General features: G+C 58.6%; 59 protein-coding genes (1 of these 59 running past the window's edge). 26 read left to right on the top strand and 33 right to left on the bottom strand.

Translation table 11 applies throughout. The features are described from left to right. On the bottom strand, positions 1-1242 hold the 5' portion of the coding sequence (locus tag SNL23_RS14315) for a WGR domain-containing protein (protein ID WP_318302548.1). It extends 4215 nt beyond the left edge of the window; 1242 of the gene's 5457 nt are visible here — the first part of the coding sequence; it begins with the start codon at positions 1240-1242; its stop codon lies off the left edge, out of view. Then, entirely contained in the window at positions 1230-2432 is a 1203-nt protein-coding gene (locus SNL23_RS14310; RefSeq protein ID WP_318302547.1) for a M48 family metalloprotease, read from the bottom strand. Before SNL23_RS14310 ends, SNL23_RS14315 begins: the two co-directional genes overlap by 13 nt. A gap of 286 nt (positions 2433-2718) precedes the next feature. Here SNL23_RS14310 and SNL23_RS14305 point away from each other — a divergent pair, with 286 nt between their 5' ends. From SNL23_RS14305 to SNL23_RS14280, 7 genes are all read left to right on the top strand, one after another. Then, positions 2719-3117 carry a cytidine deaminase gene (locus tag SNL23_RS14305; protein ID WP_318302546.1) on the top strand — a complete coding sequence of 133 codons (399 nt, stop codon included), beginning with the start codon at positions 2719-2721 and terminating at the stop codon, positions 3115-3117. A gap of 54 nt (positions 3118-3171) precedes the next feature. After that, on the top strand, positions 3172-4437 hold the full coding sequence (locus tag SNL23_RS14300) for a NupC/NupG family nucleoside CNT transporter (RefSeq protein ID WP_318302545.1): 1266 nt from the start codon (positions 3172-3174) through the stop codon (positions 4435-4437). Between the two features lie 10 nt (positions 4438-4447). Then, the gene (gene deoA, locus SNL23_RS14295; RefSeq protein WP_318302544.1) at positions 4448-5755 is read left to right on the top strand and encodes a thymidine phosphorylase; all 1308 of its coding nucleotides are present in this window, start codon (positions 4448-4450) and stop codon (positions 5753-5755) included. Continuing rightward, positions 5752-7005, top strand: a complete 1254-nt coding sequence (locus SNL23_RS14290) for a phosphopentomutase (RefSeq protein ID WP_076013450.1) — start codon at positions 5752-5754, stop codon at positions 7003-7005. The genes deoA and SNL23_RS14290 overlap by 4 nt, the downstream gene beginning before the upstream one ends. A gap of 158 nt (positions 7006-7163) precedes the next feature. Beyond that, the gene (locus SNL23_RS14285) at positions 7164-7826 is read left to right on the top strand and encodes a DCL family protein (RefSeq protein ID WP_167664329.1); all 663 of its coding nucleotides are present in this window, start codon (positions 7164-7166) and stop codon (positions 7824-7826) included. 200 nt (positions 7827-8026) lie between these two features. Continuing rightward, entirely contained in the window at positions 8027-8224 is a 198-nt protein-coding gene (locus SNL23_RS31555; protein WP_412104214.1) for an AbrB/MazE/SpoVT family DNA-binding domain-containing protein, read from the top strand. A gap of 71 nt (positions 8225-8295) precedes the next feature. Continuing rightward, complete coding sequence (locus tag SNL23_RS14280) at positions 8296-8601, top strand: hypothetical protein (protein ID WP_318302543.1); 306 nt, start codon at positions 8296-8298, stop codon at positions 8599-8601. 223 nt (positions 8602-8824) lie between these two features. Here SNL23_RS14280 and SNL23_RS14275 read toward each other — a convergent pair whose 3' ends face one another. The 9 genes from SNL23_RS14275 to SNL23_RS14235 form a co-directional block, all read right to left on the bottom strand. Continuing rightward, complete coding sequence (locus SNL23_RS14275; protein ID WP_318302542.1) at positions 8825-10084, bottom strand: hypothetical protein; 1260 nt, start codon at positions 10082-10084, stop codon at positions 8825-8827. Positions 10085-10106: 22 nt separating this feature from the next. After that, positions 10107-11198 carry a zonular occludens toxin domain-containing protein gene (locus tag SNL23_RS14270; RefSeq protein ID WP_318302541.1) on the bottom strand — a complete coding sequence of 364 codons (1092 nt, stop codon included), beginning with the start codon at positions 11196-11198 and terminating at the stop codon, positions 10107-10109. An 18-nt stretch (positions 11199-11216) separates the two neighbouring features. Further along, a complete protein-coding gene (locus tag SNL23_RS14265; protein ID WP_318302540.1) occupies positions 11217-11504 on the bottom strand; it encodes a hypothetical protein in 288 nt (95 codons plus the stop codon). A 7-nt stretch (positions 11505-11511) separates the two neighbouring features. Then, complete coding sequence (locus SNL23_RS14260) at positions 11512-12864, bottom strand: hypothetical protein (RefSeq protein WP_318302539.1); 1353 nt, start codon at positions 12862-12864, stop codon at positions 11512-11514. A gap of 134 nt (positions 12865-12998) precedes the next feature. Then, the gene (locus SNL23_RS14255; protein ID WP_318302538.1) at positions 12999-13214 is read right to left on the bottom strand and encodes a hypothetical protein; all 216 of its coding nucleotides are present in this window, start codon (positions 13212-13214) and stop codon (positions 12999-13001) included. A 248-nt stretch (positions 13215-13462) separates the two neighbouring features. Then, complete coding sequence (locus SNL23_RS14250; RefSeq protein ID WP_318302537.1) at positions 13463-13756, bottom strand: propanediol utilization protein; 294 nt, start codon at positions 13754-13756, stop codon at positions 13463-13465. A gap of 9 nt (positions 13757-13765) precedes the next feature. After that, positions 13766-14023: a hypothetical protein gene (locus tag SNL23_RS14245; protein ID WP_318302536.1), complete on the bottom strand. Its 258-nt coding sequence runs from the start codon at positions 14021-14023 to the stop codon at positions 13766-13768. Then, complete coding sequence (locus tag SNL23_RS14240; RefSeq protein WP_318302535.1) at positions 14023-14253, bottom strand: hypothetical protein; 231 nt, start codon at positions 14251-14253, stop codon at positions 14023-14025. Before SNL23_RS14240 ends, SNL23_RS14245 begins: the two co-directional genes overlap by 1 nt. Then, on the bottom strand, positions 14250-15383 hold the full coding sequence (locus SNL23_RS14235) for a phage/plasmid replication domain-containing protein (protein ID WP_318302534.1): 1134 nt from the start codon (positions 15381-15383) through the stop codon (positions 14250-14252). The genes SNL23_RS14240 and SNL23_RS14235 overlap by 4 nt, the downstream gene beginning before the upstream one ends. A 123-nt stretch (positions 15384-15506) precedes the next feature. Between SNL23_RS14235 and SNL23_RS14230 the strand changes: the two genes are divergently transcribed. Further along, the gene (locus tag SNL23_RS14230; RefSeq protein WP_318302533.1) at positions 15507-15890 is read left to right on the top strand and encodes a helix-turn-helix domain-containing protein; all 384 of its coding nucleotides are present in this window, start codon (positions 15507-15509) and stop codon (positions 15888-15890) included. A 198-nt stretch (positions 15891-16088) separates the two neighbouring features. Next, positions 16089-16247, top strand: a complete 159-nt coding sequence (locus SNL23_RS14225) for a hypothetical protein (protein ID WP_318302532.1) — start codon at positions 16089-16091, stop codon at positions 16245-16247. 132 nt (positions 16248-16379) lie between these two features. Here SNL23_RS14225 and SNL23_RS14220 read toward each other — a convergent pair whose 3' ends face one another. Both SNL23_RS14220 and SNL23_RS14215 read right to left on the bottom strand, forming a co-directional pair. After that, a complete protein-coding gene (locus SNL23_RS14220) occupies positions 16380-16991 on the bottom strand; it encodes an HAD family hydrolase (protein ID WP_318302531.1) in 612 nt (203 codons plus the stop codon). 250 nt (positions 16992-17241) lie between these two features. Continuing rightward, positions 17242-17991, bottom strand: coding sequence for an SDR family NAD(P)-dependent oxidoreductase (locus SNL23_RS14215; protein ID WP_318302530.1), 750 nt, complete (start codon positions 17989-17991; stop codon positions 17242-17244). A gap of 98 nt (positions 17992-18089) precedes the next feature. On the opposite strand from SNL23_RS14215, the gene SNL23_RS14210 reads away from it, so the two are divergent. Beyond that, positions 18090-18449 carry a winged helix-turn-helix transcriptional regulator gene (locus SNL23_RS14210; protein WP_318302529.1) on the top strand — a complete coding sequence of 120 codons (360 nt, stop codon included), beginning with the start codon at positions 18090-18092 and terminating at the stop codon, positions 18447-18449. A 198-nt stretch (positions 18450-18647) separates the two neighbouring features. Next, complete coding sequence (locus SNL23_RS14205) at positions 18648-19853, top strand: multidrug effflux MFS transporter (protein WP_318302528.1); 1206 nt, start codon at positions 18648-18650, stop codon at positions 19851-19853. Here SNL23_RS14205 and SNL23_RS14200 read toward each other — a convergent pair. The 8 genes from SNL23_RS14200 to SNL23_RS14165 all read right to left on the bottom strand — a co-directional run bounded on the left by SNL23_RS14200 (position 19838) and on the right by SNL23_RS14165 (position 27058). Further along, positions 19838-20155, bottom strand: a complete 318-nt coding sequence (locus tag SNL23_RS14200; protein WP_076013445.1) for a DUF971 domain-containing protein — start codon at positions 20153-20155, stop codon at positions 19838-19840. The genes SNL23_RS14205 and SNL23_RS14200 overlap by 16 nt on opposite strands. Next, positions 20152-21105 carry a HEAT repeat domain-containing protein gene (locus tag SNL23_RS14195; protein ID WP_318302527.1) on the bottom strand — a complete coding sequence of 318 codons (954 nt, stop codon included), beginning with the start codon at positions 21103-21105 and terminating at the stop codon, positions 20152-20154. The genes SNL23_RS14200 and SNL23_RS14195 overlap by 4 nt, the downstream gene beginning before the upstream one ends. Continuing rightward, positions 21102-21941, bottom strand: coding sequence for an ABC transporter ATP-binding protein (locus SNL23_RS14190; RefSeq protein WP_093196951.1), 840 nt, complete (start codon positions 21939-21941; stop codon positions 21102-21104). The genes SNL23_RS14195 and SNL23_RS14190 overlap by 4 nt, the downstream gene beginning before the upstream one ends. Then, a complete protein-coding gene (locus SNL23_RS14185; RefSeq protein WP_318302526.1) occupies positions 21941-22723 on the bottom strand; it encodes an ABC transporter permease in 783 nt (260 codons plus the stop codon). Before SNL23_RS14185 ends, SNL23_RS14190 begins: the two co-directional genes overlap by 1 nt. Positions 22724-22735: 12 nt before the next feature. Beyond that, positions 22736-24142, bottom strand: a complete 1407-nt coding sequence (locus tag SNL23_RS14180; RefSeq protein WP_318302525.1) for an ABC transporter substrate-binding protein — start codon at positions 24140-24142, stop codon at positions 22736-22738. 123 nt (positions 24143-24265) lie between these two features. Continuing rightward, positions 24266-24511: a 4Fe-4S dicluster domain-containing protein gene (locus SNL23_RS14175; protein WP_003217650.1), complete on the bottom strand. Its 246-nt coding sequence runs from the start codon at positions 24509-24511 to the stop codon at positions 24266-24268. Positions 24512-24566: 55 nt separating this feature from the next. Beyond that, a complete protein-coding gene (locus SNL23_RS14170; RefSeq protein ID WP_318302524.1) occupies positions 24567-26300 on the bottom strand; it encodes a fumarate reductase/succinate dehydrogenase flavoprotein subunit in 1734 nt (577 codons plus the stop codon). Next, complete coding sequence (locus tag SNL23_RS14165) at positions 26297-27058, bottom strand: GntR family transcriptional regulator (RefSeq protein ID WP_318302523.1); 762 nt, start codon at positions 27056-27058, stop codon at positions 26297-26299. Before SNL23_RS14165 ends, SNL23_RS14170 begins: the two co-directional genes overlap by 4 nt. A 214-nt stretch (positions 27059-27272) precedes the next feature. Between SNL23_RS14165 and SNL23_RS14160 the strand changes: the two genes are divergently transcribed. Continuing rightward, the gene (locus tag SNL23_RS14160; protein WP_076013435.1) at positions 27273-27545 is read left to right on the top strand and encodes a DUF2790 domain-containing protein; all 273 of its coding nucleotides are present in this window, start codon (positions 27273-27275) and stop codon (positions 27543-27545) included. Positions 27546-27643: 98 nt separating this feature from the next. Then, entirely contained in the window at positions 27644-28501 is an 858-nt protein-coding gene (locus SNL23_RS14155; RefSeq protein ID WP_318302522.1) for an SDR family oxidoreductase, read from the top strand. A 119-nt stretch (positions 28502-28620) separates the two neighbouring features. On the opposite strand, the gene SNL23_RS14150 is transcribed toward SNL23_RS14155, so the two are convergent. Together SNL23_RS14150 and deoC are read right to left on the bottom strand one after the other, a co-directional pair. Next, positions 28621-28845 carry a DUF2188 domain-containing protein gene (locus SNL23_RS14150; RefSeq protein WP_003217639.1) on the bottom strand — a complete coding sequence of 75 codons (225 nt, stop codon included), beginning with the start codon at positions 28843-28845 and terminating at the stop codon, positions 28621-28623. 137 nt (positions 28846-28982) lie between these two features. Continuing rightward, positions 28983-29666 (bottom strand): deoxyribose-phosphate aldolase, encoded by a 684-nt coding sequence (gene deoC / locus SNL23_RS14145; RefSeq protein WP_076013434.1) that lies wholly within the window; start codon positions 29664-29666, stop codon positions 28983-28985. Between the two features lie 129 nt (positions 29667-29795). Between deoC and deoR the strand changes: the two genes are divergently transcribed. Continuing rightward, positions 29796-30554, top strand: a complete 759-nt coding sequence (deoR, locus tag SNL23_RS14140) for a DNA-binding transcriptional repressor DeoR (RefSeq protein ID WP_076013433.1) — start codon at positions 29796-29798, stop codon at positions 30552-30554. Here the strand turns inward: deoR and SNL23_RS14135 are convergent. The 5 genes from SNL23_RS14135 to SNL23_RS14115 all read right to left on the bottom strand — a co-directional run bounded on the left by SNL23_RS14135 (position 30551) and on the right by SNL23_RS14115 (position 35786). Further along, positions 30551-31597, bottom strand: a complete 1047-nt coding sequence (locus SNL23_RS14135; protein ID WP_318302521.1) for an aldose 1-epimerase family protein — start codon at positions 31595-31597, stop codon at positions 30551-30553. The genes deoR and SNL23_RS14135 overlap by 4 nt on opposite strands. Beyond that, positions 31594-32925, bottom strand: a complete 1332-nt coding sequence (gene fucP, locus SNL23_RS14130) for an L-fucose:H+ symporter permease (protein ID WP_076013431.1) — start codon at positions 32923-32925, stop codon at positions 31594-31596. The genes SNL23_RS14135 and fucP overlap by 4 nt, the downstream gene beginning before the upstream one ends. A gap of 28 nt (positions 32926-32953) precedes the next feature. Beyond that, entirely contained in the window at positions 32954-33874 is a 921-nt protein-coding gene (gene rbsK / locus SNL23_RS14125) for a ribokinase (protein WP_167664356.1), read from the bottom strand. A 105-nt stretch (positions 33875-33979) separates the two neighbouring features. Beyond that, positions 33980-34894 carry a site-specific integrase gene (locus SNL23_RS14120; protein WP_318302520.1) on the bottom strand — a complete coding sequence of 305 codons (915 nt, stop codon included), beginning with the start codon at positions 34892-34894 and terminating at the stop codon, positions 33980-33982. Between the two features lie 103 nt (positions 34895-34997). Beyond that, positions 34998-35786 (bottom strand): M949_RS01915 family surface polysaccharide biosynthesis protein, encoded by a 789-nt coding sequence (locus SNL23_RS14115; RefSeq protein WP_318302519.1) that lies wholly within the window; start codon positions 35784-35786, stop codon positions 34998-35000. A 469-nt stretch (positions 35787-36255) separates the two neighbouring features. On the opposite strand from SNL23_RS14115, the gene arnC reads away from it, so the two are divergent. The 12 genes from arnC to SNL23_RS14055 all read left to right on the top strand — a co-directional run bounded on the left by arnC (position 36256) and on the right by SNL23_RS14055 (position 49545). Further along, positions 36256-37290 carry an undecaprenyl-phosphate 4-deoxy-4-formamido-L-arabinose transferase gene (gene arnC / locus SNL23_RS14110; protein WP_318302518.1) on the top strand — a complete coding sequence of 345 codons (1035 nt, stop codon included), beginning with the start codon at positions 36256-36258 and terminating at the stop codon, positions 37288-37290. After that, a complete protein-coding gene (gene arnA / locus SNL23_RS14105) occupies positions 37287-39278 on the top strand; it encodes a bifunctional UDP-4-amino-4-deoxy-L-arabinose formyltransferase/UDP-glucuronic acid oxidase ArnA (RefSeq protein WP_318302517.1) in 1992 nt (663 codons plus the stop codon). The genes arnC and arnA overlap by 4 nt, the downstream gene beginning before the upstream one ends. Further along, complete coding sequence (gene arnD / locus SNL23_RS14100; RefSeq protein WP_318302516.1) at positions 39278-40162, top strand: 4-deoxy-4-formamido-L-arabinose-phosphoundecaprenol deformylase; 885 nt, start codon at positions 39278-39280, stop codon at positions 40160-40162. Before arnA ends, arnD begins: the two co-directional genes overlap by 1 nt. Continuing rightward, positions 40159-41814, top strand: coding sequence for a lipid IV(A) 4-amino-4-deoxy-L-arabinosyltransferase (gene arnT, locus SNL23_RS14095; protein WP_318302515.1), 1656 nt, complete (start codon positions 40159-40161; stop codon positions 41812-41814). Before arnD ends, arnT begins: the two co-directional genes overlap by 4 nt. Then, positions 41811-42158: a 4-amino-4-deoxy-L-arabinose-phosphoundecaprenol flippase subunit ArnE gene (arnE, locus tag SNL23_RS14090; RefSeq protein WP_003217625.1), complete on the top strand. Its 348-nt coding sequence runs from the start codon at positions 41811-41813 to the stop codon at positions 42156-42158. Before arnT ends, arnE begins: the two co-directional genes overlap by 4 nt. Continuing rightward, positions 42155-42568: a 4-amino-4-deoxy-L-arabinose-phosphoundecaprenol flippase subunit ArnF gene (gene arnF / locus SNL23_RS14085; RefSeq protein ID WP_076013424.1), complete on the top strand. Its 414-nt coding sequence runs from the start codon at positions 42155-42157 to the stop codon at positions 42566-42568. Before arnE ends, arnF begins: the two co-directional genes overlap by 4 nt. Further along, positions 42565-43944, top strand: coding sequence for a UDP-glucose dehydrogenase family protein (locus SNL23_RS14080; protein WP_076013423.1), 1380 nt, complete (start codon positions 42565-42567; stop codon positions 43942-43944). The genes arnF and SNL23_RS14080 overlap by 4 nt, the downstream gene beginning before the upstream one ends. Before the next feature lie 3 nt (positions 43945-43947). Then, the gene (locus SNL23_RS14075) at positions 43948-45570 is read left to right on the top strand and encodes an ArnT family glycosyltransferase (protein ID WP_318302514.1); all 1623 of its coding nucleotides are present in this window, start codon (positions 43948-43950) and stop codon (positions 45568-45570) included. Positions 45571-46086: 516 nt separating this feature from the next. Continuing rightward, positions 46087-46266, top strand: coding sequence for a type VI secretion system contractile sheath small subunit (locus SNL23_RS14070; protein WP_318302554.1), 180 nt, complete (start codon positions 46087-46089; stop codon positions 46264-46266). Between the two features lie 179 nt (positions 46267-46445). Beyond that, positions 46446-47144, top strand: a complete 699-nt coding sequence (locus SNL23_RS14065) for an HPP family protein (RefSeq protein WP_318302513.1) — start codon at positions 46446-46448, stop codon at positions 47142-47144. A 142-nt stretch (positions 47145-47286) separates the two neighbouring features. Next, positions 47287-48390 carry an enoyl-CoA hydratase/isomerase family protein gene (locus SNL23_RS14060; RefSeq protein ID WP_318302512.1) on the top strand — a complete coding sequence of 368 codons (1104 nt, stop codon included), beginning with the start codon at positions 47287-47289 and terminating at the stop codon, positions 48388-48390. 3 nt (positions 48391-48393) lie between these two features. Next, positions 48394-49545, top strand: a complete 1152-nt coding sequence (locus SNL23_RS14055) for an acyl-CoA dehydrogenase family protein (RefSeq protein ID WP_318302511.1) — start codon at positions 48394-48396, stop codon at positions 49543-49545. A 140-nt stretch (positions 49546-49685) separates the two neighbouring features. Here the strand turns inward: SNL23_RS14055 and SNL23_RS14050 are convergent, their stop codons facing one another. Genes SNL23_RS14050 through SNL23_RS14030 form a run of 5 tightly spaced genes read right to left on the bottom strand, consistent with a single transcriptional unit; the run spans position 49686 to position 55240 of the window. Beyond that, positions 49686-50459 (bottom strand): enoyl-CoA hydratase, encoded by a 774-nt coding sequence (locus SNL23_RS14050; RefSeq protein ID WP_318302510.1) that lies wholly within the window; start codon positions 50457-50459, stop codon positions 49686-49688. Between the two features lie 9 nt (positions 50460-50468). Further along, complete coding sequence (locus SNL23_RS14045) at positions 50469-51596, bottom strand: acyl-CoA dehydrogenase (protein WP_017480351.1); 1128 nt, start codon at positions 51594-51596, stop codon at positions 50469-50471. Between the two features lie 9 nt (positions 51597-51605). Beyond that, positions 51606-52790 carry an acetyl-CoA C-acyltransferase gene (locus tag SNL23_RS14040; protein ID WP_318302509.1) on the bottom strand — a complete coding sequence of 395 codons (1185 nt, stop codon included), beginning with the start codon at positions 52788-52790 and terminating at the stop codon, positions 51606-51608. A gap of 10 nt (positions 52791-52800) precedes the next feature. Further along, entirely contained in the window at positions 52801-53568 is a 768-nt protein-coding gene (locus SNL23_RS14035) for an SDR family NAD(P)-dependent oxidoreductase (protein ID WP_318302508.1), read from the bottom strand. Positions 53569-53590: 22 nt separating this feature from the next. Next, positions 53591-55240: an AMP-binding protein gene (locus SNL23_RS14030; RefSeq protein WP_318302507.1), complete on the bottom strand. Its 1650-nt coding sequence runs from the start codon at positions 55238-55240 to the stop codon at positions 53591-53593. Positions 55241-55421: the final 181 nt, after the last annotated feature.

Here is a 55421-nt window from a genome sequence, read left to right as displayed (position 1 = left end):
GTAGAGCTGGCGCAATTGATGGCGCAGTACCGGGTTGAATTCGGCCTCGGTCTCATCGCACTGCAACATGAACTGGTCGCGCACACCTTTTTTGCGGCTCAGCTCCACCGGCAGCCACAACAACGGGGTAACGATGCGTTCTTCCGGCGTGTCCTTGAGGTTGTGCCAGCGCATGAAGGCCACCACCAGGCGCAGGTTGCTGAAGCCGAACTCGGCACGGTCGCGGCGGGTTTCCTGGATGATGCGTTCGAGGGACGCCTGCAGCCAGGTCTGGTCTTCAAACCGCAGCCATTGCTGCAGGCCAACCGGCTTGCCGCTCAACACCTGCTCGGAGAAACCACCGAAGGTAGGCTGCCAGGTGCACAGCGTTTCAGGCCGGATGCTTTCAATCCGCATCACCAGCGGCACGCTGGCCACGGTCAGGTTGACGTTGGCCTGAGTCGGCCGGAAGTGCAGCAGGCGATTGCGCCGCGACAGGTCAAACAACCGGTTGCGCAGGTGCTCCAGCACCACGGTGCGCCGCGACGCCGGGCCTTCGGCCTGGGCCAGCACACGCTCGACATCCAGGCTGGCCGGCTGCTCGCGCCAGGACTCCAGACGCCGGGCCAGGGAACTGACATCGGTGGCGCGCTCGTGCCGGTTGAGTTCGGTCATCTCGACGATCAGGTTGGCCAGCACCGGGTTAAGCCGGCCGTTGAGCTGGAACAGGTTGCGCCGGTGCCGGGCAAACGTCTTTACGTCATTGATATCGGCAAAATCCAGCCCACAGGCCAGGCACGCCAGCAACTGCCCGAGCTGGAAAATATCGGTGATTTCGTCGTGATGCCCGAGACGATGCTCCCAACTGTGCAAGTCCGTGAGGAACACCGGGCGGTCGATGGCCTGGTGCGGGTCTTCCTGCACGTGCAGGTCGGTAATGGCCACGCCACTTTCCGAATCCCGAGTCAGGCGCACCGTGCCGACGATATTCAGCGCCGACTCCGGATTGGGCTGCACCTGCTTGATTGCCTCCAGCGCCAGGCGCGGCGGCACGCCCTCGAGGTTGCGCAGTTGCAGGGTGCGCTCTGGCCCCAGCATCACGTTGAGGTAGCTGAGCTGGGCGACACGCCCCTGTTCATGCAATTGCGCCACCTGGCGCAGCAGCGGCAACGCCAGGAACACCACATCGTCGATGGGCACCGCAGCGCCATCGTGGCTTTGCAGCAATTGAGTGAAGGTGACGGGTTGGGTTATTGGGTCCATGTGTCGACCTCCGCTTTGAGCGCGCGAACGATCGGGTCGAGCTCACGTTTGGGTAATTTGATATCGCGCTTGAGCACGTTGATAAAGTCGTCAGCGCTGCCGAGCTTCTTCGCGGTGCGCGCGGCATGCAGCAACGCGTCGTCGCGCAGGTCGCGGTCCACCAGGCTCAGGTCGAGCATGATGAAGTGCAGGTATTCGTGGATGCTCGCGTCGATACGTTCGGCATTCAGCGTGCCAAGGTCCAGGGGCGTTTCAGTGTCCTTCCAGTCGGGAAAGAACCCCCGCACCTGATTCAGCACCACCTCCGACTGCAACACCGAGGCGCCGATAAAGCTGGCGATAAAGCCGCGGGTGAGGGCGGTCAGCTCCACCTGGTCGGTCACATCCAGGCGACTGAGCGACAACGGCCCACGCAACCGGCGGTGCAGCCAGGCGTCCGTTTCCGGAAGCTGCTGCCACCAGCTGTCTACGGCCTGGGAGCGCAGAAACGCCTCCGGGTGCGATACGCCCTGGGACAACTGCGCATCCTTGCCATCCAGTTCACGGGCCTGCTGCAAATAGCTGGCCGCATCGACACTGACAATCCCGGTATGAATCTTCACCAGCGAGGTGATGGACGCTTCTGGACCGCTGGCCACCAACGCCGCACCGCGGTCGGCATAGATCTCGGTGTGCAGGCTGTATAACCGCGCGGTCTGTTCCAGGCTGGGTGGGGTGTACACGTCAGCCATCGCGTGATTCAGAATCCGGTCGGCGGTGAGAAAGTCACCATCATGCTCCGACCACAGACGGTAATGCGCCAGCTCATGCCCCAGCAACGCCAGCAACTCCTGGGCGTCGAGCCGTTCCAGGATCGGCCCGTAGAACACCACATGCACTTCACCGGCCAGGAAATACAGGCTCGCATTCATCGCGCCATCGCCGGCCTGGTAAAGCGTGGCAGGGGCCTGGATCTGCAAGCACTGCAACGCCGTCTCGCAAGCCTGATAGGCCTGCGGATGAGTCTCGGGGCTCAGGCGGTAAGTGTCTCGCAGCAATTGCGCACGCACATCCTGGGCATGTTCCTGCTGAACCCCGAGGGACGAGGCCCAGCTCCACACGGCAGGTTCACTGGCTTTCAGGTAATCGACTACCTGCTGGTGGTAAGGCAATGGCGTCAGGCTGCTGATGTCCAGCGCGGCGGTACTCATCGTTCAAACGTCCTTGAGGATACGGCTCCATAAGCTGCGCCTGGGCTGGCATCCCGGTATCAGTGGTCGGCAATAAACGCGGAGCATACCTAGGGGAGGGGGAAATTACTTGTGAAAACTACACATTCCCGCGTGCGGCGGGCGTGTTCAAGCGGTTCCACCAGACACCGTTGTGCACCCGCGTAAAAAAAGATTGAATAATCACATCTATTGTTATTTAAATAACACCACAAGAGCGTCACGACCTCCCTGGCCGTGCTCGCAACAAGATGGGATGACCCTGTGAATGACAATTGAAGAACGTTTGATGGAACAGGCAAAGCGTGCCGCCGAGAGCACGTACTCGCCTTACTCCCATTTCCCGGTCGGCGCGGCGTTGCTGACCGCCGACGGCGAGGTGGTACAGGGTTGCAACGTGGAGAACATCTCTTACGGGCTGACCAACTGTGCCGAGCGCAGTGCCTTGTTCAGCGCCATCAGCCAGGGCCATGCGCCGGGCAGTTTCAAGGCGATGGCGGTTTATGCACCCAACGTTTCACTGATAAGCCCTTGCGGTGCCTGCCGCCAGGTGATGCTGGAGTTGATGGCCAAGGATGCAGTGGTGATTTGCCAGGGCAGTGACCCGGCCGCCACGCGCACCTGGACCCTGGAGCAATTGCTGCCAGGCGCCTTCGACGCTTTCTAATCCTGGGCAGGCCTTCGGGCCTGCGTCCGCTTGGTCCATTGTTGAGACGCCTGCATGATCAGTCTTGTCGGAATAGCGACCCTTATTCTTATTGCCATTGCTTTGTCCCATCAGCGACGCTCTATCAACTGGCGCACCGTCTCGGTAGCGTTTTTGATCCAGGTGTTGATCGGTGCTTTTGCGCTGTACGTGCCTTGGGGCCAGACAGTGCTGGCCTCGCTATCGGGGGCGGTGGCATCGCTGCAGCTCTATGCGAACAAAGGCATCGAGTTTCTGTTTGGCGGCCTGAGTTCGCCGCACATGTTTGAAGTGTTCGGCAGCGGTGGGTTTGTATTCGCGATCCGCGTATTGCCGATGATCGTGTTCTTCGGCAGCTTTATCTCGGTGCTGTATTACATCGGCGTGATGGGCTGGATCATACGGTTGGTGGGCGGCGGCCTGCGCCTGTTGCTGGGCACCAGCCGCATCGAGTCGATGGTGGTGACGTCGGCGATTTTCATCGGCCAGTCGGAAGTACCGCTGGTGGTTCGGCCATTCATTGCCAAGCTGACGCGCTCTGAGTTATTCGCGGTAATGGTCGGCGGTTTCGCGGCGGTGGCCGGCTCGGTGCTGTTGGGTTACGCCGGGCTGGGGGTGGAGCTCAAGTACCTGATCGCGGCGTGTTTCATGTCGGCGCCCGGTGCGCTGTTGATGGCGAAGCTGATGGAGCCGGAAACCGAACCAGCCCGCACCGAACAGGTGATCGAGGAACTGGGACAGGCTGAGAATCGCCCCACCAATATCATCGACGCTGCTGCCGAAGGGGCCCAGGTCGGCTTGCGCCTGGCACTGTCCGTCGGCGCCATGCTGCTGGCATTTATCGCGTTGATCGCCCTGTTCAACGGGCTACTGGGCTGGGCGGGCAACTGGTTTGGCTACCCGCAGTTGACCTTGCAACTGGTGCTCGGGCACGTACTGGCGCCCATCGCTTTTCTGCTCGGGGTGCCGTGGCACGAGGCGGTCATGGCCGGCGGTTTTATCGGTGAAAAACTGGTCCTCAACGAGTTCGTCGCCTATGCCGACCTGGCCAACTACCTGACCGCGGCCAAAGCCGCCGAAGCCGGTGTGCCGCTGTTGTCGGTCCACACCCAGGTGATCGTCACCTTCGCACTGTGCGGCTTTGCCAATCTGTCTTCAATTGCCATTCAACTGGGTGGCCTGACGGGTATCGCCCCGCAACGCCGCCAAGAACTGGCGCGGCTGGGCTTGCGGGCCATGATCGGCGGCACGCTTTCCAATCTGATGAGCGCGGCGATTGTCGGCTTTTTCATCTCACTGTAAGGAGCACAGTATGTGGTTGCCACAAGAAGTGATTCGCCGTAAACGCGACGGGCACACCCTGGCCGCGATGGACATTCAGCGGTTTGTCACCGGAATTGCCGACGGAAGTCTCAGCGATGGGCAGGTGGCGGCGTTCGCCATGGCGGTGTTCATCAAGGGCATGGACGTGACCGAGCGGATTGCCTTGACCGAGGCGATGCGCGACTCCGGCCAAGTATTGAGTTGGGATCTGCCGGGGCCGGTCGTCGACAAGCATTCCACCGGCGGCGTCGGCGACATGATCAGCTTACTGCTGGCGCCCTTGCTGGCGGCCTGCGGCTGTTACGTGCCGATGATTTCCGGGCGTGGCCTGGGGCATACCGGCGGCACCCTGGACAAGCTCGAGAGCATCCCCGGTTACGACTGCCAACCCAGCCCTGAACGTTTGCGCACGGTGGTAGCCGAGGTCGGTTGCGCCATCATCGGCCAGACGGCCAACCTTGCCCCTGCGGACAAACGCTTGTACGTGATCCGCGATGTGACCGGGTCGGTTGAGTCGATTGATCTGATCACCGCATCGATCCTCGGCAAGAAACTCGCCGCTGGCCTCGACGTATTAATCATGGATGTGAAGACCGGCAACGGCGCATTCATGGCCGAGCCGGAGCAGGCACGCGACCTGGCCGCCAGTATCGTCGCCGTGGCCAACGGTGCCGGGGTCAACACCCGTGCCCTGATCACCGACATGAACCAGCCGTTGGCCCGCAGTGCCGGCAATGCCCTGGAGGTTGCCGAAGCGGTAGCACTGCTCAAGGGCGAGGTGCGCAGTGAACGCCTGTGGGCGGTGACCTTGGCCCTGGCTACCGAGGTACTGACGATGGCTGGCCTGGCGAGGGATGAGGCTCAGGCCCGTGATCAATTGCTTCAGGCGTGGCAGAGCGGGGCAGCCTTGCAGCGCTTCGAGCAAATGGTCAGTGCCCTGGGTGGCCCGCAAGGCTTTGCCCACAACCACGACCAGCATTTACCCAAGGCCCCCGTGTCGGTACCGGTATGGGCCGAGGAGGCGGGCTGCGTCAGCGAGATCGACACCCGGGCGGTGGGCTTGGCGGTGGTCGCATTGGGCGGCGGGCGCAGTCATCCAGACGACGTGCTGGATCTGTCAGTCGGTTTCAGCGAGTTGGCCTTTGTCGGTGAACAGGTGAACGCGCAAAGGCCCTTGGGCTGGGTACACGCGCGCAATACAGAGCAAGCCGAGCAGGGCGCATCCGCCTTGCGCGCAGCCTATCGATTAGGTGGTGCACGCCTGGCCGAACGCAACTTGATCCAGGAAATACTATGAGCAAGGCCATCGTGTTGGTGCTGGATTCATTGGGCATCGGTGCCAGTGCCGACGCCGCCCTTTTTGGCGACTCAGGCGCCGATACCTTGCGCCACATCGCCGAGGCGTGCGCCCGTGGCGAAGCCGATGGTCCGTTGCGCCGCGGGCCTTTGTCCCTGCCGAACCTGGGGCGGTTGGGATTGGGGGCTGCAGCGGCGGCCAGTGGCGACGGCCCGTTGCCGGGCGACTGGGGCGACGCTGCACCGAGCGGTGCCTTCGGCCACGCACGGGAGCAATCGTCCGGCAAAGACACACCGTCCGGGCACTGGGAAATGATGGGCGTGCCGGTGTTGTTCGACTGGGGTTATTTCGAAGAGCCGATCAACTCCTTTCCGCCACAGTTGCTGGCCGACCTCATTGAACGGGCAGGCTTGCCGGGTATCCTGGGCAATTGCCATGCCTCGGGTACCACGGTGCTGGACGAATTGGGTGAGGCACACATCCGCAGCAAGCAACCGATTTGCTACACCTCGGCCGACAGCGTGATGCAGATCGCTGCCCATGAAAGCCATTTCGGGCTTGAGGAGTTGTACCGGGTGTGTGAAATAGCGCGCACCTTGTGCGATGAATACACCGTTGGCAGGGTCATTGCCCGACCGTTCACCGGAGAACACCCGGGTGAGTTTCGCCGCACCGGCAATCGCCGCGACTACACCGTGCCGCCGCCGTCGGCGACATTGCTTGATCATCTCTGCGACGCCGGTGGCACCGTGCATGCGGTGGGCAAGATCGGCGACATTTTCGCGCACCGCGGCATTAGTCGGTTGTACAAGGCAGACGGCAACGACGCGCTGTTCGATGCCACGCTCAAAGCTTACAGGGAAGCGCCAGACAACAGCCTGGTGTTTGCCAACTTCGTCGACTTCGACATGCTCTACGGGCACCGCCGGGACCTGGCCGGGTATGCGACCGCGCTGGAAGCCTTCGACCACAGGTTGCCGGAGTTATTGGCATTGATGGACCCGCAAACATTGCTGGTCATCAGCGCCGACCACGGTTGTGATCCTTCTCGTCCGGGCAGCGATCACACTCGCGAGCATGTGCCTGTATTGGCTTATGGTGCGGGCGTGGCGGCAGGCTGGTTGGGTGAGCGTGAAAGCTTTGCCGATATTGGCCAGACGCTGGCGGCGCATTTGGGGTTGGGACCGTTGGAGTGGGGGACGTCTTTTCTGTTGGAGGCTCGTGCTTCATCGCATATGACGCTTGAATAGGAGATGATTTGATCCAGCGACACGGGCGTAAAGAGCTGTTCGCGAGATATGCACTACGCGTTGCGCCAAGCTTGTTGATTTAAAACTTCTGATTTGGTTGGGACGTATCCCCTTGTAATTACGACGCTGAGTTAACAAATGAGGTAGGAGACTTCTAAATGTTCTGGTTAGGGCCATTTGAGTACAAATCTAAAAAGGATCTTTTGGACCGTCTCAAAAACTATCTGCAAAAAGCACAGATTGGCATGATCACTAACAAGCTCGCGGTCAAAAAAATGCACCTGCTCATAGCAATGCACCCGGATGCGAGTAGAAAAATGGGTGTCGGAATCGACCACTTCAAGATCGTGAGGAACCAAGTGGGAGCGGGAAGGGGGATCAGACTCGTCCGCATTGATGGTAGCGAAGAAGGTTTCTCCTACAAACGCTGCATCACTGGCGCAGTCCAATCGCCACATGGCAAGGTATGCGAGGCATTGAGGTTTACTGTGCGTTCTCAATTGATCGCATTTCGTGATGCACTTGGTCTGCCAGTAAAGTGTGCGATCAGCGACGTGATCATCACCGATCGAAAGGATCTACACATTGATCACAAGGATCCTTTCTGGATTCTGCTGGAGCGATTTTGTCAGGATCGCAAAGTAGACTTGGCCGCTCTGGAAACGTCCGGAAATGGAGAAAACCTGGCGTTGATGGACCTGAAGATTTCTACCGCATTCGAGGACTACCACCGGCTCCATGCGGAACTTCAACCGCTATTGAAGGCCGCCAATGTGGCAAAGGGAGGTCGGCGTGCTGCCTTTACGGAAACCAGCATGTAGACGGTAAGGTCGCCGGGAGTTAATGGGATTGGACAATTGGGAGCGTTGCAGGCTTATATACAGCATTTAACATAATATACATTATGCGAACCGTCCTATACGGAGCTGGGGGGCTCTGGTGGTCAGATTGAAATCTGATGCTACTGCTTTTAGCCAGGTAGACAGGCATCATCAGCTTCTGGCCATCTTGGAATCTATCTATGAATCACACACCAAGCGCTGAAAATGAACAGTGGATCGTCACCTGTGAAAACACCGGCGATGGAACTGGCGACCTAGTCCTACCTCTACCTGACGATCTTCTGTCAGCTATCGGGTTGAGCATCGGTGACGTGCTGAACATAGAAAAACAACCTGACGGCACAATAACCCTGACGCCCGTGCGTGCCATCCTATAGCCATCAATTCTGATAACCTTGGGGCCGCTCGGTTCAACGAAGAACCCTAACGCCAAGCCAAGGAGCTACCGATGTCGAAACGATTCATCACCACCTGGTTTTACGCCTCTCTGGAAACCAAAAAGGTGTCCAGTGGTATTTTGGGTATGTCGACCAAAGATGTTTACGACCCAAGGACGGTAAACGTCAAAGAGATGGCTAAACAGCTCGAAGATGTCTACAACGAATATGATGCTGAAGGTTATGACGTAGTGAACATCCTCCCGGTTTCTTTGGGCACATCGGAAGCCTCCATAGCATCAAACGGTAACTATTTAGGTGACGTCGGATTCTCAATCAATCGCGGCGCTATAGTCGTGGGAAAACGAAGAGACTAAGGAATAAAAGTTATAAATAAACTAAATGACTGTTTAGTTGAGTTATATAAAAGACTCCCACAAAAGCCCCTGCTCCTACTATGAAGGCTCTGCCAAATGATGAACTGGCTGAACACTTCGATCAGAGGTAGTATTGACTCATGTGAGTGCATCCACTGAGGATGTCCAGGTATCGGCCTCACCGAAACCTGAAAAAAAACCGCCTGGTCAAGGCGGTTTTTTTTCATCTCAACTTTTGTTCCAGCTTTTGCTGAGCGTGGCTGACTTGAGCAACATCATCAGCTGGCACCAAGGTGGGAGTAATGAAAAGGATCAGTTCAGAAGTTGATGTGGATTGCGTTTCATAGCGGAAAATTCGCCCAAGAAACGGTATCGAAGCGAGACCAGGAACTCGATGCTCCTGGGTTGTTTCGATAGTCGAATACACACCACCAAGCGCAACCGTATCACCAAGTTTAACGCGAACATTTGAGGAGAGAGAAACCGTTTTAATAGGTGGAATACCATTGAGTGCATTAGAGAAATCAGGCTCATCCTTGGCAAGCTTGATATCGAGCCTTACACCAGTGTCGTCAATAAACGGAGTCACATCGAGAGAAAGCGCAGCCTCCTTAAATGAGGTGGAAGTAGCCCCCTGCCCTGCGGTCTGTTGATAAGGAACCTCGGTACCTTTTACGATCCGGGCCTGTTGCTTGTCACGAGCAAAAACATTTGGTCTAGAGATCACCTTTCCATAACCACCCTTCTCCATCGCAGCTAACTCCATATCTAGGATCGCCGAGCTGGAAACAAAGCCGATGCCACCACTAACCGGAAAAGAACCAGCATCAACAAAAGTGCCGACAGTTTTGCCTGCAAAATTTCCAGCCTTGATGGTGCCAGACCAGTTAACACCAAGTTGCTTGGAAAACGAACGATCAACCTCAACGATCCTAGCTTCAATCATTACCTGAGAGCGAGGAAAATCCACAGCATGTAAATACATGGCCAGCTCTTCGAGCCGGGATGGGGAAAGGCGAGCCAAAACAACGCCTGAAGCGTCATTTGCAGCAAGAGATTCTTGATTGAAATCTTTAGAAAAAAGCGGAAACCCTGCGATAGCCTCAGAAGCAAGCATATGTTTTACATTGAAAATAGTGTTTTTATTATCGTCTATTTTCAACGGCAAAGGAGAGTCAAGCCCCTCAAAATACTTGGCGTCATGAGAAATATATAAAACATTACTCTGAATATTATAATGAAGGCCCTTGCTGAGAGATAAATATTTTAATGCATCCTCCCACGTGACAGCCTTCATACGCATAGTCACAGAGCCGTGAAGATCATCGGCGCCAATAAGGTTAAGACCCGCAGAATCAGCAATCAGCTGTAAAGCCGTTTTGGTAGAAACGTCATCAAAGTCGAAGTTGATTTTTGGTAAGTCATCGGCAAAACAGCAGAAGACAATAAAAAGAGAGAAAAAAACAGCCGTAATGGACTTCATCATAATTCCCGTAATGTTGGTCTTAGCCGCCAGTCCCGCTTACGCTACGCTCAGCAGTCCCGCCGCCCAAGCCCCCAATAAAAGGAATTTGTGAGGAGCTTCCACCAGCAGTCCAAGTTGTGATGCGCTCTCCATCGATGTCGCAATAAGCCTCCTTGAAGTCAGAAAAATACCGACAACCAGAAAACGCTATGTAACGAGTACGACCATAAGGTGAAACAAGAACAGCAACAGAAGAATCACGAACACTATTTGTATCAGGTTGTGAAAGGTGAACAAAACCAGAAAGGCGCCAATTAGATGAATAAATAACCTGAGGTTTCACAGGTTTAGCCTGAGTTTGAGGATTTTTTAAAGCGTTAGACCCAATGTCTTTAGGTTGCTCGGTTTTTGAAGGAGTAGGCCCCTTAAAAAAAGACGTAACAGCAGGGATACCAAAAGAAAGGCCCACCACAAAAAGCACAATGAACCCCCAAAGGGTATAGGAACGTAAAAAAGAACCCGTCTTATCAGCCACAGATTCGTCACCAACGTCACCCGTTTGAGATTTAGTGGCCGACCTGTAATAGCGAAAGACATCAGGGTTGAACTTACCAGCAGCTTGACGAATGAGCTTTGATTTAGGCGGGCTGTCGCCAGTTACAACACCAGAATAGGAATTTACTCGATATGCTTTCTTCGTAAATTTCTTAATGACGAAGGTAGTTTCAATTAGAGTTCGAGCCCAGCTAGCAAGCTGAGAAAGATCCTGAGTGACAAGGACAATCCTCATAGAGTTGCCTTTGTCATCAACCATGTGACGGTGCTCAGCCAATAAAGCTTTATCGTTGATATTGGCTTTCTGAACCGTTTGACCGCTTGGCCATCTGCGCCAAAGCTCATCAAGAATCAGAACACAGCCATTACGCACAAACTCATTTAGGTCGGGTCGCTCCCACCAATCATGAGGCAAAATCTCAATGGTGCCACCAAAATCGGCAAGAAGATCATCAACAATTAAAGGAATGTTAGTTACAACATGACGACCTTGTTTCAATGAAGAAATAACTACCCGCTCAACAACGCTGTAGGTTTTACCAGAGCCAGGCTTGCCAACATATCCATGAATAGCCATTAAAGAACTCCGAAAAACTTAACCAATGAAAGGGAGGCGACGAACCATAAATCTAATGAGATAGGCAATAAGAACAGCACCTAACCCAAACTGAATTTGAAAAATATTCATGAAATACCATACACCATCAGGCATGGAATCAAACAAGGTCGCAGACGCTTTTATCTGGTCAGCAATACCAAGCAACTCAAGAATATAAAGCAAGGCATCCCAGAACCACGAAAGGATCATTAATAGGACGTTAATTATCCAAGCTGCAATCTGTTCAATAATGGATTTGAGCCATCCGGCAAAAGCAGAAATCATATTAACCTCACGCAGATAAAACGATGCGAATAGAAACAAAAGACCATAGCGCCATGAATATGGAGGCTAGAATCGGTCTAATCATTTCGAAAAGCTTGCAATGACTATCGAAGACAATATCTTTTCCAAAAAGCTGAACAGTACCAACTGGACAAACCGCTGAAGTATGAGAAGAACCACCAAAACCATTTTTTGCAGCTGTAAAAGTATCTGAACTTACGAACTTATTATGCATAGAGGCAAACTGAGCTTTAACTTGATCACCTTTACCAGCTGTTGCTGAATCAAGATTAAGCGGGCCAGGTGTAGAGAAATGACCACCACCATCACTGCCGCCATCACCATCCGAACCACCACCAGTGCCACCATCACCACCCGTACCACCACCAGTACTGCCATCACCGCCCGTACCACCACCAGTGCCACCATCACCGCCCGTACCACCACCAGTGCCACCATCACCGCCCGTACCACCACCAGTGCCACCATCACCACCCGTACCACCCGTACCACCACCAGTACTGCCGTCACCGCCCGTACCACCACCGGTGCCGCCACCAGGTAGAATAGGAATAGCGGTGCAAGACTCACTACCTAGTAGACGCTCAAAGCCTTCAGAGCAAGGGATCAAACTGCATTGTTTACTGCCATTAGCGAATTCATAACCTTCAGGGCATTTATCCTGCAATTCATCACCGATCTCAGCAAGCTTAAGATTAGGATCGGTGGTGCAAGACGACTCAAGACCATCAACCAGCTTAATGTCATAGTTATAGTTGCAAAAACCTTCATTATCAGAGCCAACTGACAAGTAACATTTTTCTGTATTTCTAACAGTATAATTACAAGACGTAGCACAAACAGTTTCACCTGGAGATTGAGAAAGCACATAACGCTTTCCATCTGATGCAGAAGATATAACAGAGCCAATAGAACCCTTAAAAACTGTGGTTGACTCACAAGAGTGACGAATAGTAACGACTTCATAATGAGTTAAATAGCCACTAGAAACCATATTGCCATTATTGTCTAAATGGCTTTCTTGTGCGCTATAGGTACAGCTATAAGCGTAATATGGCGCCGAAAGCTTTACGCACACTGGAGACTGGTAAGAAAAGGAGTAATATTTAGTACCCCAAACAGACTTCCAATAAGTTTTTTTCTCCTGAGCAAGGACTTCAGCAGCTTCCTCTGGAGTAGAATAAATGAACCCATGATCTTTGCACATATCTTTACCCATGTATGCGCTGGGAGCAATATCGTAAAAGCAACTAAACTTAGGGTCGGCTGCAGTAGCTTGACTGCTGTGAAATAATGATAAGAATGAAAGTAGCATGAACAACGAGAGATAGTTTTTCATAGTTACCAACCTGAGAAAACAGCAAAGGCGCAACCAGAACCAATCACAAACATTGCAAGATAATAAAGCTGATCCATAAAAGCCCCTAAAAAAAGGAGGCTCAAAGAGCCCCCTAAGTAAGTAAGCTAAATAGCTTACGAACGAATGGCAGACAAAACCATTTTAACGCCACGGAACATGGCATAAAGACCAGCGACCAACGCAGCAACAGCCATGATGGCAACACCAACAGCGGTAAAATCAACCGCACCCGAAAGAGCCGTGTAGTCATAAGCATCAGCGGCCATAACATTGGCCGATACAGCAGTAAAAACAGAAGCAACAGCGAACAACTTAGTCAACTTTTTCATAATATCTACCTCAGTCAGATTTAATAAAACTCAGAAGAGTACGAATGCCAATAGACATAATTATAAATGTCGCAGGCAGGGTGAAACCCACTCCGAAGGCAGAAGCCAATAAAGCAGGGTCCAACTGTGAAGGATCAAAAGGAGGTTGAACTTGCACAACCTCCCAAAGCCCAGAGCACTGAGGAAAGCCACCCTCAGTTTTTAGCTCGCCAGTGCAGCGAACAAAATCATACATTAGGGTTCAACCCTCAGACGGTCTTAGCAGCACCTACTTGTGGAGCACCAGCACTAATACGACGCCCTTGTCGCGGATCTACTTCAAAGATAAGACGATCATCACGCACTTGTGCGATAACATCACACTCATACTTTCCTGGCTGAGGAACCTGCTGAGGAGTTTCAGCGTAAAAAGTGCATTTTTGTGGATACGGAATGTTTGGAAGGTGAGCATATGCTTCAAACATGCAATATGGCTTGCCCGATTTTGCAGCAGTGCCACTGCGGTGATTACCGGTTACTTCAACTACGATAACGTTAGACATATGTTGCCCTTATCTCAATGTTGGAAAGTCCGGAACGGTGCCGGGCTTACGGAATGCCCAACTGGGCGCAATGACTTCAGGGTTACGCCTGAAGGTCAAAAATTGACGTTTACTACGCTGTCGAACGATGGCTTGATTTGAAAAGTCAGTAAGAACAGTTCGCATAACATCATTTGCGATACTCTTTACTAACGCCTCATCGGTAACGTGGTTACGAATATCCGATTCGATGTTCCAACGCAAAACTTGAAACTGCTGCTTATCCATTAGAAACCCATCCATTCAACAATAGAGGTTGTTCCTGTTTCTTGACGCTCTACAAACCAGATGCGCTCAGGCTTAACACCCTGCTCCTTTCGTTTCTCAAGTGACTGGAGTGTTTCAGCAACCTGTTGAGCAATTACATTTGGCATGGATGCAGTAAGCCTTTTCTGATCAGCAAGTCGACGACGCTGGCCAGAAGAGAGTTGTGTACCTTGAAAGTCGACCGTTCTCATGCTGCTACCTGCTGAAGATGGTTAGCACGCTGATACCAGACAGGCACGACTAGAGCAGACTTAGAAACTTCACGACATTGTCGAACAAAAACGGGAGCAAAACGGCTTGTGTCACACGCGTTTCGGATATTTATGCCAATACGATTAAGTAATGCGGCGTGCGTTTTAACCTGGGACTTTTTAAAGTCGATATTGGATGTGCCAGACATCCATTCAAGGGCGTAACTAGCCGTGGTACGGGCAGAACGAAGACTACTGCAATGACCCTCAGCAACCAATTGCTCAGCAATGCTCACAATATCCATGGCTGTCACCTTTAACTTTTCATCTATTTTAAGAAACTCACTGTGGAGTTCGGCCAAACGCCTTTCATCAAATAAGCCCCAATAGCAAAGGGCTTCACGCTGTAAGAATTCGCTTTTTAGCTCTTGTTCCAAGCGGACCACGCCTTCTTGTGCGCAGTAATCTCTAACCCGCTTAACATATTTGTACTCTTCTGAGGATTCACCAAATACACGCTTAATCTTACGAAGGCTGTTTAGCTCCATCTCGAAGGCTTTGTCATAGGCTTTACGGTATTGAAGACGACCGCCTTTTCCATCGCCATTAGTAGTCCAATCAACAGTACGACCGTTCGAGTACAGGTGACCAATGGAATGGCCAATTCGTTGGCTAGAAACGCCACGCAAATAAGCAAGTACGTTGCCCTCCCCCAATGCAAAGTTGGTGGTCAGGTCAATTCGTTCAATCTTTGCACCATCAGCAACTCTGTCACCTGATTTGGCACCTGAAACACCCTGACGAATATCAAGCCGGGTGCAACGGGTGAAGCCAGGAAGACCGTACTCACGTAGCAATCCGTTGTAGACCGAGACGCATTGCTCGATGGTCGCGTGTCCAAATAAGTTGTCCAACCGCCCTACCCGGCTAGGATTTCCCTCAACTCGAATTTTTCGGCCCTGGATATGAATAGTGACCGACGTGGAAAAACTACCCTCATGCTTAAAACGGGGACGACTCGTGCTCAAAACCTGATTGGTATTCTCGTCAATCGTCAGGTGCACGATGTTGCCAACGATCGGTAGATCGTGGTCGTGCTCCTGCGAAATCGTGAGCCAATCGATGAACATCCAAAAACCTGTCAAGCCACTAAATTAGAGTGATAGCCTACGATATATGGTGCTTGAGCTGCAACCAGAATTTCGCGGTGAAACCACATAATTTCGGGATGTATAAATATACAGGTGTTAGATTTGGACGATCAAAGTTACTTGGTACACACAGAAATGAGCATCGGCGAAAACATCCGGATCAAAAGAGAGAGGAAAGGTCTCACTCAGAAGGCTCTGGCTGAAGCCATAGGCAGCGGCGAGAACACCGTCGCGGGCTGGGAAAAGGATAAAAATGCTCCGCCAGGTGACAAAGTGGTGCGAATGGCGATCCTTTTTAAGTGCACGACAGATGAGATCCTGCTTGAAGGGAGCGAGCGTGACGTAGCAGAAGACATGAAAGCTTTGTTTAGACGATTCAGTGATTTACCCGATTCCGTTAAACCGATGGCTCGCAACATAGTTAGCGGTGTGCTTTCGAGCTTGGAGCTTGAAGACTATTTCACCGACCGTGGGAAACAACGGTGAAATGGGTGTAAAACACGAGGCGGAAGGAAAGACAGGAAAGTTGACTTGCTTTAAAAGTATGGAAAACCATACCAAAGTGGGGGTGTAACAGCACCCCCACTCGCTTCGCTCGAAAATCGGGGAAGCAAGGCATCAAAAGTTCCACGCTGGAACTTTTCAGCGGGCAGTACCTGGTAGGGATGAAAAAGGGAAAACGCGATGCCCGGTAAGCCAGCTGAAGGAAAAGAGAAGAAAATGCCCAAGAATGACTTGGACACCAAGTTATTGAAATCTCTTAAAAACCCTGAAAAGAGTTTGGAGCCACTGGGACCACTAGCAGGAAAACCAAACGGCTGGCCTAGTGAGGAAGAGGAGTAAAGTTCCAGCCTAGAACTTTGTGGAAATCAGAAGAAAAAAGCCGTAAGGCTCTGCCCTACCACCCGCTCTTCGCTCGAGAGCGCGGGACGAAAAAGCTGTCCCACCCTCACGAACAAAGACTGACTTGATCAGTTACCTGGCTAACAAAATCGCCTCAGCAAACAAATCTAGCGTGGCATAGCCGGCACCACCCTTGCGATCCAAATAGAAGCCCTGGAGGCCACAGGCGGCCGGCATATCACAGTCTAAAAGTCGTGAATCACCAATCATGCAGGCCTCTTTCGGAGTGGCCGAAACCGAATTCAAAGCATGATGATAAATCTCGATGGAAGGCTTAGCAGCACCAACAGCAAAGCTATAAATGTAGCCATCCAAATCTGGATAAAGCCGCTCAATGGCTGAAGCATATGGCTTCGCGAGATTTGAACACACGACAACACTCAGCCCCGCGGCTTTAAGCGTTTTGACCGCAGAAACCCCGTCGCAATAAGCCTCAATGCTGGCCAGCTCGCTCTCCAGATCCGATTCGAGCTGAAGCATCATAGAAGGCTCCACCCTAATGCCAAAGCGCTCAGCGGCCTCCCTCAGATCCAAAGGATTGGTTAGCAGGTCCTGCGAGTCCCGACTACCAGGTCGACGCCCTTGTTCAATTCCCAGCCTGATGATTTTACGGTACGGATGGCAGCCTTCACCGATTTTAAGCAAGGTGCCAAAGGCATCAAAAATAGCTAAAGAAACAGGCATAGATAAAACTCAGGGCAGTGCAAAAAACGCCACGCATAATGGACGTTATGGATAAATTCAGCGCCGGGGCTTCGCCATTATCCCGGCGCTAAATTCGTCGATTACGACGGCAAAGCTACCATAACGTCACAGAAATTATGCGTAATCATATGATTCGTTATCAGGGGCAGTGCCAACCAGATTTCAACCAGCGCACCACGCTCCTCATCGGCCAAACCCAACCCATCTCGATTTGGCCGATGACCCTGAATCACACCTGAGCGAAACCACCATCTACGAACATCTCGCTGCCTGTCATGAAGCTGCTTTCATCCGACGCCAGGAACAATGCCGCATTCGCCACTTCATCTGGCAAACCCATACGACCCAGCGGCACACGCGTCACCATCGAATCAACAATCGCATCCTTCTGGCCGGTACCCGAAAGCGCTCGGTCCAAACCAGGCGTCGTCGTTGGCCCAGGTGAAAGCACGTTGACCCGAATACCCGTGCCTTGCAGATCCAGCGCCCAGCTTCTGGCGAAGTTTCGCAGTGCACCTTTCGAGGCGCTGTACACGCTGAACGCTGCGGTGCCCATCGAGGCTGTCGTTGAACCGGTCAGCACGATCGAGCCACCGGCGCTCATCAGTGGCAACGCGTTTTGTACGGTGAACAGCGTGCCTTTCACGTTCACGCCAAATGTGCGATCAAATGATTCCTCGGTGATCGATCCGATGGGTTCCAGATCTCCCAAGCCAGCATTGGCGAACAACACATCAATCTGGCCTTTGTCTGCTTTGATCTGGGCGAATACCCGCTTCAGATCCTGCAGATTTGAAATGTCGCCCTGGATTGCAACGGCGTCATGCCCGATCAGGACCAACGCTTTGTCCAGTTCCTCCTGGCGACGTCCGACGATAACGACCTGTGCACCTTCGGCCGCAAAACGTACGGCACTGGCCAAGCCAATCCCGCTGTTGCCACCGGTGACGACTGCGATTTTTCCGTTGAGCCTGTTCATGAGTGTTTCCTGGAAATGTTGAGGCTCAAGCGTAGATCTGCGCTATTGTTTTGAATAGTATGCACCTTTTGGTAAGTACCCAGCCTGAGGGCACAAACATGTCGAATAGCACCTTTAATTGCGGGCTCGACGCCGCCCTGGCGGTGATTGGCGGGAAATGGAAACCGTTGGTCTTGTACCACCTGGCCCATGAAGTTCACCGTTATGGCGAACTGCGGCGTGCAGTTGGCGGCGTGACGGATAAGGTGCTGATCCAGCAGCTGAAGGAGCTGGAGCGCGATGGAATCATCAATCGCATCGACTTCAAGGAAATCCCGCCGAAGGTCGAATATTCCCTGACCCCATTCGGCCATTCACTGGCCAAGGCCTTGGGGCCGCTTTGCCAATGGGGTACCGATCACATGCTCGCGGTTGAACGCATCAGCGAACGCCGAACAGGCGCCCTCGCCCAGCCTTAAACTCACGAAATACTTAACTCGACTAAATGGATATTTAGTTGAGTTAAATCAATAGCTTATGAGTTTATTACGCGATCAGGGATCGTTTACGACACCCATCCCCTCATGACTATGTACTGAGTCTGTAAGCACCGGCTTGTATGCACCGAGGGTGATCACTAAGCTGGCCGCTCTTTTTTACCGCCGTCCGGAATCACCATGTCTCGAAGTATCGCCCACCTCGCCCTGCTGCTGGGGTTGATCACCGCCGTCGGCCCGTTTGCCATCGACATCTACCTGCCGGCTTTGCCAACGCTGGGTGCCAGCCTGCATGCCTCGCCCGCTGCGGTGCAGATGAGCCTGACGGTGTTCTTTATGATCATCGGTGTATGCCAGCTGTTCTACGGCCCGATCAGCGATGTGTTCGGGCGCAAACCGCCGATCTACGCCGGCCTGGTGATCTTTATCGTGGGCAGCATTGGTTGCGCCCTCGCCCCCTCCATCGAAGCGCTGATCGGATTCCGGGCGTTGCAGGCCTTTGGCGCCTGCGCCGGGATGGTGATTCCCCGGGCAATTGTCCGTGACTTGTACACCGGCCATGAAGCTGCACGCTTGATGGCCTTGTTGATGCTGGTGGTGAGTATTTCACCGATTCTCGCACCACTGGCGGGCAGCCTGATCATTGCGGTATGGAGCTGGCGCGAAGTGTTTCTGGTGTTGGGTGTGGCCGCAGTGCTGTGCCTGATCATGACCGCCGTGCAACTGCCGGAAACCCACCCCGCCGAACGCCGCCTGGGCAAGACCCTGGGCAATGCGTTCGGCAGCTACGGCGCGCTGCTGCGCGATCCGGTGTTTACCGGGTTGTCGGTGGTGGGCGGTTTTGGCCTGGCGACGTTCTTTGTGTTCATCGGCAGCGCGCCGTTCGTGTACATCGAGTACTACGGGCTCACGCCAACGCAATTCAGCCTGTGCTTTGCCCTCAACGCAGCGTCGTTTTTTGCCCTTAGCCAACTGACGGCGCGCTTGAGTGCCCGCTTCGGTTTGGCCCCTTTGATTCGTTGGTCGGTGGCCGGCGTGGCGACCGTCATGACCTTGCTCGCTCTTACCACACTGTGGGGCAACAGCCTGCCGTTGATGATGGCGCTGCTGTTTGTCGGCTTTGGTTTCCTCGGCCTGCTATTGCCGGCGGCCGGGGTGTTGTCCCTGGAAGATCACGGCGCCGTCGCCGGTTCTGCATCGGCATTGTTGGGCGCGATCCAGATGATCACCGCGGCCGTGTGCATGGCGGTAGTGGGTGTGTTCGCCGACCACACACCGGCGCCGATGTTGATCGGCATCGCACTCAGCGCTGTGGCGGCGATGCTCACCGTGTGGTGGACGCTGCACCGCCTGCCGGCGCACCTGCAGCCTCAGCCGCGTACCTGAGCAGTGGAAATTGGGGCCTCAGCCTGAAGCCCCATGCCCGCCAAATAGGCCCACGGGTAAATCCCCCGCTGATGCCCATCGCTGAAGATCAACTGCACGCCATACCCCTGGGGATGCACTTCCAATACCCGAACACGGTCCGATACCAGCGGCAGCATGCCCCTCAACCGAAAGGCCCTGCACTGTGAACACGGGCATTCACGGCGCAGGCGGGTATGGTCGATCCATTGCACGCCTTCATGCCATTCCAGCCTCAAGCGTCCTTCATCATCGCGCCCAATGCTTTTCGGTGCGCTGTTCATTGCAGTTGCGCCAGGGCAATGCGGACCGCCTTGCGCACTTCCGGGTCGCCATCGTTGGCGGCATCACGCAACGGACCAAGGGCTTGGCGATCGCCCAATTCGCCCAGTGCCAGAGCGGCTTCCTTGCGCAGATTGCTGATGCTATGGCCCAAGGTCAGGACCAACCCGTGCAACGCTGGGGCATAGCGCAGGCGACCCAGGCTGCGGGTTGCGCGCAGGCGGACTTGCCAGTAGTCATCGGCCAGCGCCTTGATCAAGGCGTCGCCTGCACTGGCACTACCGACTTTGCCCAGGGTAGTCGCCGCCTCCTCCCGCACTTGCCAAGTGACGTCCTGCAACGCGTCATACAGCGCGGGTAGCACCCGGTCATCACTGGCAAGACCCAGGGCGCCGGTGGCGGCGCGCCGGACTTCGGTGTCCGGGTCGCTGCTGGCCAGTATCGCCAAGGCCTCCAGTGCCGGCAGGTGCTTTAGCCAGCCGAGCACGCCGACCGCTTCGCGGCGTACGCCAGCATCGGCATCCTTCAGCGCCAACAGTGCCGACGGCGCCGAATCTTCAAGGCGCAACTCGCGCAAGGCACGAAATATAGCCGTGCGCACACTGACGTCGGCGTGGGTGGTCCAGGGTAATAACAACCGGCCCGCCTGTGTTGTCTTGAGCACGCTCAAGCTCTGGGCGGCTGCGTCACGCACCGATACCTCGGTGTCGGTCAGCGCCTGGCACAGCGCCTCGACCACTTCGTCTTCCTCCCAGGCTTCCAGCAGGCTGGCGGCCTGGGCGCGCACGTCGGTGGCCGGGTCGTGGCGCAGGCTGTCTACCAGCCACACCAGGCCGTCTGGGTCTTCCAGGTCTGCCAAATCAATCAGGGCGATCCGGCGCATGCCGGCATCCGGCGCTTGCAGCCGGGGGCGCAGGGCTTCGATGTCGGGGTTTTCGGTTTCATAGGTCATATGGCAAATCGCGGTCTTGGGTGATCGTTGGGGAGCCCGAGCGGGTTCAGCCGTGGCAACTGGCGACCCTCTTCGTGGTGCAACAGCTCAAGGCAATGGCGCTTGAGGTGGGTAAATTCCGGCGAGGTCATCAGCTCGGTGCTGCGCGGCCTCGGGAAGGTCAGCAGGAAATCTTCGATAATGCGCCCCGGACGTGGGCTCATGACCAGGATGCGGTCGGCCAGGAACAGCGCTTCGTCGATGTCATGGGTGACAAACACCACCGTGGTGCGGATACGCGTCCAGATGTCCAGCAGCAAGGCCTGCATCTTCATGCGGGTCAAGGCGTCCAGCGCGCCGAAGGGTTCGTCCATCAGCAGCAGGCCGGGGCGATTGATCAACACCCGGGCGATTTCCACCCGCTGCTGCATACCGCCAGACAGCTGGTTGGGCCAGCGCTCGGCAAAATCTTCCAGGCCCACCAGTTGAAGAATGTCATCGGCGGCAGCAAGACGCTCGGCCTTGCCCACGCCGCGCATCTTCAGGCCGAAGGCGACGTTTTCGCGCACCGAGCGCCATGGGAACAGTGTGTGCTGCTGAAACACCATGCCCCGCTGCTGGGACGGCCCGGCAACCGGCTCGCCGTCCATTTCCAGGGTGCCCTGGCTCGGCGTGAGGTGCCCGGCCAGCGCGCCTAGCAAGGTCGACTTGCCACACCCGGACGGCCCGAGGATGCACACAAACTGGCCCGGCTCGATCCTGCAATCCAACGCTTTCACCGCCTCGAATGCCTGCTGCTTTTCGCCCAATACAATAGACAAGCCGCGAATCTCGACACGCCCTTCAAGTTGACTCATCAGGCTTTACCTCGTGGTCGATGCCAGGGGGTGAACAGTGCACCGAGGCGCTTGACCAACAGGCTGCTGCCCATGCCCAGCACCCCGATCAACAGCATACCGACGACAATGTCGGCATAGTTCTGAATGGTGTAGGACTCCCAGGTGTAATAGCCGATGCCGTATTGGCCGGAGATCATTTCCGCCGTCACCAGGCAGAACCACGAAGTACCCATGCCAATCGCCAGGCCGGTGATGATGCTCGGCGCGGCGCCTGGCAGGACCACTTCCAGCAGGATCGCCCGGCGCCCTGCCCCCAGGCTGCGCGCCGACGCGATCAGCCGTGGGTCGACGCCCTCCACGCCATGCACGGTGTTGAGCAGCACCGGAAACAGCGCGCCGGTGAAGGTAATGAAGATCATCGACAGCTCCGACGACGGGAACATCAGGATCGCCAGCGGAATCCAGGCCACCGCCGGGATCGGCCGGATCACCTCCAATGGCGGCAACAGCAGGTCTTCCGCCCACTTCCAGCGGCCAATCGCGATGCCCAGGCCGATGCCCACCACTGCTGCCGCCAGGTAGCCTTCAAACACCCGGGTTAAACTCGCACCCAGGTGCCTGGCGAGCTTGCCCGAGTCCGCCAGCCCAAGGGCGGCCTGCACCACGGAGCCCGGCGTGGGCACATTGGCGAAGGTCACCAGCCACAGGTTCCAGTGCTGGCTGGCCGCCAACTGCCAGAACAGCAGGCACAACAGCAATGAAGCGGCCTTGGGCAGCCAGCGCCATGGGGTGCTTGTCATGAACACGCTCCCTCAGCGACCGGCAACGGCCTGCGCGCCGGCGTCGGTAAAGTTGAACACCTTGCCGCCCTGAGCCTGGGCGAACTGCTGCGCCTGGCCCTTGAGCAGGAACGCGCTGAGTTGGCCTTGCTGATTGCTCGCAAACCACGCCTGGCTGGCCAACAACTTGATGCCGCTGTCCTGGGCCTGGGCATAGACCGCGCGCACCGCCTTGCCTTGTTTGTTCAGGCTGTCCAGGGCGGTGAACGCCGCTTCGGCTGAGGCGTAATCGCGCACCTTGGGCTCGCCCTTGACCCAGATTTGCGCGACATGCTTCCAGTCGGTGATCGGTTTGCCGGTCAGGGCATCGTTGGCCTTCAGCGGGGATTGGGCGTAATTGCCCAATTGCGCCGCATAGTCCAGGCCAGATGCCTTGAACGCGGCACGGATGTACTGGTCGTCGATAAAGGTATTGAGGTCCAGGCCGCGGTCAGCCTTTTTCAGCAATTTCAGGGTGTCGATCGCGGTGCCCACGGCCTGGCGGTATTCGGGTTTCCAGCTCAGGTCACGGGTTTGCACCCCCAGCGGGCCATGGAACAGATAGTTGACCTCGGCTTCGACACCGGTGACTTTTTCGATCAGTTCGCTGTACTTCTCCGGTTCTGCGGCCAGCAACTGATTAGCCTCGATACTCGCACGCAGGTAGGCGACGACGACTTCCGGGTACTGTTTGGCGTAACCCTCGTCCACCAGCGCGCCGTGAAAGGTCGGGGTATTGGATTGCGAGCCGTCGTAGATCTTGCGGGCGAAACCCCGGTTGGGGAACAGCTCGCCAAACGGCACAAAGTCCGCATGGGCGTCGATCTTGTTGGCCTGCAACGCCGAACCCGCCACTTCGGGCGCCTGGGCAATGATGTTGACGTCCTTCAGCGGGTCCCAACCCTGGGCTGCAACGGCGCGCAGCAACATGCCGTGGGCCGTCGAGGCGAATGGTACGGAGATGGTCTTGCCTTTCAGGTCGGCCAGGGACTGGGCGCTGGAAGCAATCGGCACCACGATGCCATTGCCGCTGCCCTTGATATTGCCCGACAACACGCTGATAAACAGGCTGTGCTTGCCCGCCGCTTCGAACGCCACGCCATTGAAGGCGCCGGGGAAGTCGGCCATCGCGCCAAAGTCCAGTTTGCCGGCGACCATTTCATTAGTCAGCGGCGCGCCACTGGTGAAGTTTTTCCACTGCACGTCGTAGGTAGCGTCCTTGTACTTGCCGTCGTGTGGCAGGTACTTGTCCAACAGCCCCAGCTCGCGGATCAGCAAGCCGCCCGCCGCACAGTTGATGGTGGTGTCCTGGGTGCCGATGGCCACCCGGATCGTTTGGGCCTGAGCCGACAGGCTCAAGGAAGCCAGCACCAGGCCGGCCAAGGTTGCACGCAATAACATTTGGGTAGTTCCCCTCGAATCGTGGTTGAAAGAGTCGTCTCCGCCACGGTCTGGCGTGGTGGGAAACGAGGGGGTGTCACTCGGATGGCGTCCGGGGTTGGCGGATGGCGTTTGCGGCAGATCTCAGCGCAGCAGGTACGGGATCTCGACCTTGACTGCGCCGGTGGGGCAATCTTTTTCACAGGGCATGCAGTACCAGCATTCATCGAACGCCATGTACGCTTTCTGGGTTGCCGGATTGATCGCCAACAGGTCCATCGGGCACACGTCGACGCAGACCGTGCAGCCTTTTTCGGCGATGCACTTGTCTTCATCCACCGTCACCGGGGCATTGGAGCGGAAGAATATTTCCTGGGGCTGATAGGCCATTTCACGGTGTCCTTGGCGCTTTTGCGCTCTCTGGCTGTAGCGGTGCAACGCAGGTTCAGGCAGCCGCGTGGGCGCCCACCCGCAGGCGGTCGTAGGCCTGCATCTCTTCGGCATCCAACGCAATCACATACGGCTCGACGGGTTTCTTGAAGCTGACCATCTGCCCGTCGTCACCTTTTTTCAGATGGCAATGGCAGAACCAGTCGGCGTCGTTGCGTTGCGGGTGGTCGACCCGGTAGTGGTACAAACCCCAGCGGCTTTCAGCGCGGTACAGTGAGGCGCGGGCGGCCATTTCGGCGCAGTCGCGAATCACGCTGGTTTCCATCGCGCGCATCAATTCATGGGGGTTGTGGGCTTTCATCTGGTCCAGGTCGCGCTCGATGTCGGCAAAGCGTTGCAAACCGATTTCCATCTTGCGGGTGACCTTGGGCGGTTGCAGGTAATCGTTGACGAAGCGCCGCAGCTTGTACTCGACCTGGGCCGGCGGCAGGCCGGTTTCGCGGTCCAGCGGCGCGTAGACCCGAGCCTGCTCGGTGGCGACTTGCCGGGCATCCACCGCGCTGAATTCGCGCCCGGCCACAAAGCTGGCAGCGTTGATGCCGGCGAACCAGCCATAGGTGAACGCACCGAGCATGTAGTTGTGGGGCACGGCCGCCATGTCACCCGCCGAATACAGGCCCTTGACCGACGTCTCGGCGCGCTCGTTGACCCACACGCCCGACGCCGAATGCCCGCTGCAAAAGCCGATCTCGGAGATGTGCATCTCGACCATCTGGCTGCGGTAGTCAGTGCCCCGGTTAGCGTGAAACTGACCACGGCTGGGACGCTCGTTGCTGTGCAGGATCTGCTCGATGTTCTGGATGGTTTCCTCGGCCAGGTGATCGAGCTTGAGAAACACCGGGCCGTTACCGCTTTCGAGCTCCTGGTGGAACTCCCACATCATCTGCCCGCTCCAGTAGTCGCATTCGATGAAGCGCTCACCCTTGTTGTTGGCGGTGTAGCCACCCAAGGGCCCGGTGACATAAGCGCAGGCCGGGCCGTTGTAGTCCTTGATCAGCGGGTTGATCTGGAAGCACTCCAGGTTCGCCAGTTCCGCACCTGCGTGGTAGGCCATGGCGTAGCCGTCGCCGGCGTTGGTCGGGTTTTCATAGGTGCCCATCAGGTAACCCGACGATGGCAAACCCAGGCGGCCGGCCGCGCCGCAGCACAGGATGACCGCCTTGGCCTTGATCACCTGGAAGTCGGCCGTACGGCAGTCAAACCCCATCACGCCGTTTACTGCGCCTTCGCTGTCGGTCAGCAAACGGGTGCAGACCAGCCGGTTGGTGATGTTGACCCGCGCCCGCTTGAGCTGGCGATACAGCACCTTCTTGATGTCGTGCCCTTCAGGCATCGGCAGCACGTAAGCGCCCATGTGATGAACTTTTTTCACCGCGTAATCGCCGGTTTCGTCTTTCTCGAACTTCACGCCCCAGCGGTCCAGCTGCTCGATGGTTTCAAAGCTGTGGGTCGCGTAGGCATACACCGCCGCCTGGTTGACGATGCCGTCGTTGGCGATCGTGATTTCCTTGGTGTACTGCTCCGGCGTGGAGTGGCCTGGAATAATCGCGTTGTTCAGCCCGTCCATGCCCATGCTGATGGCGCCGCTGCGTTTGACGTTGGCCTTGTCGATCAACAGAACGCGTAAATCGCGGTTGGCCTCCTTGGCCTTGATCGCTGCCATGGGGCCGGCGGTGCCGCCGCCGATCACCACGATGTCGTATTCCAGCTCCAGGGTTTTGCGGCTCACGGGCGGCTACCTCGCTGACGGTCGATGCGCAGGCGGTACTGAAACGCATCGCCGCGGTAATACAGGTGTTCAAAGTCCACTGGCTGGCCGTCGGCGGTGTGGGTCAGGCGCTCGATGCGCATGATCGGCGAACCCGCCTCCACGTTCAGCGCCTGGGTCAGTTCGCTATCGGCGAGCACCGCGTCAATCGCCACGTCGGCGTGACCCAGTTGCAAACCGCAGTCGTTCTCCAGGATCAGAAAGATGTCGCGGGTCACCAGGTCGGCGTTTTCCAGGCGCTCGCCCAGGACCTGGCTGAGGTAGGTGATTTCCAGCGACACCGGCTCGCGATTGATCAGCCGTACCCGCTTGATCTGCGTGACAGTGGTGCCCTCCTCCACGCCCAGGCGCTCGGCCACCAACTTGTCAGCGGGCACAAAGCGGTAGCTGCGCAGACGGTTGATCACTTCATAGCCGCGCTCGGTCATGGACTCGCCCAACCCTTGCAGGGTGCTGACGTTCTGATAAGCCTTGGGCTTGGAGACAAAGGTACCCTTGCCGTGGATCTTGTAGATCAGGCCTTCCTTTTGCAGATCACCCAAGGCCTGGCGCACGGTGATGCGGCTGACTTTGAAGCGCGCACCCAGCTCGCTTTCTGAAGGCATCTGGGTGTTCGGCGCGTACTCACCATCAAGGATGCGGCTGCGCAGCAGATCCCGCAGCTGGGCATGCAGCGGAACGCTGGACAGAGGGGATAAGGCGACGGTTGATTCGTTCATCAGGACCACTTGTCATAACGAGTTATGACGTGATCATAAGGAGTCTTATGAAAGGCGTGGAAATACCGTTTTGGAATAAGGTTATGGACAGGAGGACTGCGCATCGATTTGGCTGATGTCTGCTATTGGCCCGCAGGCGTTCATCCCCCCGGCAGGCGCTTTGTAGAATGAGCCTCACAGTCAAGCCACCACCTTCGTGGTGCCGGAGGTTCTCATGCGTTATTTGCTTATTGCCGTGCTGGGCCTGTTCAGCACACTGGCCATCGCCCAGGGCGAAGCCACGGCGCCCACTGTGAGTGCCAGCGCACCCGCCAGCGAGACGTACGACTACTCTCAGGACCTGGATATCGCCAAGGTGGTGCGGGTCAGTACCGAGTCATCCACCGAGTGCGGTCCGGTCAAAGGCCACATGGTCTACATCGACAGCCACGGCGTGCGCCATGAGCTGGACTACATGCGCCTGGGCGATGCCTGCCAGCACGGTTGATTGCAACCATTCGTCGGGCCTGGCGGGAATCGATTACAACTATTGCCGCGCGCAAAATTACTAATCCATAGAACCCGTTGTGATCTATGGAGATTGAGATGACTGACTACCCACGCCCACCTTTCGCCAGCCAGGCCCAATCCGTTCCCGGTTCGCAGAAGAAGATGGACCCCTACCCCGACTGCGGCGAGAAGAGCTACACCGGCTCCGGCCGCCTGGCCAACAAGATCGCCCTGATCACCGGCGCCGACAGCGGCATCGGCCGCGCCGTGGCGATTGCCTTTGCCCGTGAAGGTGCCGACGTGGCCGTCGCCTACTTGGATGAACACGAGTACGCGAAGGAAACCGCACGCTGGGTGGAAGAAGCCGGTCGCCAGTGCCTGTTGTTGCCAGGGGACCTCGCGCAAAAGGCCAACTGCCAGGCGATTGTCGACCAAACCGTCGAGCAGTTCGGGCGTATTGACGTGCTGGTGAATAACGCAGCGTTCCAGATGACCCACGAGACTCTGGAAGAGATTCCCGACGAGGAATGGGTCAAGACCTTCGATATCAACATCACTGCGATGTTTCGCATCTGCAAGGCGGCCCTGCCACATATGAAGGCCGGCGGGTCGATCATCAATACCAGTTCGGTGAACTCCGATATGCCCAAGCCGACGTTGCTGGCGTATGCGGCCACCAAGGGCGCAATTGCCAACTTTACCGGCGGCCTGGCGCAACTCTTGGGCAGCAAGGGCATCCGTGTGAACAGCGTGGCCCCCGGGCCGATCTGGACGCCGTTGATTGTCTCGACCATGCCCGATGAGGACGTGAACAGCTTTGGCAGCGAGACGCCACTGGGCCGCCCTGGGCAGCCGGTGGAGGTGGCACCGATCTATGTGCTGCTGGCTTCGGATGAGGCGAGTTACATCTCGGGCTCGCGATACGCGGTGACCGGTGGCAAGCCGATTCTCTAAGGCCGGACATCAATCCAGTGTGGGAACGGGCTTGCTCGCGAAGGCGGTGGATCAGTCACACATGTAGTGCCTGACACTCCGCTTTCGCGAGCAAGCCCGCTCCCACATTTGGTACTCGGTTAGCCTGGAGATCGTGTCGGATCAGCTTTGCGCGGGTACGTGCGCTCCTCCTGAATCCGCCCGTCCATGCTGTGAATCCTCAGCGACGCCGTCTTGTCGCTGAGAAATTCCTTCGCCAACTCAACGATCGCCTCTTTGGTTTCCGCCGTTTTCGACGGCCGCGCCGAGCCCTGCTTGGTCAGTGCCCAACCCGTGCCGGTCTTGTTGATGTTGTAGGTATCCATGGTCTGCTCCCTTGACTGAATGAACACGGCACGCGGCAAAACCCGCGCCCTACTTATTGCGAGCGCGGGTGCCGGGCAGAGTTCAAGGCAGTTGGCGGATCAGGTTACAGGCGGGCCTACAGTCAATCCGATCTGGATCAGTAACCGCTCGCGGCCGTCATCACGCCGCCCACAATCGCAATCCCCGAACTGCTGCCCAAACGTGTTGCCCCGGCATTGATCATCTTGATCGCCGTCTCATAATCGCGCACGCCACCGGAGGCCTTGACCCCAACCCCGGCACCCACGGTTTTGCGCATCAGCGCCACGTCTTCCACCGTTGCGCCGCTGCGGCTGAACCCGGTGGACGTCTTGACGAATGCCACGCCCAAATCCCGGCAGATCTCGCACGCCTGGACTTTCTGTTCGTCGTCGAGCAGGCAGGTTTCCAGGATCACTTTCAACGGCACGGCGCCGCAGGTCTTGTGGACCAAGGCAATGTCATCGCGCACCGCGTCCAGCAGCCCTTCCTTCAACCAACCGATATTGAGCACCATATCGATCTCCCCTGCCCCGGCGGCAATTGCCCGTTGGGCTTCAAATGCCTTGGTATCACTCAGGCCGGCACCCAGCGGGAAGCCCACCACCGCACAAATCACCACGCTATCGTCGGTCAGGCACGACGCGGCGTAAGGCACCTGGCCTGAATTCACGCACACCGAATAAAAGCCATGTTCCCGGGCTTCTTCACACAAGGTGCGGATCTGCTCACGGGAGGCGTCGGGAGCCAGCAAGGTGTGATCGATGTACTTCGCCAGTGCTGCGGGTTGAAGAGTGTTCATTTAACGAGTCCTTGCCTGTATGTTGCCAATGTTCGTGTACCGCCTGTCACAGCGCTCACATAAAATACGTTACAATACTCACACTTAATGTTACTTATTTAACACAAACAATCAAGCCCTGGAATACTCGTGGACAGTAGAAAAGCCGAGCGACTCAAGCTTATCCAACAAGCCTTGCAGGACCAGAACGCCATTCACCTGAGGGAAATGGCCGCGCTGCTGGACGTGTCCGAGATGACCCTGCGCCGGGATCTGAGCCACTTCACCGATCACTTGCGCCTGCTCGGTGGCCATATCACCCGGGTCGGCAGCGAGGCCAGCGATTATCGGGTAGCCGATCAGGACACGCGCCACGTCGAGGAAAAGCGTCGCATCGGCAAGCTCGCCGCCCGGTTGATACAACCCGGTGACACGGTATTTTTCGACTGCGGCACCACCTCGCCCTTTGTCATTGATTTCATCCCTGATGAGCTGGAGTTCACCGCGGTGTGCAGCTCGTTGAACGTGCTGCTCAGGCTGCAGAACAAACCCAACTGCCACATCGTGTTATGCGGCGGCACTTTTCACCGCAAGAACCAAGTGTTTGAAAGCAGTGCCGAAAGCAGCATTCTCGACAGCGTGCGCCTGACGTGGGCCTTCGTTACCGCTGCGGGCGTCAGTCAGGAGTTCGGCGTGACGTGCTTCAACTTCAATGAAGTCGAGGTCAAGCAAAAGGTCCTGCGCCAGGCCCAGCAGCGGGTGCTGCTCGCCGACTTCAGCAAATTCGACACAGTGCGCACCGCTCACTTCGCCACCCTGGGCGACTTTCAGTACGTGGTCAGCGACAAGAAAATCCCCCGCGCCTACAAGGACGCCATTCAGGCGAGCGGCGCGCAATTGCTGGTCTAACCCAGCAACCGCTGCCGCTCTTGCGCATTCAGGTAGCCGGTGGTCACGCTGAACGAAGCGCTGGCCCCGGCTGCCAGCTGACGCACGTGACCTTTGGCGTTCTCGGCGTTATAGCCTTCGGGTTCGCAGGTTGACGGAAGCACGAACGCCGCCACTTGTTGATCCGGCGTGTGCAGAATCCAGCGTGCGGCGTGCTCGAACTGTTCGGGACGGTAACGGGTGTAGAACGCCGCGCCATCGCTATGCTCCAGCAGAAAGTGCGCGTGGCCCGTGGCGTCGGTACCCACGCCGTCGAAGAAAAACACAATCTCAGGGTCGTACAGCGCCGGCTGATCGAGGCAGGCCAACTGGGCTGGATGCTCGGCCAGCTGCGCCATGTAGGCGCTCCAGTCGGGTGTTGGCTTGACGTGGTCCGGCACGCTGGTACGCAGGCGCAGGCGCTGCATACCCAGCGGCTCGACGAACCGGCCGCCGGCCACATAGGCGTAGTTCATGTGGGCCATGTACATCAGGTCCATGGGCTTGCCGGCCAGGTTGGTCACGTCCATGTCGATGTCGAACACGGCCGAATCGGCGCGCAGGGTCACGCTGGGGCACGCCCGGTAACGATCACCGAATCCCTTGGCGTATTGATACGAGCCGCCCAGGCGCACAAAGCCCTCGCCTATTTCCAGCCAGGCCGTGTCCATGGGCGCGCAGGGCATTTCACCGTGCAGCGCATGCGTATCATCCGGCGCCGGGCAACCATTGCGCAGCAGGCCACTGTGGAACATGAAGCAGCCGTAGGTATCGATGATCGTCGGGCTGGGACGAGGCTGTTCAAACAGGTTGCTCATGGTCAGGTCACAGCCGTCGAACACGGCCGACCAGATCATCTGCCCTTGATAAGGCAGCACGACAAGCCGCCCACGGCTGTTCTCCAGGGCCACAGCCAGCACGCCGGACGGGTACGTCCAGGCGCTGACCTTGAAATCCCCAGACTGCAACAGGATCTTTTCCTGCTCGCCAAACACCGCACGATACAGCGGCATATGCGTGTTCATGAGGCCACCGCTGCTGCCGAGCCCAACGGGGCGGTGTCTGACTGGCGCAGGCATTTGACCGCATAGATCACGATCACGATAAAGCACAGCAACGGCACGCTGTAGGCCAACTGCATGTTGCCCCCGCTGGCGTCGGACAACAGGCCCTGGAAGATCGGAATCACTCCGCCGCCGACAATGCTCATCACCAGCAATGAACCGCCGACGCCGGTGTCCTCGCCCAGGCCATCGATGGTCAAGCCGTAGATTGTCGGCCAGCAGGGGCCGAGGAAAATGCTCACGCCGACCGCTGCGTACACCGCCGAGATGTTCGGCACCAGAATGGTGTAGGCCAGCAGCACGATGCACAGCACGCCGTAAATCGCCAGGACCCTGGCCGGGTGCAGTCGGCGCATCAGCAAGTTGGCGATCATCTTGCCGACAAAGTAGGCGGCAAAGGTGGTGAGTAGAAACCATGAAGCACTGCGCTCATTCATGCCGCCCATTTGCATGGCCAGGCGGATGGTGAAGCTCCACACGCCCACCTGCGCGCCCACGTACAGAAACTGCGCGAGTACGCCAAAGGTGAAGCGCGGGTTACGCCACAGCCGTCCCAAGCTTTGACGCAGGCTCCCGGGCTTGCTGTCGGCCGGCTTATTGCCCTTGCAGGCCGGGAACCTGGTGATGGCGATCAGGATAAACATCAGCACCAGCACAGCGATCATCCACTTGTAGGGCAACAACGTGGACTGAATCATTTGCAACTGCTGCACCGCAGCCTCGGAGACACTCATCTGCTGCAGTTGTTGGGTAGTGGCGTCGGTGTCCTTGAACATCACGAAGCTGCCCACGTACACCCCGGCCATGGCGCCGAACGGATGAAAGGTCTGGGAGATATTCAAGCGCCGGGTCCCGGTTTCCCGTGGGCCCATCAGTGTCGAGTAGGTGTTGCACGCCGTCTCCAGGAACGACAGGCCGGCGGCAATCACGAACAGCGCCAGCAGGAACATCCCGTACTTGGCCGTGGACGCGGCCGGGAAAAACAACAGGCAGCCGAACATGTACAGCAGCAGGCCGATCAGGATCGTGGTCTTGTAGCTGAACCGACGAACCACCATCGCGGCCGGAATCGCAACAAAGAAGTAGCCGAGGTAAAACGCCGACTGCACAAAGGCGGTCTGGAAATCACTGAGCAAAAACGCCTTCTTGAAGTGGGCGATCAGCACGTCATTCATGCTCGCCGCAGCCGCCCACAAGGCAAAGATGCTGCACAGCAGGATAAAGGCGAACCAGGGCGTGCGGTTCAGGTAGAAACCATCGGGTGTCTGTTGCAGCGCAGGTTTGTTCATTATTGTTCTCCGGGCTGGGTAGAGGGCGTTAGCGCTGTTGCTGGAAGCGGGCGAATGCTTCGCTGTCGGGATAAGAGGTCTGGGTACCCAGCGCCGTCACCGAGCACGCCGAATACGCCACCGCCTGCTCCATGGCATGACGGATTTGGCCGTCGCGGCTCCAGTGCTGAACGAAGCAACCGATAAAGGCGTCACCGGCGCCGGTGGTGTCACGGGCGTCGACCCGCTGACCCGGCACCTCGAATTCGCCCTCCTCGCCCACGTACAGCGCACCGTGTTCGCCGAGGGTGACGATCACGTGACGAATGCCGCTGGCGACAAGGGTGCGTGCAGCCGTGCGGGCCGAGTCCGGCGAGTCCACGACTTGGCCAGTAATCAACGCCAGTTCGGATTCGTTGGGGATCAGGAAATCCAGCTGCGCCAAGTGCTCAGCGCTCAACCCGGCCAACGCCGGCGCAGGATTGAGCAGCACGGCGATGCCATGGCGGTGAGCGAATTCGATGGCGTAGTAGACCGTCGGCAGATTGATCTCCAGTTGCAGCACGATCAGCGTGCACTCACGCAGGTCGGCGGCCGCCGCGTCGATATCCGCCGGCAGCAAATGCGCATTGGCGCCCTTGACGATCAAAATGCTGTTGTGGGAGTCGGCCCGCACGAAAATCGGCGCCACGCCGCTGGACACGCCTGGCACCCGCTGTACATAACGGGTGTCGATGCCAAAACGCTGGAAGTTGGCCAGTGTGTTGTCGGCAAACATGTCGTCGCCGACTTTGCTGAGCATCAACACATCCGCCCCAAGCTTGGCTGCCGCCACCGCCTGGTTGGCCCCTTTGCCGCCGCAACCCAGGGCAAAGCCCGGCGCTTCCAGGGTTTCGCCCTGGACCGGCATGCGGTCGATGTAGGTGATCAAATCCACCATATTGCTGCCGATGACTGCGATCTTGCCCATTGCTATTCCACCTTGTTGCGTCACGACCAGGCAGGTCGTGACGCTTTTGTTTTGTTATTTAAATAACATTAGGTGTGAATATTCAATCTTTTTTTTGCAAGGGCGCTACAAATCAAATCGATCCACCGCCCGCCGCCGTTCATTGTCGTCACGCACGTCATAGTTGGCGGTGGTCTGGATATTGGTGTGGTGCGCCAGCTTCTGGGCGATGGACAGGTCGTACTCTTCAATCACCCGGGTGATGAACGAGCGCCGGAAATCATGGGGCATGATCTTCACGCCGACTTGCTCGCCGCGCTGGCGGGCGATGTAGTAAATCGCGTGCTTGGTGATGCGCTCGCGGGTGATATGGCTGCCCCGGCGAATGCGGTTGAACAGGAACCTGTCGTCCTGCTCACCGGGTTTCAACTGGCTGCGACGGAACTCAAGCCACGCCTCCAGCTTGGCAAAGGTCCAGGCGGGAGCGTACTTGATCAGCTGTTTGTTGCCCTTGCCGGTGACCTGCAGGCTGCGCTCGTCAAAGTTGACCTGGCCCAACTCGATATTCACCGACTCCGACTTGCGCATGCCCGAGCCATACAGGATCCCGATCACCGCTGCATCCCGCAGGCCCTGGGGGCGCGGGTCGGCGGCGCAGACCTCCATCAACTCACGAATCAATGTGCGCCGCAGGTTGCGGCCCTGGCTCAGCCGGGTGCCGGCCATGGCCTTGACCGAGCGCATCTTCAACAGGTGGTCCTGGCTGATCAGGCTCATGCGCCAGGCTTCGTTCATCACCCCGCGCACGGCGTTGACGTACAGCGAGGAGGTGTTCGGCGCATAACCGTCTTCCCGCAGCGCCGCCACCAGGGCCATGACGTGTTCGGGTTGCAGCAGGTGCCAGTCGATGTCTTCGAGGTTGATGTCTTCAAAGCCCAGGCGGTCGGCGGCGTCTTGCAGCACATAGCGCATGGTCAGCTGGCTGGAGGGTGCCAGGCGGGTGAGGTAGAGGGTCAGCGGGTCGCGGGTAGACTCAGTCAAGGTAGATCAGCCTTTGGATTAAATATGTCGACTAACCATCTGTTTAATCGACATATTTAGTGAATTGGCGAGCGCCGAGTCTAGCGCAGGTCAATCCATGGGGCTATTCCTGATCGTCTTCCGTCGGGGCTGGCGTCTGCTGCTGGCTCCAGTTGGTGTCCTGCTTCTGCATCAAGGCAAACCAGTGCTGGCGCATGAACGCCAGGTACGGTTTGGGCGCCTTGGCAAAATCCTCCTCGTCGCCATAACAGCCGGGAAGCGGCAGCTCGGTGCCCTGCTCCTTGTACTGGCTGACCAGCGCTTGCTGGGCGGCGATGCTGCAATCCTTGGGCAACGGCATGCCTTGCAGGGCGCCGGCGTCTTCATCCCACCAGCTGGCGCCATAGCGGTCGATGCCGCGCAGGCGGTACTTCTGCGACTTGCCGATGTGCATGATCAGCTTGAAATCATTGGGGCTGACATCGCTGGTGCAGGTACGGCTGTAACCCACCGTCACCTGGCTGATGCCGTCACCCAGCAGATCGGTAACCTTGGTGGCCTCGGTGTTGTAGTGCGCCCCGGCGTCGAACTCGCAATGCTGCACGTCGTCGTAGAGCATCCACACCCGCTTGGGCCGATCACCGTCGAGCAGGTACTGGGCCGCGTAGACAAAGGCCGACTGCGCGCCGTCGTCGTCGCGTTCGCTGACTTGCTCAGCGAGCACCAACAGGTTCTTGCCCTGTTTATCACTCCAGGTGAAGGCACCGACCTGTTTACCCCGCACTTCTATGCCATCGGGCACCTGGTCGATGGCCGTCAGTGCCACGCCGTCATCGGCCCGCACACTCGTGGCCCAGGCCACCGTCATTAACAATACCATCAACATTGGCCGTAAACGCTGCACGCTATTCATCCGACTGCCCTGGCAAGAGATGGCTTACTTTACCGGCACTTGCACGGCATTGCAGAGAAGATTGTTCAGGAATGAACCCGCGCGCGGGAAAACACCACTGCCCCGCCACACACCGCGAACACGGGGTTGTGCGCATTGATGTTGTTTACCTGAACCCTAGCTGTCTACCTGCCAGAAAAACGACTTTTTCATCTGCGTTTCATATTCGTTGAACATTTTTGCGCTTAATCTTGGCGGCACGACTTGAGAACGAACCGCACTTCGCAGGTTAACTCGTTGATTCCGCTTTACCTTTAAGCATTTTGGTCTTTACTCACGTAAGCCATGGAAGACCCACCGTCACCTGTCAGGACTCACGAATGAATGCCATGAATCCACGTTATTTTTAATCAGGCGCCTGCTTCTCCAGGCTGTTGATGACTGCTGTCTTTACGCTTCAAGTTGCTCTAACCCCCGAGGTAATGAATCTTTGAAACCCTACCCAATTCATTGCGTGTCGATCGTTATCCCGGTCTACAACGAACAAGAAAGCCTGCCTGAACTGCTGCGCCGCACCATGGCGGCCTGCAAGCAACTGGCCTACGAATACGAAATCGTCCTGGTGGACGACGGCAGCCGCGACAACTCCGCGCAATTGCTGGAAGACGCCGCCGCCCTCGAAGGCAGCAACGTGGTCGCGGTGATCCTCAACCGCAACTACGGCCAGCACGCCGCGATCATGGCCGGCTTCGAGCATTGCCGGGGCGACGTCGTGATCACCCTGGACGCCGACCTGCAAAACCCGCCGGAAGAAATCCCGCGCTTGGTCGAGCAGGCCGCCTTGGGCTACGACGTGGTTGCCACCGTGCGCAACAACCGCCAGGACTCAGCCTTCCGCCGCTGGCCGTCGCGCTTGATCAACCTCGCCGTACAACGCTCCACGGGCGTCGCCATGAGCGACTACGGCTGCATGCTGCGCGCTTACCGCCGCACCATCGTCGACGCGATGCTGGCCTGCCGCGAGCGCAGCACCTTCATCCCGATCCTGGCCAACAGCTTTGCGCGCCACACCACGGAAATCCTCGTGCATCACGCCGAGCGTGAACACGGCGAGTCCAAGTACAGCCCGATGCGCCTGATCAGCCTGATGTTCGACCTGCTGACCTGCATGACCACCACGCCATTGCGCCTGTTGAGCATCGTCGGTTTCAGCCTGGCGGCCCTCGGGATGCTGTTTGCGGTCGCATTGATCGTGCTGCGCCTGGCCTTCGGTGCCGGCTGGGCCGGTGACGGCATGTTCGTGCTGTTCGCCGTGCTGTTCGTGTTCACCGGTGGCCAGTTCATCGGCATGGGCCTCTTGGGTGAATACCTGGGCCGCATGTACAGCGATGTGCGGGCCCGCCCACGGTTCTTTATTGAAAAAGTGCTGCGCAACCAACCGGCAGCGCCGGCCGAGACCTTCACGGTCGACGGCCTGACCTCCTCCCACACCTCTACTTCTCCTTCCGATCAGGTTTCGTCATGAATTCAAAAGCTGTTGTCTTCGCTTACCACGATATTGGCTGTGCAGGCATCGAAGCCCTGCTCAATGCGGGTTACGAAATTGCTGCCGTGTTCACCCATGCCGATGACCCCAAGGAAAACAATTTCTACGGCTCCGTCGCGCAACTGTGCGCCCGCAACGGCATCCCGGTGCACGCCCCGGAAGACGCCAACCACCCACTGTGGATCGAGCGCATCGCCAAGCTGAACCCGGACTACATCTTCTCGTTCTACTACCGCAACCTGCTGAGCGAAGCCCTGCTGGCCACCGCCAAAAAAGGCGCGTTCAACCTGCACGGCTCGCTGCTGCCGCAATACCGTGGCCGCGCACCGGCCAACTGGGTGCTGGTCAACGGCGAAACCGAAACCGGCGTGACCCTGCACCGTATGGTCAAGCGTGCCGATGCCGGCGCGATCCTGGCCCAGCAGAAAGTCGTGATCGACCGCACCGACACCGGCCTGACCTTGCACGCCAAACTGCGTGACGCCACCACCAACCTGCTGCGCGACGCACTGCCACAACTGGCCCAAGGCAAGCTGACCGAAACCGCCCAAGACGAAAGCAAAGCCAGCTACTTCGGTCGTCGTACCGCAGCAGACGGCAAGCTGGACTGGAAAAAACCGGCTGAAGAACTGTTCAACCTGGTTCGCGCCGTTACCCAGCCTTACCCGGGTGCCTTCTGCGCCGTGGGCGAGCACAAGCTGATCGTCTGGAACGCTGAAGTCGTCAAAGGCAACGAAGGCCTGGCACCAGGCCGCGTGATCAGCGTCAACCCGCTGCGCATCGCCTGCGGCGAAGACTCCCTGGTGGTCAAGTTCGGCCAGCGCAACGAAAACGGCCTGTACCTGGCCGGCCCGTCCCTGGCGGATGAACTGGGCCTGGTGGACGGTTCCGTCCTGCGCGGTGCCGAGTCCGGCCGCAAGCCACGCCGCACCCGCGTGCTGATCCTGGGTGTGAACGGCTTTATCGGTAACCACCTGTCCGAGCGCCTGCTGCGTGACGACCGTTACGAAATCTACGGCCTGGACATTGGCTCCGACGCGATCGAGCGCCTGCGCAGCCACCCGAATTTCCACTATGTGGAAGGCGACATCAGCATCCACTCCGAGTGGATCGAGTACCACATCAAGAAGTGCGACGTGGTCCTGCCGTTGGTAGCCATCGCCACCCCGATCGAGTACACCCGCAACCCGTTGCGCGTCTTTGAACTGGACTTCGAAGAGAACCTGAAACTGGTTCGCTACTGCGTGAAGTACAACAAGCGCGTGATCTTCCCGTCGACGTCCGAAGTGTATGGCATGTGCCAGGACCAGTACTTCGACGAAGACACCTCCAACCTGGTGGTGGGCCCGGTCAACAAGCAGCGCTGGATCTACTCGGTCTCCAAGCAACTGCTGGACCGCGTGATCTGGGCCTACGGCGACAAAGGCCTGAAGTTCACCCTGTTCCGTCCATTCAACTGGATGGGCCCGCGCCTCGACCGCCTGGACTCGGCCCGTATCGGCAGCTCCCGCGCCATCACCCAGTTGATCCTGAACCTGGTGGAAGGCACGCCGATCCGTCTGTTCGACGGCGGCGAGCAGAAGCGCTGCTTCACTGACATCGCCGACGGCATCGAAGCCCTGGCCCGCATCATCGATAACGACAACGACAACTGCAACGGCCAGATCATCAACATCGGCAACCCGGAAAACGAAGCCAGCATCCGTCAGTTGGGCGAAGAACTGCTGCGTCAGTTTGAAGCTCACCCGCTGCGCAGCAACTTCCCTCCGTTTGCCGGTTTCCGCGACGTAGAGAGCAAGGCGTTCTACGGCACCGGTTACCAGGACGTGGCTCACCGCAAGCCAAGCATCGACAACGCCAAGCGCCTGCTGAACTGGGAGCCTACCGTCGAGATGAGCGAAACCATCGGCAACACTCTGGATTTCTTCCTGCGTGAAGCCATGCTCGAAATCGCGGACAAGCGTTGATGCAAGCGGGTCTACGCATCGACGTCGACACCTACCGAGGCACCCGCGAAGGGGTGCCAAGGTTGTTGGAGTCGCTCGACGAAGCCGGGGTCAAGGCGACCTTCTTCTTCAGCGTCGGGCCGGACAACATGGGGCGCCACTTGTGGCGCCTGATCCGCCCGCAATTCCTGTGGAAGATGCTGCGCTCCAACGCTGCCGGCTTGTACGGCTGGGACATTTTACTGGCCGGCACTGCCTGGCCGGGCAAACCCATCGGTCGCGACCTGGGGCATTTGATGCGCCAGGCCAAGGCTGCCGGGCATGAAGTCGGCCTGCACGCCTGGGACCACCATGGCTGGCAAGCCAACACCGGGCGTTGGAGCGATGCACAGCTGATCGAACAGATCCGCCGTGGCGTCGACACCTTGAGCGACATCCTCGGTGAGCGCATCGACTGCTCAGCCGCCGCCGGCTGGCGTGCCGATGAGCGCGTGGTGCAAGCCAAGCAACCGTTCAACTTCCGTTACAACAGCGATTGCCGTGGTACCAGCCTGTTCCGGCCAACCCTGGCGGATGGCAGTGCCGGCACGCCACAAATTCCGGTGGACATGCCGACCTTCGACGAAGTCGTGGGCCCGGTGGTGGCCGCCAAGGATTTCAACGCGTACATCCTCGACCGCTTCAAGCCGTCGAAGCTCAACGTCTATACGATCCACGCAGAAGTAGAAGGGATTCTGATGGCCAATGATTTTCGTCAGTTGCTCGCCCAGGCAGGGCAGCGCGGCATTCAATTCAAACCGTTGGGCGACCTGTTGCCCGCCGACCTGAGCACCCTGCCCCAGCAACAACTGGTGCGCGGTGCGCTGAGCGGCCGTGAAGGCTGGCTCGGAGTGCAAAAGGCATGATCCGGCGCTGGGCCCTGCCCCTGCTCCTGCTGGCTTTCGGGGTGTTCTACCTGATCCCGTTGGCCACCCATGGCCTATGGATTCCCGACGAAACCCGCTATGCGCAGATCAGCCAGGAAATGCTGCTGACCGGCAAATGGGCCTCGCCGCACTTCATGGGGATTCGCTACTTCGAGAAGCCTGCGGCCGGCTACTGGATGATCGCGCTGGGCCAGGCGATCTTCGGCCAGAACCTGTTCGGCGTGCGTTTCGCTTCGGCCTTGAGCACCGGTTTGAGCATCCTGCTGGTGTACTTCGTGGCCCGGCGTTTGTGGAACGACCCGCGCAAGAGCCTGGTCAGCGCCGTGCTGTACATGAGTTTCGTCAGCGTCGCGTTCCTGGCGGGCTATGCCAACCTCGATCCGCAGTTCACCTTCTGGGTCAATCTGACCGGCGCCGCGCTGTGGTTCTGTTTCGACAGCACCACGACCCGTGGCCGCTTGTGGTCGTGGGCCTTGCTCGGGTTCGCCTGTGGCATGGGCTTCATGACCAAGGGTTTCCTCGCCTGGTTGTTGCCGGTGTTGATCGCCCTGCCCTACATGTTCTGGCAGAAACGCTTCCGTGAACTGCTCACCTATGGCCTGGTGGCCGTGGCCGTGGCGATTCTCGTGAGCCTGCCCTGGGCCCTGATGGTGCATGCCCAGGAACCGGATTACTGGAACTTCTTCTTCTGGCACGAGCACATCCAGCGCTTTGCCGGCGACGATGCGCAACATGCCGAGCCGTTCTGGTACTACCTGCCGCTGCTGGTCGCGTTCAGCCTGCCGTGGATGGCGTTGCTGCCGTCCACCGTGAAACAGGCGTGGCTGGAAAAGCGCAGTGCCAACATCGGCTTCCTGCTGCTATGGCTACTGATGCCGCTGGCGTTCTTCAGCCTGGCCAAAGGCAAGCTGCCGTCCTACATCATGCCGTGCCTGCTGCCTCTGGCGTTGTTGATGGGGCATACCCTGGCAGACAAACTGGGCCAGGCCCGTGGCCGCGTATTGCGCATCAATGGCTGGCTGAACCTGATCATCGGCGTGCTGGGCCTGCTGGCCCTGACCTGGTTCCAGTTGAAGAAGCCGGTGTATGAGCACGGCCAGGAAACCCTGAGCCTGGTGCTGGTGTTCGTGTTCCTGTTCGGCTGGATCATCGCCAACCTGCTGCAAGCCGCCCGCCCGTTGCAGATGTGGGCCGCGCCGGTGGTTGGCAGTTGGTTGCTGGTGGCGCTGGTGCCGGCCGCGTTGCCGCACTCGGTGGTTTATAACAAGACCCCGGACCAGTTCATCATCGATCACCTCCAGGAACTGCAGCCGACCACTGCGTTGCTGAGCAACGACCTCGGCGCTGCATCGGCCTTGTCGTGGCGCCTGCAGCGGCCTGAAGTGATGCTCTACAACACCGTTGGCGAAGTGAAATACGGTATCGCCTTCCCGGACACCGCTTACCGCAAGATCGATGCCGCCAGCGTCCAGCAATGGATGAGCGATGCGCGCAAACAAGGCTCGGTGGGCGTGGTGATGCGGGTCAAAGGTGACGACGAACGCCAGGAAGTTGACCTGCTGCCTAAAGACGGCAAGCGTTACGAGCAGGGCAATATCGTGATTTTGATCTACCCGCAGAGCGCGCCATGACCACTCTGCTGCTGTTGTTAGGTGCCTGCCTGCTGACCTGCATGGGCCAGGTGTCCCAGAAGTTTGCCGTGGAAGGCTGGCGTGACCAGCCCGACGGCTGGGCCTTGAAGTTGCGCTCGCCGTGGCTGTGGTCGGCGCTGGTGTGCCTGGGCCTGGGTTTGCTGGTGTGGCTGCTGGTGCTGCAACGCCTGGAAGTCGGCATCGCCTACCCGATGCTCAGCCTCAACTTTGTACTGGTCACCCTGGTGGCGCGCTTTGTGTTCCATGAACACATCGATGGCCGCCACTGGTTCGGTGTGCTGCTGGTGATTGCCGGTGTGGTGCTGCTGGGGCGTCAGGTATGAGTCGCGCTCGCGGTTTTGCCCTGGCCCTGGGCAGCGTTGCGTTGGTCAGCGGTGCCCAGTTGGGCATGCGCTGGAGCATGACGCGCCTGCCGCTGCCCGCTGAATGGCTGACAGCACTCAACACCGGCGCCATCGACCTCGGCGCGCTGGGCTTGGTGATCCTGGCGATCATCGCCTATGCCCTGTCGATGCTCTGCTGGCTCGGCGCCCTGAAAGATTTGCCGCTGGGGCGCGCCTACTCGCTGCTCAGCATCAGCTACGCGTTGGTGTACCTGCTGGCTGCCAGCCTGCCGGTCTTCAACGAACATTTTTCCGTTTCAAAAACTGCGGGGGTGGCCTTGGTCATTCTCGGAGTCCTGACTATCAACTCTCGTCGTGCTAGCACTACAAGTCCCAGGAATGCCCCATGAAAATCAGTGTATTTGGTAGTGGTTACGTCGGTCTGGTGCAGGCCACTGTATTGGCCGAAGTCGGTCACGATGTCATCTGCATGGACGTAGACGAGAACAAGGTCAAGTTGCTGCAACAGGGCCACGTGAGCATTTTCGAGCCGGGCCTGGCGGCGATGGTCAAGGAAAACCTCGAAGGCGGACGCCTGACGTTTACCTATGACGAAAAACTCGCGGTCGAACACGGCGAAGTGCTGTTCATCGCCGTGGGCACGCCTTCGGACGAAGACGGCTCGGCCGACTTGAAATACGTGCTGTCGGTAGGCGATGCGGTGGCCCGTCACCGGATCGATCCAGTGATCCTGGTGGAAAAATCCACCGTGCCTGTCGGCACCGGCGACACCTTGCGCGCCCACATGGAAAAAGCCTTGCGCGTTGCGGGCCGCCACCTGGACTTCGATATCGTCTCCAACCCGGAATTCCTCAAGGAAGGCTCGGCCGTTGCCGACTGCCGCCGCCCGGACCGTATCGTCATCGGTTGCGAACGCGAAGAAGTGCGCGAGGTGATGCGCGAACTGTATGCACCGTTCAACCGCAACCACGACCGCATCATCTTCATGGACCTGCGCAGCGCCGAACTGACCAAGTACGCTGCCAACTGCATGCTGGCCACCAAGATCAGCTTCATCAACCAGATCGCCGAACTGGCCGAACACCTGGGCGCCGACATCGAAGCCGTGCGCCTGGGCATCGGTGCCGACTCGCGTATCGGCTACCACTTTATCTACCCGGGATGCGGTTATGGCGGTTCGTGCTTCCCCAAGGACATGCGTGCCCTGATCCACAGCGCAAAAGCGGCCAACTGCTCCAGCGACCTGCTGGAGGCCGTGGAAGCCATCAACCAGCGCCAGAAGAGCAAGCTGTTCGAGCGTGCCAACGCGTTCTTCAAGGGTGACCTGCGGGGCAAAACCTTCGCCTTGTGGGGCCTGGCGTTCAAACCCAACACCGACGACATGCGCGACGCACCCAGCCGGGTGCTGATGGAAGCCCTGTGGGCTGCCGGCGCCAATGTGCGGGCGTTCGACCCGGAAGCCATGCAGGAAACCCAGCGTATTTACGGCGATGACCCGCGCCTGATGCTGATGGGTACCCCGGAATCGACCTTGAGCGGCTCCGACGCCTTGATCATTTGCACCGAATGGCAGCAGTTCAAGGCACCGGACTTCGACTTGATCCAGCAGCGCCTGAAAACCCCGGTGATCTTCGACGGTCGCAACCTGTACGACGGCGAGCGCCTGGCGCGCAAAGGCATCCAGTACTTCCCGATGGGCCGCGGCGAATCCTGCCAGTTGCCGATCCCCCAGCAAAACTGGGCGCCTCAGGCCGAGGAAGCCTAAGACGTGGACAAAGTTCATCCGCCCCTGCTCAACCCGACGATCCGCCGACACTCATGGGTACTGGGGCTACTGGCACTGATCCTGTTTGTCGCGGGCAACTGGAACCAGGCCATCATCGGCTTTGATTCGCGCTTCGTGCTGTTCGCCCAGGAGCTGCTGCGCCATGGGCCGGGGTTCTTCCCGACAACGTACGGGCAACCTTATGCCGATTACCTGGCCACCTCGACGCTGATGACCTGGCTGCTGTCCCTGCCCCTGGGGCAGGTCACCAGCCTGACGGCCTGGCTGCCAACGGCCATTGCTTCGGCGCTGATCGTGGTGCTGATCTACCGCCTGACCGCGCCCTACTCCCGGCGCTGGGCGTTGCTGAGCATTGCGGCGCTGCTGCTCAGCAGTACCTTCATCAGCGAAACCCGCGCAGTGTCCCTCGACCAGATGCTGGCCGCCGTGGCCCTGGCGGTGTTTTACCTGGGTTATGCCCATGACCATTTCGGCGCCTGCCGTCGTCTGCATTGGCTGTTTCTGCTGCTGATCCTGGGGTTCGCGATCCGTGGGCCGATCGGCCTGGTAATTCCCACGGGCATGTTGTGCAGCTATTACCTGATCAATCGTCAATGGCGGCAGCTGTTCAGTTTTGGCCTGTTGGCGTTGGCGTTGCTGGCAGCGTGCGTCGGCCTGCTGTTGCTGCTGGCCAAGCTCAGCGGTGGTGAAACCTTCATGCAGGACGTGATCCGCATGCAGTTCCTCGGCCGCATGGACGGTACCGAAGGCTCCGGTAGCGTGCTGTATTACTTCAGCAGTTCACTGGGCAACTACGCGCCGGCGTACCCGCTGGCCGTGCTGGCACTGCTTGCGGTGGCGGCTGGCGGTCGCGAGGACAAAGGTCCTGCGCTGAAACTGGTGCTGTACTGCCTGGCCGCCGGCTTGATCGTGATGGTCGGCTTGTCGGTGCCCCAGGCGAAAAAGGCCCGCTATGTGCTGCCGATGCTGCCCATGGCGGCGATCATCGCGGCGTATCCATTCCAGGTAGCACGGGGAAAACTGTTCGCCGGGCTGCGCTGGCTGATGCTGGCGCTGTGGACGGTGATTCCGGGGCTACTGATCGCAGGTTTGTTCGTGGCGCGTCATCGCTTTCCCGAGCAGATTGGCAGCCTCAATCCGGTGTTCGGGATCCTGATTGCACTCCAGACGCTGACCTTGGGCTTTTTGTTCAACCGGCGCCTTCGCTACCTGGGGCCGGCCTTCTCCGCGGTACTTGCGGTGTGGCTGGCGTATATCGTGATGGTCGAACCCCTGGAACGCCGCCTGTACGACACGCGCACCTTTACCCTCCAGGCCCATGCGCTGACCCAGCAGCAACCGGCGCCGCTGGTACTGCATGCGCTCGGAAAGGACGCCAAGGCCATCAAGTTCATGGTCAACCTCGATTGCGACCGGGTACCGTTGTTTACCCAGTTGCCCGCCGACCTGGCACCGATCCAGGCACCGGCCTGGCTGATCATGAGCCAGTCGGACTATGAGGCGTTAAGCGACCCGCGCTTTCGCTCACTGCAACCGGTGCTGACTGGCCAGTTCGACAAGAACCCCTATGTGCTGCTGCATTTGATCAAAACAGCGCAACCTTGATACTGGGTGCGGGATAAGCGGCGTAGACCGCTTATCCCTCGCCAGTACTTTCCGTAGTTATACGTCCAAGTGCACGTAAGAAACTTCTTTCTCCATTCAACTTTGAAACTTTCCAGATATTAACTATCGAGAAAGATCCTACGCACCTATCCGCAACTACCGATGCAACATCCCTTCCCGCTACATGTCCCCGACTGTAGACTCGCCTGCCAAGTGAGTTAATTAATTACTACCTGCCAGTTATTTTCAGAGCCTCAAAGGCTTGGTGTAGGGCCTTCCTGTGACTATCTCTAGAAAAACGAAGAGCGTAGCAGTAAGCCATCAAGACTTATCCCGCTTTAAATAAACAGCCGCAATAACAATAAATAAGTTTTAAACAGCAATTAGCCCTGCCGTTTATTTCATTTAGAGGAATCTTCTGTGTCCGACCATCGATTGCCCGCCCCCTCAATCTCTGAAGCTGTTGCGTGTTTATCTCTGGACAAAGTAAATGTGGGTTACCTCCCGTTACCCAAACTGGATCGGCTCATGGGATTGCGCGATGCACTGGTAGTACTCAAGGGGCCTCTGGCCAACGATCCGTCACTGCGGGAAAACCTACAGAACCTGCTGATCAACGAGGAAACCAATGATCGGGTGCTGGGCAAGATCAGCAGCCACCTGCCGCCGCCAACCCGGCTGATACCCTTTGGCTAGGTCGGTTAACTGCAAAAATACTGCACTTGATCGGCATTAATATGCAATTGCAGCAACCTTGTCCGATGGGCACACTGCACAGGTTCCTCCCCCAAATGCAGGAACTGTTTTTTTGAAGGGCTTTTCCGGGAAACCAGGCAAGCCTTTTTTTTCGCCCGCTTTTTATGGATCGTCTGTCAATGCTCGCTCGCTGGTTACCTGCTGCCATCAATACCCGCCCTGCCGAATGGAGCCGTGCCGCCATCGGCATGTCCCTGGGCACTTTGTTCAGTGTTTGGGTGTGCGCCCAAGTGTTTGGCATGGAGGTGGCCTTGCACCTCATAGGCCCGCTGGGAGCCTCGGCGGTTCTGCTGTTTGCCGTGTCATCCGGAGCATTGGCCCAGCCCTGGTCGATTATTGGCAGCTACCTGTGTGCCGGGGTCGTTGCCCTGCTGGTGGCGCGGGTGCTGGGACGTACGTTGGGCAGCGCGTGCCTGGCGGCCGGGATGACGGTCATGCTGATCTGCTGGCTGCGCTGCCTGCACCCGCCGGCAGGCGGGCTGGCGATGAGCCTGGTGTTGGCTGATCCCGCATCGATTTCCATCGGCTGGCACGAACTGGGCGCCGTGATGCTGGGCGCTGCTGCCCTGCTGGCCTGCGCCCTGGCCTATAACAACGCAACGCGCACGCGATACCCCAAGGGAGCCAGCGAACCCACTGCACCGAACTTCCTGCCAACGGCCATCGAAAACCCCGGCATCAGCGCCGAAGACCTCAAGCAGGCACTGGCCGAGCGCGAGCAGTTCCTGGACGTGACGCAGCAGGAGCTGGAAGAACTGATCCAGGCCAGCGAGCGGTATGCGCGGCGGCGGACGATCGGCGCGGTTTTCCAACGTTAGGGCCAGCATCGTCCCTAGGGCATAAATGCAAAAACGACCTGCATGATTCCGACTTGTACTGGGCAAATTTGCACTGTTACGATCGCGAGATGGTTCGCCCGCGAACATCTTGATAAAGAACAATAAAAGCAGGGAGTTAGAGATGACTGCTCAGGTTTCATCCGAGGCAAGCAGCGCCGGGGTCGTGCACGACGAGGTCCTGGCGCAGGTACGCAACCACATAGGCCACCTGACCCTCAATCGCCCCGCCGGCCTTAACGCCATTACCCTGGACATGGTCCGTAGCCTCAGCCGGCACTTGCAGGCCTGGGAGGACGACCCAGCGGTGCATGCCATCGTGTTGCGCGGCGCAGGTGAAAAAGCCTTTTGCGCCGGTGGCGACATTCGCTCGCTTTACGACAGCTTCAAGAGCGGCGACACACTCCACGAAGATTTCTTCGTCGAGGAATACGCCCTCGACCTGGCCATCCACAACTACCGCAAACCGGTCCTGGCGCTGATGGACGGCTTCGTCCTCGGCGGCGGCATGGGCCTGGTACAAGGCGCCGACCTGCGGGTGGTCACTGAACGCAGCCGCCTGGCAATGCCTGAAGTGGCCATCGGTTACTTCCCTGACGTAGGCGGCAGCTATTTCCTGCCGCGTATTCCCGGCGAACTGGGGATCTACCTCGGCGTGACCGGCGTGCAGATTCGCGCGGCCGACGCCCTGTATTGCGGGCTTGCAGACTGGTACCTCGACAGCGCCAGGTTAACCGAGCTCGATCAGCGGCTCGACCGCCTGACATGGCACGACTCACCGCTCAAGGATCTACAGGGCGTGCTGGCCAGCCTTGCCGTGCAGCAACTGCCTGCCCCCCCACTGGCGGCGCTGCGCCCGGCCATCGACCACTTCTTTGCCTTGCCGGATGTGCCGAGCATCGTCGAGCAATTGCAGCAAGTCACGGTTGCCGACAGCCATGACTGGGCACTGACCACCGCAAGCCTGATGCAAACCCGCTCGCCCCTGGCCATGGCCGTGACCCTGCAGATGCTGCGCCGCGGGCGCCACCTGCCACTGGAGCAGTGCTTTGCCTTGGAGTTGCACCTGGATCGCCAGTGGTTCAGCCGTGGCGACCTGATCGAAGGCGTGCGCGCCCTGCTGATCGACAAGGACAAAACCCCTCGCTGGAACCCTCCAACCCTCCAGGCGCTGGAGGCTGATCATGTCGAAAGCTTCTTCCGCGACTTCGACAAGAACGGGAACTAAGCCATGCAAGATATTGAATTTACTGAAGAACAAGTAATGATCCGCAACATGGCCCGGGACTTTGCCCGTGGCGAAATCGCGCCCCACGCCCAGGCCTGGGAAAAAGCCGGCTGGATCGATGATGGGTTGGTCGCCAAGATGGGCGAACTGGGTTTACTGGGCATGGTCGTGCCCGAAGAATGGGGCGGCACCTATGTCGACTACGTGGCCTACGCCTTGGCGGTGGAAGAGATTTCCGCCGGTGACGGCGCCACCGGCGCGCTGATGAGTATCCATAATTCAGTGGGTTGCGGGCCAATCCTCAACTACGGCTCACAAGCACAAAAGGAAACCTGGCTGGCGGAACTGGCCAGCGGCCAGGCCATTGGGTGCTTCTGCCTGACCGAACCCCAGGCCGGTTCCGAAGCGCACAACCTGCGCACCCGCGCCGAACTGCGGGACGGCCAATGGGTGATCAACGGCGCCAAGCAATTTGTCAGCAACGGCAAGCGCGCCAAGCTGGCGATCGTGTTTGCGGTGACCGACCCGGACCTGGGCAAGAAAGGCATCTCGGCGTTCCTGGTGCCCACCAACACCCCGGGCTTCGTGGTGGACCGCACCGAACACAAGATGGGCATTCGAGCCTCCGACACCTGCGCCGTCACCCTCAACCAATGCACCGTGCCCGAAGCCAACCTGCTGGGCGAACGCGGCAAAGGCCTGGCCATCGCCCTGTCTAACCTCGAAGGCGGGCGCATCGGGATTGCCGCCCAGGCGCTGGGCATCGCCCGTGCCGCCTTTGAAGCGGCGCTGGCCTACGCCCGTGACCGCGTGCAGTTCGACAAGGCGATCATTGAGCATCAGAGCGTGGCGAATATGCTGGCCGACATGCAAACCCGCCTGAATGCGGCGCGCCTGCTGATCCTGCACGCCGCGCGGTTGCGCAGTGCGGGCAAGCCGTGCCTGTCGGAAGCGTCCCAGGCCAAACTGTTCGCGTCGGAAATGGCCGAGAAGGTGTGCTCGTCGGCGATGCAGATCCATGGGGGTTATGGGTATCTGGAGGATTACCCGGTGGAGCGTTATTACCGGGATGCGCGGATTACCCAGATTTACGAGGGCACCAGCGAGATTCAGCGGATGGTGATTGCCAGAGAGTTGAAAAACTACCAGCTGTAACAGGTATTTCGCAGAACCCATGTGGGAGCGGGCTTGCTCGCGAAGGCGGTGTGACAGTCACCAGATGTATCGACTGATCCACCGCCTTCGCGAGCAAGCCCGCTCCCACATTTTTGATCTTCAGCGTTTCAAGAGAGTGTTTACTTGTCCTTGAACTCCGGCGAACGCTTGGCCACAAACGCCGCCATGCCTTCCTTCTGATCCAGTGTGGCAAACGCCGCATGGAACACCCGGCGCTCAAAGCGCACGCCTTCCGACAGGCTCACTTCAAACGCGCGGTTGACGCTTTCCTTGACCATCATGCTGATGGGCACCGATTTGCTGGCGATCAGGGTCGCGACCTTAAGTGCCTCATCCAGCAATTCATCCGCTGGCACGATCCGCGCAACAATCCCGCAGCGCTCCGCTTCCACGGCATCGATAAAGCGCCCGGTCAGGCACATTTCCATGGCCTTGGCCTTGCCCACGGCGCGGGTCAGGCGCTGGGTGCCGCCCATGCCCGGCAGCACACCGAGGTTGATTTCCGGCTGGCCAAACTTGGCGTTGTCACCGGCCAGGATGAAGTCGCACATCAAGGCCAGTTCACAACCACCGCCCAGGGCGAAGCCGTTGACCGCGGCGATGATCGGCTTGCGGCGGTTGGCCACGCGATCGCTGTCGCTGAACAGGTCGTCGAGGTAGATCTGCGGGTAGGTCAGCTCGGCCATTTCCTTGATGTCGGCGCCGGCGGCAAAGGCCTTTTTCGAGCCAGTGAGCACGATGCAGCCGATTTCCGGGTTGGCTTCGAGGCTGTCCAGCGCCTGGTTCAGCTCGCTGACCAGCTGCGCGTTCAGGGCGTTCAGCGCTTGCGGGCGATTGAGGGTGATCAGCCCCACACGGCCCTGGACGTCCAGCAAAATGGTTTCGTAACTCATAGATACTCCTCAGAGATTGCGTGAAATGACCATGCGTTGAATATCGCTGGTGCCTTCGTAAATCTGGCAGACCCGCACATCGCGGTAGATCCGCTCCAGGGGAAAGTCGCTCAGGTAACCGTAACCGCCGAGGGTTTGCAAGGCTGCCGAGCAGACCTTTTCGGCCATTTCCGAAGCAAACAGCTTGGCCATGGACGCCTCCACCAGCGCCGGCTTGCCGCTGTCACGCAGGGCGGCGGCGTAATGCACCATCTGCCGGGCGACTGCGATTTGGGTCGCCATGTCTGCCAGGCGGAAGGCCACGGCCTGGTGCTCGATGATCGGCTTGCCAAAGCTTTCCCGCTCGCGGGCGTAATCCCGAGCGGCCTCAAACGCCGCCCGCGCCATGCCCACCGCTTGCGAAGCAATGCCGACGCGCCCGCCTTCGAGGTTGGCCAGGGCGATCCGGTAGCCTTCGCCCTCTTCACCCAAACGGTTGGCCACCGGCACCTTCAGGTCTTCAAACAGAATCTGGCAGGTGTCGGAGGCGTGCTGGCCGAGTTTGTCCTCGACCCGCGCCACGCTGTAGCCCGGCGAGTCGGTGGGCACGATAAAGGCGCTGATACCGCGCTTGCCGGCAGCCGGATCGGTAACCGCAAACACAATCACGATCCCGGCGTTTTGCCCGGAGGTGATGAACTGTTTGCAGCCGTTGAGCACGTAATGATCGCCCTCCAGACGGGCCCGGGTTTTCAGGCCGCTGGCATCGGAACCGGCCTGGGGCTCGGTCAAGGCAAACGCCCCGAGCATCGCCCCGCTGGCCAAGGGCTTGAGGAACTGTTCTCTCTGTTGATCGTTGCCGAACTTGAGGATCGGCACGCAGCCCACCGAGTTGTGCACGCTCATGATGGTCGAGCAGGCACCGTCGCCCGCGGCAATCTCTTCCAGGGCCATGGCGTAGGCCAGGTAGCCGGTGTCGCAACCGCCCCACTGTTCCGGGACCAGCATGCCGAAAAAGCCCAACTCGGCCATTTCGCCAATGGCTTCCTTGGGAAAGCGATGCTCGCGGTCCCACTCGGCGGCGAACGGCTTGAGCCGTTCCTGGGCAAATTGCCGGGCGGCTTCGCTGATTTGCAGTTGTTCGTCATTCGGGAGCATAGGTGTTCCTTAGTACAGGCATTCAACGGCCATGGCCGTGGCTTCACCGCCGCCGATGCAGATCGCCGCAACGCCGCGCTTGAGGCCTTTCTGGCGCAGGGCCGAGAGCAGGGTCACCAGGATCCGTGCGCCGGACGCGCCGATCGGATGGCCCAGGGCGCAGGCGCCGCCGTGGATGTTGACCTTGCTGTGGGGAATTTCCAGCTTGCTCATGGTCACCAGGCTGACCACGGCAAAGGCTTCGTTGATTTCAAACAGGTCGACTTCGTCGAGGTTCCAGCCGGTCTTGCTCATCAGCTTGCGGATCGCCCCCACCGGCGCGACCGGGAACAGGCCTGGCTCATCGGCAAACGCCGCATGACCATGGATCACCGCAAGCGGCTTGAGGCCGCGCTTCTGCGCTTCAGATTCGCGCATCAGCAGCAACGCCGCCGCACCATCGGAAATCGAACTGGAGTTGGCCGCCGTCACCGTGCCGCCTTCGCGGAAGGCCGGCTTCAAGGCGGCGATCTTGTCCAGCTTGGCTTTTGGTGGTTGCTCGTCGTGAGTGATGGTTTTCTGTTCCTTGCCGACGGTGACCTGCACCGGGACGATTTCGGCGATGAAGTTGCCGTCGGTGATCGCCTGTTGCGCACGGGTCAGGGAGGCAATGGCAAACGCGTCCTGGGCTTCACGGGAAAAGCCGTTGTGCTCGGCGCAGTCTTCGGCAAAGTTGCCCATCAGGCGGCCCTTGTCGTAGGCGTCTTCAAGGCCGTCGAGGAACATGTGGTCGAGCACCCGGCCGTGGCCCATGCGGTAACCGCTGCGGGCGCGGTCCAGCAGGTACGGCGCGTTGGACATGCTCTCCATGCCACCGGCGATAACCACCTCCACACTGCCCGCCAGCAACGAGTCATGGGCCAGGATCGTGGCTTCCATGCCCGAACCGCACATCTTGTTGAGGGTGGTGCACCGGGTCGATTTATCCAGGCCGGCGCCGAGAGCGGCCTGACGCGCAGGCGCCTGACCGAGGCCGGCGGGCAGCACGCAACCGAACAGCACTTCATCCACGGCATCGGTGGCGATACCGGCACGCTCGACCGCTGCACGAATCGCCGCAGCCCCCAGTTGCGGGGCGGTCAGGCCCTTGAGGTCGCCCTGGAACCCGCCCATTGGGGTGCGTACTGCGCTGACAATAACGATGGGATCAGTCATGAAAATCTCCTTATTTGGCTGCCATGCGCAAGGCACCGTCGAGACGGATCACCTCGCCGTTGAGCATGCTGTTTTCAATGATATGCCGCACCAGCGCGGCGTACTCGCCTGGCTTGCCCAGGCGCGGCGGGAATGGCACGCCGGCGGCGAGGGACTCGCGCACTTCCGGGGTCATGCCGGCCATCATCGGTGTTTCGAAAATGCCGGGGGCAATGGTCATCACCCGAATTCCGTAGCGCGCCAGTTCACGGGCGGCAGGCAGGGTCAGGCTGGCGATCGCGCCCTTGGAGGCGGCATAGGCGGCCTGGCCAATCTGGCCGTCAAACGCGGCCACTGATGCGGTGTTAATGATCACCCCGCGCTCGCCATCCGCATTTGCCTCGGTTTCAGCTATAGCCGCCGCAGCCAGGCGCAGCAGGTTGAAACTGCCGATCAGGTTGACGTTGATCACCTGGGCGAAGTTGGCCAGAACGTGAGGGCCATTTTTGCCAAGGATTTTCTCGCCGCGAACCACACCGGCGCAGTTGACCAGCCCATGCAAACCACCAAAGGCCGCCACCGTGGCCTGCACTGCCGCTTCCGCCGCGGCTTCCTGGCTGATATCGGCGACCACGCTTCGCGCTTGCTCACCGAGCTTTACAGCCTGGGCGGCGACTGCGTCGGCGTTCAGGTCCACCAGCATCACCTTGGCACCGGCTGCTACGAGCATCTCGGCCGTTGCCGCGCCGAGGCCTGAAGCGCCGCCGCTGACCAGAAAAACCTTGTTCTCAATCTGCATCACTGTTTCCTTGAAGAATGGGTCACGCCGTGGCCGCCTGGGCCTTGGCAATTTCCTGATTACGCAAAATGAAGCGTTGCAGCTTGCCGCTCGGGGTCTTGGGCAGCTCGCTGACAAATTCGATTTCCCGTGGGTACGAGTGAGCCGCCAGGCGCTTGCGCACGTGCTGGCGCAGCTCCTCGGCCAGGGCTGGCTCGGCACGGTATTGCTCGCTGAGCACCACAAAGGCTTTGACGATCTCGGTGCGTTCCGGGCATGGCTTGCCCACCACTGCCGCCTCCACCACCGCCGGATGCTCGATCAACGCACTTTCCACATCGAATGGGCCGACGCGGTAACCGGAAGTGGTGATCACATCGTCACTGCGCCCGACAAAGCTGATGCTGCCATCGGGGTTCAGCTCCACGGTGTCGCCGCTGAGGTAGTACTTGTCGACGAAGGCTTTGGTCTTGACCCCGTCGTAGCCGGCGAACCAGCACATCGGAGATTGTTCGCGGTCGATGGCGAGGATGCCTGGTTGGCCGGCGGGCAGTTCCTGATGGTTGTCGTCCAGCACCACGATGCGGTGGCCTGGCGAGGCAAAGCCGGCAGAGCCGACGTGCACCGGGTGTTCCAGGCCGTGGTGATTGCACAGCACCATGCCCAATTCGGTCTGGCCATAGTGGTCGTGGATGGTCACGCCGAGGTTGTCGGCAAACCAGCGGATCACTTCCGGGTTCAACGGCTCGCCGGCGCTGCTGACAATGCGCAGCTTGCCCTTGATCGACTTGGCGAACTGCTCGCCGCCGGCGATCAGCATGCGATAGGCCGTGGGCGATCCGGTGAGGTTGGTGATCCCGTACTTGTTGATGACGCGGCAGGTGCTTTCGAGGGTGAACGGGCCGTCGTAGAAGGTGATCGGGTGGCCCATGGACAAGGGGCCGGTCACGCCGAAATAGATGCCATAGGCCCAGCCCGGATCGGCGACGTTCCAGAATGCGTCTTCGGGGCGCAGGTCGACGGCGTCGCGGGTGTAGCTCTGGAAAGCCACGATTGCCTTGAGCGGTACTGCCAGGGATTTCGACGGGCCGGTGGTGCCGGAGGTGAACATCAGCAGGAACGGGTCGTCGGCGCCCAGCAATACGGGTTCACAGGTGTTGGAATAGTTGGGCAGTTCGGCCCAGAAGCTGAAATCGCCGCGCACGATGCCTTCGCCGTTGGGGCCGGCGACGGTGACGATGGTTGGGCAGTCGGCCACTTCATTGAGCTTGGGACGGTTGACCGCGTCGGTCACCACCAGCGCGGCGCCGGAGCTGTTGAGGCGGTGTTCGATGGCTTTGGGGCCGAAGGCGGTGAACAGCGGTTGATAGACCGCGCCGATGCGCCAGGTGGCGAGTACCACTATCAGTAACTCGGCGGTGCGTGGCAGGAGGCCTGCTACCTTGTCGCCGCGATTGACGCCCTGGGCCAGGAGGAAGTTGGCGAAGCGGGCGGCCTGGTGTTGCAATTGGGTGAAGGTGGACGTGGCGCTGCGGCCGTCCTTGCCCTCCCAGAACAGCGCGATGCGGCCGGGTAAGGCGTGGCGGTCGCAGCATTCGACGCAGGCGTTGAGGGCCTGCAGGTTGCCCGACAAGGCGGCGTCGACGGTGTGTTGGTAGTTGAACTGGGTGGTGGCAGCCGAGTAATCACGCATCGCTTCAAATCCCTGTGTGGTTTTTATTTTTAGGATGGGTACGTAGACCGGTGAAATAGTCGCTCTAGAGCGGTGGGTGGGCAATGGTCAAAGCTTTCAACTTGGTTGACTGGTTTGGCCAATGGGGTTTTGTTTTTTGGGTGAGGTTTGGGTGTATATCCGTTATTTGGGTAACGGCTTC

Source organism: Pseudomonas sp. SED1 (assembly GCF_034044025.1).
Lineage (GTDB): Bacteria > Pseudomonadota > Gammaproteobacteria > Pseudomonadales > Pseudomonadaceae > Aquipseudomonas.
This window is presented reverse-complemented; position numbering and strand designations above follow the sequence as displayed.

What these genes read in the sequence shown, in the direction of transcription:
- SNL23_RS14235 (WP_318302534.1), bottom strand. Translation starts at nt 15,383, where the DNA reads ATGTTCATCGATTGGCTCACGATTTCGCAGGAGCACGACCACGATCTA.
- SNL23_RS14270 (WP_318302541.1), bottom strand. Translation starts at nt 11,198, where the DNA reads ATGGCTATTCATGGATATGTTGGCAAGCCTGGCTCTGGTAAAACCTAC.
- SNL23_RS14115 (WP_318302519.1), bottom strand. Translation starts at nt 35,786, where the DNA reads ATGAATAGCGTGCAGCGTTTACGGCCAATGTTGATGGTATTGTTAATG.
- SNL23_RS14195 (WP_318302527.1), bottom strand. Translation starts at nt 21,105, where the DNA reads ATGACCTATGAAACCGAAAACCCCGACATCGAAGCCCTGCGCCCCCGG.
- SNL23_RS14030 (WP_318302507.1), bottom strand. Translation starts at nt 55,240, where the DNA reads ATGCGTGATTACTCGGCTGCCACCACCCAGTTCAACTACCAACACACC.
- arnT (WP_318302515.1), top strand. Translation starts at nt 40,159, where the DNA reads ATGATCCGGCGCTGGGCCCTGCCCCTGCTCCTGCTGGCTTTCGGGGTG.
- SNL23_RS14065 (WP_318302513.1), top strand. Translation starts at nt 46,446, where the DNA reads ATGCTCGCTCGCTGGTTACCTGCTGCCATCAATACCCGCCCTGCCGAA.
- SNL23_RS14040 (WP_318302509.1), bottom strand. Translation starts at nt 52,790, where the DNA reads ATGACTGATCCCATCGTTATTGTCAGCGCAGTACGCACCCCAATGGGC.
- SNL23_RS14135 (WP_318302521.1), bottom strand. Translation starts at nt 31,597, where the DNA reads ATGAACACGCATATGCCGCTGTATCGTGCGGTGTTTGGCGAGCAGGAA.
- SNL23_RS14275 (WP_318302542.1), bottom strand. Translation starts at nt 10,084, where the DNA reads ATGAAGTCCATTACGGCTGTTTTTTTCTCTCTTTTTATTGTCTTCTGC.
- rbsK (WP_167664356.1), bottom strand. Translation starts at nt 33,874, where the DNA reads ATGGGCAAGATCGCAGTCATCGGCAGCAATATGGTGGATTTGATCACC.
- SNL23_RS14190 (WP_093196951.1), bottom strand. Translation starts at nt 21,941, where the DNA reads ATGAGTCAACTTGAAGGGCGTGTCGAGATTCGCGGCTTGTCTATTGTA.
- SNL23_RS14245 (WP_318302536.1), bottom strand. Translation starts at nt 14,023, where the DNA reads ATGGATAAGCAGCAGTTTCAAGTTTTGCGTTGGAACATCGAATCGGAT.
- SNL23_RS14200 (WP_076013445.1), bottom strand. Translation starts at nt 20,155, where the DNA reads ATGAACAGCGCACCGAAAAGCATTGGGCGCGATGATGAAGGACGCTTG.
- arnD (WP_318302516.1), top strand. Translation starts at nt 39,278, where the DNA reads ATGCAAGCGGGTCTACGCATCGACGTCGACACCTACCGAGGCACCCGC.
- SNL23_RS14175 (WP_003217650.1), bottom strand. Translation starts at nt 24,511, where the DNA reads ATGGCCTATCAGCCCCAGGAAATATTCTTCCGCTCCAATGCCCCGGTG.
- SNL23_RS14250 (WP_318302537.1), bottom strand. Translation starts at nt 13,756, where the DNA reads ATGTCTAACGTTATCGTAGTTGAAGTAACCGGTAATCACCGCAGTGGC.
- SNL23_RS14225 (WP_318302532.1), top strand. Translation starts at nt 16,089, where the DNA reads ATGCCCGGTAAGCCAGCTGAAGGAAAAGAGAAGAAAATGCCCAAGAAT.
- SNL23_RS14080 (WP_076013423.1), top strand. Translation starts at nt 42,565, where the DNA reads ATGAAAATCAGTGTATTTGGTAGTGGTTACGTCGGTCTGGTGCAGGCC.
- SNL23_RS14285 (WP_167664329.1), top strand. Translation starts at nt 7,164, where the DNA reads ATGTTCTGGTTAGGGCCATTTGAGTACAAATCTAAAAAGGATCTTTTG.
- SNL23_RS14150 (WP_003217639.1), bottom strand. Translation starts at nt 28,845, where the DNA reads ATGGATACCTACAACATCAACAAGACCGGCACGGGTTGGGCACTGACC.
- SNL23_RS14210 (WP_318302529.1), top strand. Translation starts at nt 18,090, where the DNA reads ATGTCGAATAGCACCTTTAATTGCGGGCTCGACGCCGCCCTGGCGGTG.
- SNL23_RS14290 (WP_076013450.1), top strand. Translation starts at nt 5,752, where the DNA reads ATGAGCAAGGCCATCGTGTTGGTGCTGGATTCATTGGGCATCGGTGCC.
- SNL23_RS14205 (WP_318302528.1), top strand. Translation starts at nt 18,648, where the DNA reads ATGTCTCGAAGTATCGCCCACCTCGCCCTGCTGCTGGGGTTGATCACC.
- SNL23_RS14310 (WP_318302547.1), bottom strand. Translation starts at nt 2,432, where the DNA reads ATGAGTACCGCCGCGCTGGACATCAGCAGCCTGACGCCATTGCCTTAC.
- SNL23_RS14255 (WP_318302538.1), bottom strand. Translation starts at nt 13,214, where the DNA reads ATGAAAAAGTTGACTAAGTTGTTCGCTGTTGCTTCTGTTTTTACTGCT.
- SNL23_RS14165 (WP_318302523.1), bottom strand. Translation starts at nt 27,058, where the DNA reads ATGAACGAATCAACCGTCGCCTTATCCCCTCTGTCCAGCGTTCCGCTG.
- SNL23_RS14185 (WP_318302526.1), bottom strand. Translation starts at nt 22,723, where the DNA reads ATGACAAGCACCCCATGGCGCTGGCTGCCCAAGGCCGCTTCATTGCTG.
- SNL23_RS14260 (WP_318302539.1), bottom strand. Translation starts at nt 12,864, where the DNA reads ATGAAAAACTATCTCTCGTTGTTCATGCTACTTTCATTCTTATCATTA.
- arnE (WP_003217625.1), top strand. Translation starts at nt 41,811, where the DNA reads ATGACCACTCTGCTGCTGTTGTTAGGTGCCTGCCTGCTGACCTGCATG.
- SNL23_RS14035 (WP_318302508.1), bottom strand. Translation starts at nt 53,568, where the DNA reads ATGCAGATTGAGAACAAGGTTTTTCTGGTCAGCGGCGGCGCTTCAGGC.
- SNL23_RS14300 (WP_318302545.1), top strand. Translation starts at nt 3,172, where the DNA reads ATGATCAGTCTTGTCGGAATAGCGACCCTTATTCTTATTGCCATTGCT.
- SNL23_RS14160 (WP_076013435.1), top strand. Translation starts at nt 27,273, where the DNA reads ATGCGTTATTTGCTTATTGCCGTGCTGGGCCTGTTCAGCACACTGGCC.
- SNL23_RS14240 (WP_318302535.1), bottom strand. Translation starts at nt 14,253, where the DNA reads ATGAGAACGGTCGACTTTCAAGGTACACAACTCTCTTCTGGCCAGCGT.
- SNL23_RS14280 (WP_318302543.1), top strand. Translation starts at nt 8,296, where the DNA reads ATGTCGAAACGATTCATCACCACCTGGTTTTACGCCTCTCTGGAAACC.
- arnA (WP_318302517.1), top strand. Translation starts at nt 37,287, where the DNA reads ATGAATTCAAAAGCTGTTGTCTTCGCTTACCACGATATTGGCTGTGCA.
- SNL23_RS14155 (WP_318302522.1), top strand. Translation starts at nt 27,644, where the DNA reads ATGACTGACTACCCACGCCCACCTTTCGCCAGCCAGGCCCAATCCGTT.
- deoC (WP_076013434.1), bottom strand. Translation starts at nt 29,666, where the DNA reads ATGAACACTCTTCAACCCGCAGCACTGGCGAAGTACATCGATCACACC.
- SNL23_RS14305 (WP_318302546.1), top strand. Translation starts at nt 2,719, where the DNA reads ATGACAATTGAAGAACGTTTGATGGAACAGGCAAAGCGTGCCGCCGAG.
- deoA (WP_318302544.1), top strand. Translation starts at nt 4,448, where the DNA reads ATGTGGTTGCCACAAGAAGTGATTCGCCGTAAACGCGACGGGCACACC.
- SNL23_RS14045 (WP_017480351.1), bottom strand. Translation starts at nt 51,596, where the DNA reads ATGCTCCCGAATGACGAACAACTGCAAATCAGCGAAGCCGCCCGGCAA.
- arnF (WP_076013424.1), top strand. Translation starts at nt 42,155, where the DNA reads ATGAGTCGCGCTCGCGGTTTTGCCCTGGCCCTGGGCAGCGTTGCGTTG.
- SNL23_RS14215 (WP_318302530.1), bottom strand. Translation starts at nt 17,991, where the DNA reads ATGAACAGGCTCAACGGAAAAATCGCAGTCGTCACCGGTGGCAACAGC.
- fucP (WP_076013431.1), bottom strand. Translation starts at nt 32,925, where the DNA reads ATGAACAAACCTGCGCTGCAACAGACACCCGATGGTTTCTACCTGAAC.
- SNL23_RS14265 (WP_318302540.1), bottom strand. Translation starts at nt 11,504, where the DNA reads ATGATTTCTGCTTTTGCCGGATGGCTCAAATCCATTATTGAACAGATT.
- SNL23_RS14220 (WP_318302531.1), bottom strand. Translation starts at nt 16,991, where the DNA reads ATGCCTGTTTCTTTAGCTATTTTTGATGCCTTTGGCACCTTGCTTAAA.
- SNL23_RS31555 (WP_412104214.1), top strand. Translation starts at nt 8,027, where the DNA reads ATGAATCACACACCAAGCGCTGAAAATGAACAGTGGATCGTCACCTGT.
- SNL23_RS14180 (WP_318302525.1), bottom strand. Translation starts at nt 24,142, where the DNA reads ATGTTATTGCGTGCAACCTTGGCCGGCCTGGTGCTGGCTTCCTTGAGC.
- SNL23_RS14060 (WP_318302512.1), top strand. Translation starts at nt 47,287, where the DNA reads ATGACTGCTCAGGTTTCATCCGAGGCAAGCAGCGCCGGGGTCGTGCAC.
- SNL23_RS14055 (WP_318302511.1), top strand. Translation starts at nt 48,394, where the DNA reads ATGCAAGATATTGAATTTACTGAAGAACAAGTAATGATCCGCAACATG.
- SNL23_RS14050 (WP_318302510.1), bottom strand. Translation starts at nt 50,459, where the DNA reads ATGAGTTACGAAACCATTTTGCTGGACGTCCAGGGCCGTGTGGGGCTG.